The sequence below is a fragment of the Prevotella sp. 10(H) genome (assembly GCF_000711235.1).
Taxonomy (GTDB): Bacteria; Bacteroidota; Bacteroidia; order Bacteroidales; family Dysgonomonadaceae; genus Dysgonomonas.
Map to the genome: position 1 here is coordinate 1 of NZ_JOMI01000005.1, position 57,671 is coordinate 57,671.

The 57,671-nt window shown below is 37.2% G+C and carries 40 protein-coding genes (1 of these 40 running past the window's edge); 30 read left to right on the top strand and 10 right to left on the bottom strand.

Annotated features, from left to right (window positions below; all coding sequences use genetic code 11):
* Nucleotides 1-245 precede the first annotated feature (245 nt).
* The 14 genes from K348_RS0110765 (at nt 246) to K348_RS0110840 (ending at nt 22,337) form a co-directional block, all read left to right on the top strand.
* Complete coding sequence (locus K348_RS0110765) at nt 246-1,148, top strand: hypothetical protein (protein ID WP_029904967.1); 903 nt, start codon at nt 246-248, stop codon at nt 1,146-1,148.
* Between the two features lie 628 nt (nt 1,149-1,776).
* Complete coding sequence (locus tag K348_RS0110770) at nt 1,777-2,901, top strand: glycoside hydrolase family protein (protein ID WP_156032860.1); 1,125 nt, start codon at nt 1,777-1,779, stop codon at nt 2,899-2,901.
* Nucleotides 2,902-3,218: 317 nt separating this feature from the next.
* Complete coding sequence (locus K348_RS0110775; protein WP_029904969.1) at nt 3,219-4,097, top strand: AraC family transcriptional regulator; 879 nt, start codon at nt 3,219-3,221, stop codon at nt 4,095-4,097.
* 497 nt (nt 4,098-4,594) lie between these two features.
* Nucleotides 4,595-7,822, top strand: a complete 3,228-nt coding sequence (locus K348_RS0110780; protein WP_029904970.1) for a TonB-dependent receptor — start codon at nt 4,595-4,597, stop codon at nt 7,820-7,822.
* Nucleotides 7,823-7,842: 20 nt separating this feature from the next.
* Nucleotides 7,843-9,615, top strand: coding sequence for a RagB/SusD family nutrient uptake outer membrane protein (locus tag K348_RS0110785; protein WP_029904971.1), 1,773 nt, complete (start codon nt 7,843-7,845; stop codon nt 9,613-9,615).
* A gap of 29 nt (nt 9,616-9,644) precedes the next feature.
* Entirely contained in the window at nt 9,645-10,847 is a 1,203-nt protein-coding gene (locus tag K348_RS0110790; RefSeq protein ID WP_029904972.1) for a glycan-binding surface protein, read from the top strand.
* Nucleotides 10,848-11,205: 358 nt separating this feature from the next.
* Nucleotides 11,206-12,312 (top strand): glycoside hydrolase family 5 protein, encoded by a 1,107-nt coding sequence (locus K348_RS0110795; RefSeq protein ID WP_029904973.1) that lies wholly within the window; start codon nt 11,206-11,208, stop codon nt 12,310-12,312.
* A gap of 89 nt (nt 12,313-12,401) precedes the next feature.
* Nucleotides 12,402-14,924 carry a glycoside hydrolase family 2 TIM barrel-domain containing protein gene (locus K348_RS0110800; protein ID WP_231496778.1) on the top strand — a complete coding sequence of 841 codons (2,523 nt, stop codon included), beginning with the start codon at nt 12,402-12,404 and terminating at the stop codon, nt 14,922-14,924.
* 33 nt (nt 14,925-14,957) lie between these two features.
* A complete protein-coding gene (locus K348_RS0110805) occupies nt 14,958-15,995 on the top strand; it encodes a glycoside hydrolase family 5 protein (protein WP_029904975.1) in 1,038 nt (345 codons plus the stop codon).
* Nucleotides 15,996-16,019: 24 nt separating this feature from the next.
* On the top strand, nt 16,020-17,393 hold the full coding sequence (locus K348_RS0110810) for a glycoside hydrolase family 140 protein (protein WP_036930492.1): 1,374 nt from the start codon (nt 16,020-16,022) through the stop codon (nt 17,391-17,393).
* Nucleotides 17,393-18,562 carry a glycosidase gene (locus K348_RS0110815; protein ID WP_369793893.1) on the top strand — a complete coding sequence of 390 codons (1,170 nt, stop codon included), beginning with the start codon at nt 17,393-17,395 and terminating at the stop codon, nt 18,560-18,562. Before K348_RS0110810 ends, K348_RS0110815 begins: the two co-directional genes overlap by 1 nt.
* Nucleotides 18,563-18,594: 32 nt before the next feature.
* On the top strand, nt 18,595-20,052 hold the full coding sequence (locus K348_RS0110820; protein WP_029904978.1) for an MFS transporter: 1,458 nt from the start codon (nt 18,595-18,597) through the stop codon (nt 20,050-20,052).
* 194 nt (nt 20,053-20,246) lie between these two features.
* On the top strand, nt 20,247-20,939 hold the full coding sequence (locus tag K348_RS0110830; RefSeq protein ID WP_029904979.1) for an SGNH/GDSL hydrolase family protein: 693 nt from the start codon (nt 20,247-20,249) through the stop codon (nt 20,937-20,939).
* Between the two features lie 369 nt (nt 20,940-21,308).
* Nucleotides 21,309-22,337: a glycoside hydrolase family 5 protein gene (locus tag K348_RS0110840; protein ID WP_029904981.1), complete on the top strand. Its 1,029-nt coding sequence runs from the start codon at nt 21,309-21,311 to the stop codon at nt 22,335-22,337.
* A gap of 311 nt (nt 22,338-22,648) precedes the next feature.
* Here the strand turns inward: K348_RS0110840 and fumC are convergent, their stop codons facing one another.
* On the bottom strand, nt 22,649-24,043 hold the full coding sequence (fumC, locus tag K348_RS0110845; protein ID WP_029904982.1) for a class II fumarate hydratase: 1,395 nt from the start codon (nt 24,041-24,043) through the stop codon (nt 22,649-22,651).
* 168 nt (nt 24,044-24,211) lie between these two features.
* Between fumC and K348_RS0110850 the strand changes: the two genes are divergently transcribed.
* Genes K348_RS0110850 through K348_RS0110860 form a run of 3 tightly spaced genes read left to right on the top strand, consistent with a single transcriptional unit; the run spans nt 24,212 to nt 27,014 of the window.
* Nucleotides 24,212-24,829: a hypothetical protein gene (locus K348_RS0110850; protein ID WP_051697788.1), complete on the top strand. Its 618-nt coding sequence runs from the start codon at nt 24,212-24,214 to the stop codon at nt 24,827-24,829.
* A gap of 6 nt (nt 24,830-24,835) precedes the next feature.
* Entirely contained in the window at nt 24,836-25,546 is a 711-nt protein-coding gene (locus K348_RS0110855) for a hypothetical protein (protein WP_029904984.1), read from the top strand.
* Nucleotides 25,533-27,014 (top strand): ATP-dependent DNA ligase, encoded by a 1,482-nt coding sequence (locus K348_RS0110860; protein WP_051697790.1) that lies wholly within the window; start codon nt 25,533-25,535, stop codon nt 27,012-27,014. Before K348_RS0110855 ends, K348_RS0110860 begins: the two co-directional genes overlap by 14 nt.
* A gap of 11 nt (nt 27,015-27,025) precedes the next feature.
* Here K348_RS0110860 and K348_RS0110865 read toward each other — a convergent pair whose 3' ends face one another.
* From K348_RS0110865 to K348_RS0110880, 4 genes are all read right to left on the bottom strand, one after another.
* Complete coding sequence (locus K348_RS0110865; RefSeq protein WP_029904986.1) at nt 27,026-27,430, bottom strand: membrane protein; 405 nt, start codon at nt 27,428-27,430, stop codon at nt 27,026-27,028.
* Between the two features lie 118 nt (nt 27,431-27,548).
* Nucleotides 27,549-29,681, bottom strand: a complete 2,133-nt coding sequence (locus tag K348_RS0110870; RefSeq protein ID WP_029904987.1) for an ATP-dependent helicase — start codon at nt 29,679-29,681, stop codon at nt 27,549-27,551.
* Between the two features lie 48 nt (nt 29,682-29,729).
* Nucleotides 29,730-30,578 carry a GNAT family N-acetyltransferase gene (locus tag K348_RS0110875; RefSeq protein ID WP_029904988.1) on the bottom strand — a complete coding sequence of 283 codons (849 nt, stop codon included), beginning with the start codon at nt 30,576-30,578 and terminating at the stop codon, nt 29,730-29,732.
* Nucleotides 30,579-30,609: 31 nt separating this feature from the next.
* Nucleotides 30,610-31,818, bottom strand: coding sequence for an NAD(P)-binding protein (locus K348_RS0110880; RefSeq protein WP_029904989.1), 1,209 nt, complete (start codon nt 31,816-31,818; stop codon nt 30,610-30,612).
* Between the two features lie 496 nt (nt 31,819-32,314).
* Here K348_RS0110880 and K348_RS0110885 point away from each other — a divergent pair, with 496 nt between their 5' ends.
* Genes K348_RS0110885 through hemN form a run of 3 tightly spaced genes read left to right on the top strand, consistent with a single transcriptional unit; the run spans nt 32,315 to nt 37,010 of the window.
* A complete protein-coding gene (locus K348_RS0110885; protein ID WP_029904990.1) occupies nt 32,315-34,411 on the top strand; it encodes a TonB-dependent receptor in 2,097 nt (698 codons plus the stop codon).
* Nucleotides 34,412-34,420: 9 nt separating this feature from the next.
* Nucleotides 34,421-35,665 (top strand): MFS transporter, encoded by a 1,245-nt coding sequence (locus K348_RS0110890; RefSeq protein WP_029904991.1) that lies wholly within the window; start codon nt 34,421-34,423, stop codon nt 35,663-35,665.
* Complete coding sequence (hemN, locus tag K348_RS0110895) at nt 35,643-37,010, top strand: oxygen-independent coproporphyrinogen III oxidase (RefSeq protein WP_029904992.1); 1,368 nt, start codon at nt 35,643-35,645, stop codon at nt 37,008-37,010. Before K348_RS0110890 ends, hemN begins: the two co-directional genes overlap by 23 nt.
* A 2-nt stretch (nt 37,011-37,012) precedes the next feature.
* On the opposite strand, the gene K348_RS0110900 is transcribed toward hemN, so the two are convergent.
* The 4 genes from K348_RS0110900 to K348_RS0110915 form a co-directional block, all read right to left on the bottom strand.
* A complete protein-coding gene (locus tag K348_RS0110900; protein ID WP_029904993.1) occupies nt 37,013-37,384 on the bottom strand; it encodes a hypothetical protein in 372 nt (123 codons plus the stop codon).
* A 79-nt stretch (nt 37,385-37,463) separates the two neighbouring features.
* The gene (locus K348_RS0110905) at nt 37,464-38,429 is read right to left on the bottom strand and encodes a S9 family peptidase (protein WP_029904994.1); all 966 of its coding nucleotides are present in this window, start codon (nt 38,427-38,429) and stop codon (nt 37,464-37,466) included.
* A 9-nt stretch (nt 38,430-38,438) separates the two neighbouring features.
* Complete coding sequence (locus K348_RS0110910) at nt 38,439-39,047, bottom strand: hypothetical protein (protein ID WP_029904995.1); 609 nt, start codon at nt 39,045-39,047, stop codon at nt 38,439-38,441.
* Complete coding sequence (locus tag K348_RS0110915) at nt 39,037-39,300, bottom strand: DUF2089 family protein (protein WP_029904996.1); 264 nt, start codon at nt 39,298-39,300, stop codon at nt 39,037-39,039. The genes K348_RS0110910 and K348_RS0110915 overlap by 11 nt, the downstream gene beginning before the upstream one ends.
* 212 nt (nt 39,301-39,512) lie before the next feature.
* On the opposite strand from K348_RS0110915, the gene K348_RS0110920 reads away from it, so the two are divergent.
* Complete coding sequence (locus tag K348_RS0110920; RefSeq protein WP_029904997.1) at nt 39,513-40,835, top strand: Na+/H+ antiporter; 1,323 nt, start codon at nt 39,513-39,515, stop codon at nt 40,833-40,835.
* Nucleotides 40,836-40,894: 59 nt separating this feature from the next.
* On the opposite strand, the gene K348_RS0110925 is transcribed toward K348_RS0110920, so the two are convergent.
* Nucleotides 40,895-42,628, bottom strand: coding sequence for a hypothetical protein (locus K348_RS0110925; protein ID WP_029904998.1), 1,734 nt, complete (start codon nt 42,626-42,628; stop codon nt 40,895-40,897).
* Between the two features lie 267 nt (nt 42,629-42,895).
* Between K348_RS0110925 and K348_RS0110930 the strand changes: the two genes are divergently transcribed.
* The 9 genes from K348_RS0110930 to K348_RS0110970 form a co-directional block, all read left to right on the top strand.
* On the top strand, nt 42,896-43,954 hold the full coding sequence (locus K348_RS0110930) for a class I fructose-bisphosphate aldolase (protein ID WP_029904999.1): 1,059 nt from the start codon (nt 42,896-42,898) through the stop codon (nt 43,952-43,954).
* 358 nt (nt 43,955-44,312) lie between these two features.
* Nucleotides 44,313-45,014: a hypothetical protein gene (locus tag K348_RS0110935; protein ID WP_051697793.1), complete on the top strand. Its 702-nt coding sequence runs from the start codon at nt 44,313-44,315 to the stop codon at nt 45,012-45,014.
* A 179-nt stretch (nt 45,015-45,193) separates the two neighbouring features.
* Entirely contained in the window at nt 45,194-46,519 is a 1,326-nt protein-coding gene (locus K348_RS0110940; protein ID WP_029905001.1) for a TolC family protein, read from the top strand.
* 23 nt (nt 46,520-46,542) lie between these two features.
* On the top strand, nt 46,543-47,793 hold the full coding sequence (locus tag K348_RS0110945; protein WP_029905002.1) for an efflux RND transporter periplasmic adaptor subunit: 1,251 nt from the start codon (nt 46,543-46,545) through the stop codon (nt 47,791-47,793).
* A 10-nt stretch (nt 47,794-47,803) separates the two neighbouring features.
* The gene (locus tag K348_RS0110950) at nt 47,804-50,134 is read left to right on the top strand and encodes an ABC transporter permease (RefSeq protein WP_029905003.1); all 2,331 of its coding nucleotides are present in this window, start codon (nt 47,804-47,806) and stop codon (nt 50,132-50,134) included.
* 11 nt (nt 50,135-50,145) lie between these two features.
* Entirely contained in the window at nt 50,146-52,482 is a 2,337-nt protein-coding gene (locus K348_RS0110955; RefSeq protein WP_029905004.1) for an ABC transporter permease, read from the top strand.
* A gap of 28 nt (nt 52,483-52,510) precedes the next feature.
* Nucleotides 52,511-53,191 carry an ABC transporter ATP-binding protein gene (locus tag K348_RS0110960; RefSeq protein ID WP_029905005.1) on the top strand — a complete coding sequence of 227 codons (681 nt, stop codon included), beginning with the start codon at nt 52,511-52,513 and terminating at the stop codon, nt 53,189-53,191.
* A 46-nt stretch (nt 53,192-53,237) separates the two neighbouring features.
* The gene (locus tag K348_RS0110965; RefSeq protein ID WP_029905006.1) at nt 53,238-55,601 is read left to right on the top strand and encodes an ABC transporter permease; all 2,364 of its coding nucleotides are present in this window, start codon (nt 53,238-53,240) and stop codon (nt 55,599-55,601) included.
* A 312-nt stretch (nt 55,602-55,913) separates the two neighbouring features.
* Nucleotides 55,914-57,671: the 5' portion of an ABC transporter permease gene (locus K348_RS0110970; protein ID WP_029905007.1), read on the top strand. The gene runs 636 nt beyond the window's last position; the window shows 1,758 of its 2,394 coding nt (coding positions 1-1,758); it begins with the start codon at nt 55,914-55,916; its stop codon lies beyond the right edge, outside the window.

Here is a 57,671-nt window from a genome sequence, read left to right on the forward strand (position 1 = left end):
ACATATTTATATCTATTAAACATTTTTTCTTTGTAATTATAAAACAATTGAGTAATAGAAACCTTTTAGATTAAAAAATATTATCAGATAAATCATTTACTGTTTTACAAAACATATTTATATTCTTAACTCATCTTGGAGACAATTATTAATGTTTAAGATAAATAATGAAAATCTCAAACGAAATTTTAATAACAACCATTCGCAATTTCATTAATAATGAAAAGGAGCTTATACCACTTTTAATGTCTCTGTTAAATTTGGGAAAGCAATCGGTATATAGAAGGCTTAGAAATGAAATACCATTTACCTTCGAAGAAATTACAATATTATCTTCGCAAATAGGTTTTTCGATAGATGAAATCGTAGGCAGGTTGAATCAAAATAATGAAGTTGCCGCATTAATGAAAGATTCTAAATTGGCATCTCTGGATCAGTATTTAGGTTCAAGATACAAAGTAAATCAACTACTGGAAAGGATAAGGAAAGATGAAAATTCTAAAATCATAGCAGCGACCAACAGATTACCATATATATATACAGCTGCATATGAGAATTTGACTAAAATGGAATATTATAAATGGTATCACCAACAGCAAGAATATTTTACTGAGTTAACATTTAAGAAGTTTAAAATGCCTTCATCGATCATATCGGAAAGTAAAAAAATTATTTATAATGGTACACTCATAAATAAATATACTTTACTTCTGGATCAAAACATATTAAAGCCTATTCTGAAAGAAATCAACTATTATTATGAAAGGGATATGATCGATGATGATGAATTGTGTGTGTTACAAGAAGAGTTGTTGCAGGTTGTCAATGAATTGGAATCTCTTGCGACAAAAGGACATTACAAATCGGGCTCGGAAGTAAATATTTATTTATCTTCTTTAAATATTGGGTCTAATTGTATCCATCTGGAAAACGATAACAATGCATGTTTTGTTATATGGATGAATTCCACAGAACCTGTCACAATATTCAATAACAATATCTGTTCTGCTCAAAAGAGATTGATGCTGTCTTTAAAAAAATATTCTACACTGATTACCCAATGTAATGAATTCAGCCGTTCTATATTTTTTAAAAGACAACGGGAATCTATTATGAAAATGAAGGATGAGAGAAGTGTCTATTTATGATGATTTGATCTTACATTGTAGCGTGTGGTTTCGAGGAGAATTACCCAAATACTCCCTCAATAATTTCCCATTACCTTCCTAAAACAACCAATCATTCTTCCATAATTTTCCAGAGTAACATGCTCATTATCAATACAAATAATACCTTATTCATATTAATTCAGTTCAATCGGCATAAACCGGTAAATCAATGCTATAAAAATCGGAGTACAACAACTATCTTTAGTCTTCATTTACTATTCTCACCAATCACGATATCTGGAGATTAACGTGTTTTTATAGTAATACTTATTTATCATTCCAATGTGATTAAAAAGTATTATTATAAAAAGTTAGAAGTCGAATTTTATGCCTAAAAAACACTTTTATTCCCGTCAATATATAATATTCTTTTGTATATTTGATTATTTATAATGTAAAAAAGTATCACTAATGGATAATATAGTATTTGGATCATATACCATATAATAATACTTTTGTGATACTGGCTAGTGTCCTTAAGCACAGATGATATATTCATCAAATTATCTGCACTAAAAAAATTGAAAACTTAAATGCAAAATACACATGGATGGCCTTAGTTTTTATGATCACAGACTTTATTAACTAAATATTTTAATAAATTGAAATGAATATATCACGCGAGAATTTCATGAAGACTGCCACACTGATTACTGTATTGCTAATCACGATTTCGTCTATGACATTTTCGTGTGGAAAAACTCCGAAAGAAGAAAAACCATTTATAGATAAACTATTGCCTGCAATTAAAGACGGAGGATTTGAAATGTCTGACTATTGGATATGGGGAGCTTCAGTGATTAAAGGAGATGACGGGCAATATCATATGTTTGCTGACAGATGGCCTAAAGACTTGGGTTTTAAAGCATGGATAACTGCCTCTGAGGTTGTACATGCTGTATCAGAGAAACCTGAAGGGCCATACAGATTTGTAGATATAGCATTGCCTAAAAGAGGTATTGAATATTTCGACGGTTTAGTAACTCACAATCCGAGAATTATAAAATATGAAGATATATATTATTTATACTACTTTGGGACTACCTATGATTTTCCAATACCAAAAGCAGGTGAAGAATGGCAATCTGATTATTTTGAGAGAGCATGGATGAATAAAAGAATCGGCATAGCCTGGTCGAAAGATATTAATGGGCCATGGCATCGCCCCGATCATCCGGCAATAGAACCTCGTCAGGGAAAATGGGATAACAATATTACGACTAACCCCTCTCCTGCTATAACTCCTAACACGGGTAAAATTTTATTGATTTATAAATCGTCCCAAGATAATTCTTCTCCTCCCCTTCTATTAGGTGTTGCAGAAGCAGATAGCCCTTTGGGGGAATATAAACGCTTATCGGATGGTCCTATATTTAAATTCCAAGAAGATGATAAGAAAGATAATGATGTTGAGGATCCTTTTTTATGGCACAACGGGGAATATTACGAACTGATAATGAAAGATCGCTTTGGGCATATATGCGGAGAAGATGGGGGCGGAATACATGCCATATCCGATAATGGTATCGACTGGAAACTATCTTCTAAAATAAAAGCATATTCCAGAACGATAAAATGGAATGATGGTACAATTACCCACCAAGCCAATTTTGAACGCCCTTTTCTGCTTATCGAAAAAGGAAAACCAACATACCTATTTGCTGCAACCGGTGACGGCGATTCACCTTGGAATTTTACTCGTACATGGAATATGGTAATTCCACTTAAGTAAGATTGATCAGATAGGGAATATACCGGGAATAAGAACATAAGATACCATAAAAACCTTCAAATAAATTTCATTACCTTAAGTTGATAAGATTTTACTGAATAAAAGGAACTTGCAGAACAATATTATAATATTTGATGAGGTATTGGATGATGGTGAACTTATTTTCAAAATGAAAAGTTTATATTATTACGCTATAATTATCAACTGGAAGGAAGTTCTGGAACAAAACTTTATCATATATCAAAGGATTAGGATTTTAACTTTGATTTATTTCGGAATTATTGTAATATTTGTACAACCAATAAAACCCCAATTTTATGGATTCTGTTTTAAGAGAAGTAACCCCCCTATCTGAAAGAGATTGTTTTATGATATTTTCCCGAATAAAAAAGGAATTTACCTTCCCTATACATATTCATAAAGAATTTGAATTGAATTTTATAGAAAATGCAGCAGGCACCAAGCGTGTTGTAGGGGATAGTATAGAAGAAATAGATGATTTGGAACTAACACTTATTACCGGAGAAAACCTTCGTCATGGATGGTTTAACCACAACTGCAAATCGCAAGAAATTAAAGAAATAACCATACAATTTCACAATAATCTGTTCAATGAACACTTGCTTCAAAAAAATCAGTTCCAATCTGTAAAGGAATTGTTTGAAAAAGCTAAGTGTGGAGTTACCTTCTCAAAAGAAGCCATACAGGAAATAAAACCTCGTTTGTATGATTTGTCCAGCAAATACAAAGGAGCGCATTCGGTTCTTAAATTATTGGGGATTTTGTGTGATTTATCCCTTGACTCATTATCCCGTGTACTATCAAGTCAATCATTTAACGATAACTCCCATAATTACAATAGCCGGAGAATAGAGAAGGCTTATAGTTATATACTTGACAACTATGATAAAGAAATCAGACTATCAGATGTAGCTGATCTGATTGGAATGACTGAGGTTGCCTTTAGTCGATTTTTAAAACAACGTACGGGACGAACATTTATAGACTCTTTAAACAATATAAGATTAGGGCACGCCACCCGAATGCTTGTAGACACAACACATAATGTGGCTGAGATAGCCTTACTATGTGGCTTTAATAATTTATCAAATTTTAACAGAATCTTCAAGAAAAAGAAACACTGTACACCCAAAGAGTTTAGAGAGAACTATAAAGAGAGTCGCTTTTTTTTATAATGATACTTTTTTAGCATTATATTATAACAGAAAAGTATTATCCGCAAGAGAGCATCAACAGGTCTAACTAGATACTGGGATGCATAAAAAAGCTTTCCAATCATAAAATCACTTTCAAATTGTACACATTTGTGATATTCGATTGCATTTAACACAAAAAAGTACCACTAATGGATAATATAGTATTTGGACAAAATGCGATATAGTAATACTTTTGTGATATAAACTAAAGTGTTTTAATAATTAATGACTGCAATGAACGTACACAACTGATATTTTACTTGAATCTAAATACAAAATAGACACTGCAGAAGCCGAAGTCGGATGTTAATATTATTTAATATTTGATGAAGTAAAACACTCTTATAAAGTTAATGGGAACAATCTGAACCAAATTTAAAACAAGTACTATGTTAAAAAAACATTTAAGACAAAACGTAAAAGCAAAAAAAGGGAGCCGTTTTCATATAGGCTCAAAGTATTTAGCTTTTAATTTGATGTTAACCTTATGGCTGCTTTCTGGAAATATTTCAGCAGAAGATTTTAAATCTTCATATTTACTCTCACAAAGTATTTCGCAAAACTCATTTACGGTTAGCGGCAGAATAGTTGACAACAGCGGTACTCCTCTGATAGGCGTGACGGTAAAAGTAAAGAATGCTAAAGCGGGAACAATTACTGATACTGAAGGCTATTATACTATTGCAGTGGATGATCTAAACGGGGTATTAATTATATCTTACTTAGGATTTATTACACAAGAGGTAAAAGTAAACCGACGAAGTGTAATTAATATTACGATGGAGGAGAACGAACAGATTCTTAATGAAGTTGTGGTAGTCGGTTATGGCACTATGCGCAAAAGTGACCTTTCTGGAGCAGTAGTGCAAATGAGAGCCGATGATCTATTAAAAGGAAATCCGGCTTCTAGTATCAATCAGGCCTTACAAGGTAAAATGGCTGGTGTGCAAGTAAATCAAAATGATGGGGCTCCAGGTGGAGGCATCAACATACAGATTCGTGGTGTCAACTCATTCTCGACATCCTCGCAACCTCTTTATATTGTAGATGGAATTCCTTTTTCGCCACCATCATCACCTCAGTCAGCTGAAAACAAGGACAATTCTTTGGAAGGAAGTGGAAACGCATTATCGTTTATTAACCCTCATGACATCGAGTCTATCAATGTACTAAAAGATGCTTCTGCAACAGCAATCTATGGTAACCGGGGGGCAAATGGTGTTGTAATAATAACTACGAAAAAAGGAGTAAAGGGTAAACCAAAAATTGAGTTTGTTTCTAATTTCAGCACATCCCGCGTTCTGAAAAAGATGAATATGCTTGATGCCTATACCTACGCAAAATATATGAATGAAGAGATGGATAATGCAGTGAAATATGACGGTGCTTCATACTCAGATTATAATTTCCCAAGTCCGGGAGTATGGAAATACAATAAGGATGTCGAGGGCAATATCCTGACTGCTAGATACTACCCATCACCCGAGGACTATCTAAATCCGGGATGGTATACCGACGAATTTGGAAACAGTAAATGGGTGGAGGGAACAAACTGGCAGGATGAGGTGTTCCAATCTGCATTTTCTCAGGAATATAATTTACAGGTTTCAGGAGCTAATGATAATGGATGGTATGCTTTTTCAGGCAACTATCTCAATCAGGAAGGAATTATCCGCAAGTCGGGATTTGAAAGATATACATTGCGAGCAAACATAGGACAGCGTATAAATAAAATCATTGAAGTTGGGCTTAATATAAATTATACAAACTCAAAGACAGACTTTGCAAAAGGAAATTCAGTTGACTTCAGTGTTCTAAGATCTGCTTTGATATATCCGTCAACCGAATATTACGGAGATAATACTCAAGGCGATGATTTACTATGGCTATCGGCTAATCCTCGTACATACCTACTGGATAGCAAAAATCAAATGACAAGCTTTAATACATTTGTTTCAGCATATGCAGAATTAGAAATTTTCAAATCCTTAAAATTCAGACAAAACATAGGTATATCGCAATTCAATAATGAACGTAGTACATACTATAAACGAACTACCGGCGAAGGTTCAGTGGATAAAGTAAATGGACGAGGAGGATTTAGTGATAATAAGAGAAGTCATATCACGACAGAGTCTATGCTTACATACAACAATACATTCAATAAAATTCATAATCTGAATGCTGTAGTCGCTATGACTTATGAAACCGTAAGCACACAGGATAAATCTATGAGTGCTTCCCAATTCCCTACCGACATAACTGAAAATTATAATATGGGATCTGCATTGAATCCCGATCCATTATATTCTTATAAAGAAAAATCTCAAATAATGTCTTATCTCGGACGTCTGAATTATGTATTGATGGATAAATATATAATGACTGCCAGTTTCCGGATCGATGGTACCAGTAAATTCCATCCGGACGAACGTTGGGGAACATTCTTATCAGGAGCTGTGGCCTGGCGCGCATCGGAAGAAAAATTTATTAAAAACCTGAATGTATTCGATAATCTTAAATTCCGTTTCAGTTTTGGACAAACAGGAAATGAGCAAATCGGTTCTTACCAAACACTTGCTTTGCAGGGAGTAAGTAAATATCCTGTAAACGGAGCTCTTAAAAGTGGATTTAACAGCAAGTTAGTGAGTAATTCAAAATTGAAATGGGAAACAACAGATCAATATAACGTTGGTATTGACATGTCATTCCTTAAGAACAGAATCAACTTTACTGTAGATTATTATCATAAGAAAACAAATGATATTCTACAGGCAGTTAAAGTACCACCGTCATCCGGATTTGACTATATGACCCGTAATTCGGGCTGGGTATTCAATGACGGACTTGAATTTACACTGGGCGCACATATTTTACAAAAAACACCTCTAAAGTGGAGTATTGATGCTAACTTATCGTTCAATAGAAACAGGATTGGCGGCCTGGATGCGGATCAGTATTCAAACAGATTATGGTATCGTGCCGACAATGCGTTTATACAACGCAACGGGAATCCTATTGGCGCTATTTTCGGATACGTAGAGGATGGATTTTATGACAATGAAGCTGAGGTACGTGCCGATCCGAAATATACCAATGAAAGCGCAGCTATTGTCAAAGCAAAAGTAGGTGAAATCAAATATCGTGATATAGTCCCGGATGGTGAGATCAATTCGTCTGATATGACAATTATAGGTAATACCAATCCTGACTATCTGTTTGGTATCACGAACAATTTCGAATGGCGCGACTTTACATTCAGTTTCTTCTTACAGGGATCGGTAGGCAATGATATCTTTAATGGAAACATTATGAATGTTTCTATGACTAATATAGGAAACATCCCGGTTGATGCCTATAATGCGAGATGGACTCCTGAGAATACTGCAGGCGCTAAATGGCCGAGACCTACAACTTTGCAGAACAGAACATCTCTTATTTCCGACAGACATGTGGAAGATGGTTCATATGTCCGTCTTAAAAACATAAACTTAGGCTATACCCTTAGAAAACCAAAATTCCTGAAAGGAATTAATAGCCTCCATATTTATGCTAGTGCTACAAATTTATTTACAATAACAGACTATAGTTGGTACGATCCTGATGTAAATGCTTTTGGAGGTGACCCTTCGCGCAGGGGAGTTGATGTATACTCGTATCCTGGAAGCAAGACTTTTTCACTGGGATTAAAAGCTGAGTTTTAATACATATAAATATCACAAAGATGAAAAAATATAATTATTACATAAATAAGATAATCATCTGCCTTTTGGTGTTAGCAAGCGTACTAACTTCATGCGATCTGGATGAAACGACTTTTTCAGATATACAAACCAATCAGATACCCGATACAGATGATGGAGCTAATATGTGGGCTATAGGTGTGTATAATGGACTTACGCGTATGTTTGTATATGATGAATTTCCACGTTGCCTCGAATTAGATCAGGATTACATTACCGGACCTTCATGGGCCTTTGGAGAACTGGGAGGAGGAAACTTCCAGGGAACTGCGAAACAATCCGATGCTGTATGGAAAAGATCTTACGATCTGATAAACCGCTCTAATGAAGCAATAGAATATGTGAACCGGATGGAGAATGTTACTCCCAACCTGAAACAGCACATCCTGGGAGAAATGTATTTTTTACAGGCCTTCGGATACTTCCTGGTTGTACGTGCCTATGGAGATTCTCCTATATTCAAATATTCAATAAACCAGGGAAATGATCCGTATCAACCTCGTCAACCAATAGCCAAGGTATATGAGCATATCATAGACTTGTTATCCAAGTCAAAAGATATGCTATACAAAAACACCGATACTGAATTTAATAGCATGGAAGGTCGTGTATGTGCAGGAGCTGCAGCTACTCTATTGGCAAAAGTTTATGCAACTATAGGTTCGGCATCTATGCAAGGTGGAGAAGTAACTGTAAAAGGAGGAACTGCATTCAATTTGGTTATGGAAGATGGAAAAGAGGTAAAAAAATATACTGAACCTCAAAATATTGTCGTTCAAAAAGACCAAGTGAAGGGGTATGAATCTTTCAATTCTAAAGAATATTATGAAAAAGCCCAAGAACTGGCTTATGATATCGTTTATAATAAATCATACGGCAACCATCAATTGATACCATATAGCGAATTGTGGAAAAAAACCGGACGTAATAGTAGAGAACATTTCTTTGCTGTACAATTCAAAGAAGGAGATGAGGCAAACGGCGAATTATTTACCATGGCTTATTCTGGACAGATTGTGAATGGATATGTTCCGAGTGGAGGAGGTTTGTCACGGGGCATGCGTCATCATTGGTACAGGCTTTTTGAAGATAAGGACTATCGTATTACCGAGGGTGTTTTGCATCGTTTTGTACGTGAAAGTAATTTGTCATGGAATGGGGGTGGATATTATCCTAATAATGAAGAATACAAGATAAAAGCTACCGGATATGATAATGATGAAAACTATGTAGGCGAGCCTCAGGCTCCATACAATGACGGACGTTCCTATACTTCGGAATTCGGAGAAAATTATTTGGCATATACTACAAAATATGCAGATGTTACCAACCCTGCTTTACAACGAACTGATGCAATCTTTCCTTTCCTACGATTTGCAGACGCTGTATTGATTTATGCTGAAGCATCAAACGAGGTATCTGGCCCGAATAGCCAGGCGTTGGCTGCACTTAATGACGTACGTGCCAGAAGTAATGCATCTGCTAAATGGTTATTAGGACTTGGCGGCCTAAATACTAAAGAAAAATTCCGTTCGGCTGTACTTGAAGAACGTGCAATGGAATTTGCATTAGAAACTGATAGGCGATGGGATCTGATTAGATGGGGAATATATTTGCAAGTGATGAATGCTATTGGTGTAGATGAGATTAACACAGTGAAATCAAGGGAAAATAAACATCTTCTCTATCCGATACCTGATGATGAAATCCTTACGAACCATTCTATAACAGAAAATAACCCTGGCTGGAATTAATAACGCTTTCTTACATTAATAGAAATATTATGAAAAAAAATCTTTCAATATATCTGTACTTTGTCTTAGCCTTTGCTATTACACTAGTCTCATGTGACGACATAGTCACTTATAATGACAATTACGATCCGGGCACAACTTCATATGGACCTCCACAAATCTCTAAAGTATCATTGCTGAATGACAAAACAGGCAGCATAATTGAAGGCACTTTTAACCAGATGGTAGTAATTCAAGGAGAAAATCTTAGCGAAGTAAAGTCTCTGCTCTTTAATGATCAAGCTGTTGATATAAAAGAAATATATGCCATTTCGAAAGAAATTACAGTTGCTATTCCGGGTACAGTGCCGGACAAGATAACCAATACTATAACATTGGAAACAACTAAAGGATCTACAACATTTCCGTTCAGTATCAGTTTTCCAGACTTAATAGTTTCCAGCATATCTCATGAATTTGCTGCTGCTGGTGATGCAGTGAAGATCTATGGGGAGAACTTTAAGTTATACAATATTACACCAGAAAATGGAACTTTATTAGTAAATGGTAATCCCGCAACGATAATCACCACCTCCGAAACAGAATTAGAGTTTATTCTTCCAACAGGAGTAGTTGTTAATTCGAAGTTAAGTATGAGTAGCGAAAGATTATTGGGAGTGATAGGGCATGCTGTTGAAATTCCTTATTTCGATTATGGTATACAATTGACAAATTTCAGATCGTCGGATTATCTTACCCATTCTTCCACGAAAGCATATGCCACGGACGGGAGTAATGCCGGCGATCCGAGTCCGCTTATCCCTGGAACTTACTTCTCTCATTTCAAACTTGATAATGTAGGCGGTTGGGCATGGAAAAATATAATTGCAGGCTTTACTTATCGACTAGAAACACCGGAGGAGCTTGATGTTGTGGCAAGCCCGAATAATTATTATCTTAAATTCGAATTATATATAGATGAAGCTAATGCAATAGATAGAACATCTACTCAGTTTATACCAAATGTATCAGGCCTGACAACCGGATGGTACCCCGCTGCCAATGGTAATGCATACCATACTTCTGGTCGTTGGACTACAGTAACTCTTGATTTAGCGACATTTAATCTTGAAGGAACAGGACCTGTTGCAGGAGATAATGTATATAACCTTGCTTATATTTCGGGTGAATTGACTAATCCAAACCTCTCATGTTGTAATTTTCGTTTAGCTAAAAAGTTTGACGTAAAATAAAGATAAATTCAGTTACAGATTTTGAGAAATCTGTAACTGAATTTATCTTGACTTTTTAGCAAAGAAAGAAATAAGGAAGTGTTAATTTTTTAATTACAAACAACGAATGAAACGCTCCTTTATATAAAATACCTAATAAAGACACAACTAAAAAATGAGATATTTTGCATTCATTAATTAATTGCTAAGTATTTATTCATGACCAATATTTCTGTTATAGTAACATATAACTGTACCCTTTCTAAACCTTGCTCAATAGATTAAAATAACAAGGTCTCTAATGACTTATGATGATTTTTGTAAACAAAACATTCAAAACCGAAAAGTCAAGATGACTTTATATAAAAAGAATATTAGGATGAAAAAACTGATTCTATTTTTAATATTTACTATTAATGCTTTATACTCATGTGGTAGTGATGACGACAAAAGAACACCTCCTCCTCCGGAAGGTGGTGGAGATAGAGGGGGCACCTCCACAGAATACAAAGGCATTAAAGAGCATTTTGGAGTTAATCTCTCCGGGGCTGAGTTTGCTCAAGTCTATCCCGGTATTGATGGTACAAACTATGGATATCCCACAGCACAATGTCTTGATTATTTTAAGAAAAAGAATTTGATGTTAATACGTTTCCCTTTCCGTTGGGAACGTGTTCAGCATGTACTTAATGGTGACTTATACACCCCTGATATAAATAAAATGAAAACTTTCGTAAAAGCAGCCGAAGATCGCGATATGCTTATTATATTGGATATGCACAATTTTGCGAGAAGGTCATTGGATGGAGGGGCAACGTTGACAATAATAGGTACTACGCCATCTCTGACAGTAGCTCATTTAGCAGATGTATGGATGAAATTGGCTATGGAGTTTAAAGATTATAAAAATATATGGGCTTATGATATTATGAATGAGCCTTATGACATGCCTTCTACATTAAGTTGGTACGAAATGGCGCAAACTGTAATATACAAAATAAGGGCCGTTGATACTGAAACACCTATTATAATAAGTGGTGATTCTTTTAGTTCGGCATCCCGCTGGGCACAGGTAAGTGATAATTTGAAAAACCTGAAAGACCCTTCCAATAAATTGATCTATCAGGCTCATACTTACTTTGATGAAGATGCTTCAGGACAATATCAAAATTCGTATGATGCAAATCACGTTACTCCACAAACTGGAGTTGAACGGGTAAAACCATTTGTAGAATGGCTTAAGAAAAACAAAAAAGTGGGCATACTTGGCGAATATGGAATTCCGGATAATGATGACCGATGGAAGGTAGTTTTGGAAAATATGCTTGCTTATCTGCGTGACAATGGAGTTCCGGGAACATACTGGTCGGCTGGCCCTCGCTGGGGAGATTATAGCCTGGCAGTTCAGCCTACAAACAATTATACAAAAGACAGGCCGCAGATGTCCGTTCTTGAAAAATATACTAAAACCAAACAAGTCGAATAATTGAAACAATTTGTATTATGCGATATGGGATAAAAAATACTGTTATTGCGTTATTGATGATATCATTGCCATCTTTGGCTCAAAAATCAATGGATGACATTGATCGGGAAAGTTTTAAAGCCAGGTTTTACCCATTTGACAATAAAGGGCATTCGGTTGAAATGAGTAGTGAAAAAATCATACATCAGTCAGGTCTTTCAGATATTATTCTCGATGGTGAATGGTTACTTGTGGAAGGTGGTGATGAAAAAAACCGGATTCACAATACATGGATTAATTCTGTTAAGGCGAAAGTTCCGGGTAGCATCCATACTGCCTTGTGGAATGCAGAAATTATTCCGGACCCATATTTTGGACAAAACGATTCTATTGCCGAAAAACAAAGCTATAAGACATGGTGGTACAAAAAAGAGTTTTCGATATCAGATAAAATAAAAAATCCTATTTTACACTTTGGAGGCATAGCCAACAAATGTAGCATATGGCTAAATAATGTGAAGCTGGGAGACCATGAAGGCATGTTCGGCGAGATTTCTTTCGATGTGAGTAATTTATTAAAAGAAAAAAACACATTGATTATAAAGCTTGAGCCTATACCCCAAGTTTTTGAACCGGAAGGAACGTTCTTCGGAGGAGCAAATAAATCATGGCAGAATACAGTTGTTTTCAATTGTGTATATGGTTGGCATTATTCTCAGATACCTTCATTAGGCATTTGGCGTAGTGTGAAAATTATTAATCAAGCCGCCGTCGAAATAGAAAATCCTTTTATTACCACACGATCTATTGATGGAAAAATGTCGCTCCACCTAACATTGAGAAAGAATTCTGATAAATTGGATGGGATATTAAAGCTTAGTATTGCTCCTGAAAATTTTGAAGGAAAAGAACAATCTTTCGAATATAAAGTTTCGTCGCATCTGGAAAATAAAATATTAAATTTCGATTTTAATATTTCAGATCCTCAATTATGGTGGCCTAATGGAAAAGGCAAGCAAAATCTCTATAAAGCAATGATGTCTTTTGTTCCTATAAACGGAGAATCTGCTGATTACAAGGAGCTTTCATTTGGCATAAGGACAATAAGAATGGCTCCCCACCCAAAAGGGCCATCTCCTGATAAATATAACTGGACTTTTGTCATCAACAACAAGCCTATGTTTGTCAAAGGTTCAGGATGGTGCACAATGGATCCGCTAATGAATTTTTCCAAGCAACGTTATGATCGCTTCTTATCTGTAGCCAAACAGCAACATATACAAATGTTACGTGCATGGGGAGGTGGTATTCCTGAAACAGATGATTTTTACGATTTATGTGATCGTTATGGTATAATGATTATACAAGAGTGGCCGACAGCATGGGATTCACATAACACCCAGCCATATGATATGCTTGAAGAGACTGTTCGTCATAATATATTAAGAATACGCAATCACCCTTCGCTGGTGATGTATGGAGGAGGTAATGAATCATCCAACCCTTTTGGTAAGGCAATAGATATGATGGGACGTTACAGCATCGAACTTGATGGTACGCGTCCATTTCATAGAGGAGAAGCATGGGGAGGCAGTGATCATAATTATAATTGCTGGTGGGATGATGCCCATTTGAATCATAATCTGAATATGACTTCCCTTTTTTGGGGCGAATTTGGAATAGCATCTTTACCACAGAAAGAAAGCGTGATTAGGTATATAGGGAAGGAAGAACAAAATATATGGCCTCCAATAAAAAACAGTAATTTTTTACATCATATGCCAATTTTCGGGCAAGTAGGCGAAATGGATAAGTTGAAGCAATATTCAGGTTATTTTATGCCTGATGATAATATGGATTATTTCATCGCAGGTTCACAATTGGCTCAGGTAGTAGCCGTAAGGCACACTCTGGAACGCGCGCGTACTCGTTGGCCAGAGTCCACAGGAGCTTTGTATTACAAGTTGAATGATAATTACCCTGCAGTTTCATGGTCGTGTATTGATTGGTATGGAGCGATTAAGCCTCTTCATTATTTTGTACAAAATTCGTTTGAACCATTGGCAGCAGTAGTTTTGTTTAATCAAACAAATTTGACAGGCAACGATGCCGATCTTCCGATATTTTTACTTGATGATAATCTCAATTTGAAAGGTAAGAATTGGGAGGTAAAAATATCTTGTTATAATGAAAAACTGGAATGTATAGGTATGCAATCATTTTTTGGAGAAAGCAAACAAAAAGAAGTGACCCAACTCGGCACCTTTAAACTCGATAAAGAGAAAACTAAGGCCAAGGCTTTGCTATTTGTATCAGATATAGTTTCCGAAACAAAAACGCTTTTCCGTACTTTCTATTTCATGAATTTTGAAGTCAGAAAAGGGAGTTTGTACAACCTTCCGAGAACGACTTTGGAAACAAAGCGAACAGGAAATAGTTTGGTTATAACCAACACAGGTACGTATCCTGCCGTTGGAGTAAATATAATATGTCCGGGATATGAATCAAATCTTTCAGTTTCGCAAAACTTCTTTTGGCTCAATCCCATGGAATCCAAAACTGTTGAGGTAAATATAGATCAGCCGGTAATTACAAACTGCTGGAACAAAGAAGGTAATCCATTTATTAAATAAATATCAACTAAAAACAAAAATATACGACTTATTATGAATAAAATTTTATCGACATTATTTATTTCTGCAATTGCAGTATCGTCTGTCTTAGCTCAAAAAGCAGAGGGGGGAAAAAATATTTATCCGTTCGCACTAAATCTGGCTGGCGCTGATTTTGGAAGTAATTTTCCCGGGGTATTTAATAAAGACTATACCTATCCGACAGTTCAGGATTTGGACTACATGAAAAAAAAAGGATTTGCCTTGGCACGCATACCTTTTAAGTGGGAACGTATTCAACGGAAATTAAATGGTGATTTGTACACAGATGATCTTTCTATGCTGAAAACAGTTGTAAAAGAAGCTGAAAAACGAAATATCCAAGTAATCCTTGATCTGCATAACTATTGCAGAAGATATATTAACGGAAAAAATATAATTATCGGCGATGAAGGTTTAAAAATAGAGCATCTGGCTGATTTGTGGCGCAGATTAGCAATCGAATTTAAAGATTATAAGAATATTTATGGATATGCTTTAATGAATGAACCTCACGATTTGTTGGACTCCACATCATGGGCTAAAATAGCTCAAGCGTGCATCATCCAAATAAGAAAAATTGATACAAAAACTCCTATAATAGTTAGTGGCGACAGTTGGAGTTCTGCAGAACGTTGGCTCGAATTTAGCGATAATTTAAAAAACCTTTACGATCCTTCTAACAATCTTATATTCGAAGCCCATGTTTATTTTGATAAAGATGCGTCAGGAAGCTACAAATATTCTTATGACGAAGAGATGGCAAATCCTTACATCGGCATAGAACGTGTACAGCCTTTTGTGAAATGGCTGGAGGAAAACAATTTCAGAGGTTTTATAGGAGAATATGGAATACCTGCAAAAGATGATCGCTGGAAAGTGTGCCTCGATAAATTTTTAGAGTATCTCCAACAAAAAGGTATAAACGGTGCTTATTGGGCCGCTGGTCCATGGTGGCCAGAAGACGAATGTATGGCTGTCAAACCAACTGAGAATTACACAAAGGATAAGCCGCAAATGAAAGTATTAGAAAAATATCTTTATACAAAATAGAAACTGATTTCATCAAATATGTTCATGAAAAAGTTCTTATTATCTGCCTTATACATAATTATACCTTCTTTGCTTGTTGTGGGACAGGAATCATTATGGATAGGAAAATCTGTTGATTTTAATCATGGTAAGCTTATTGTATCAGATAATCAACGTTTTCTGATGCATGAGGATGGAACCCCTTTCTTTTACTTGGGAGATACAGCCTGGGAGCTTTTTCACAGGCTGAATAAAGATGAAGTAGAACTATATCTGGAAAACAGAAGGGCTAAAGGTTTTACGGTTATACAAGCAGTAATATTGGCAGAACTTAACGGATTAAATACACCTAATCGGAATGGAGACTGCCCACTTATAGCAAATGACCCGACTCAGCCAAATAAAAAATATTTTGAGTGGGTGGATGAAGTTGTTCAAATGGCCGAATCTAAAGGCATATATATAGGTTTGTTACCGACATGGGGAGATAAAGTTGATAAGCAATGGGGAACTGGCCCCGTTATTTTTAATGAAAAGAATGCAGCTATCTATGGCGAATTTCTTGGTAAACGCTATAAGAATTTTCCGAATATTATTTGGATGAATGGAGGCGACAGACTTGGCGGAGGAGATAATTATAAGATTTGGGACGTTATGGGAAAAGCTATAAAGAAAGAAGATAGTAATCATCTGATGACCTTTCATCCTTCCGGCGAGGCTTCTTCATCACAATGGTTTCATGATTGCAACTGGCTTGATTTTAATATTTGTCAGACCGGTCACGCACAGGTTTCGTATGAAATAGTAAGACGTCTTATTATTACTGATTACAATAGAGTACCAGTAAAACCATGTATGGATGCCGAGCCTCGTTACGAAGATATTCCAAAGTATTTCGATGTTGACAAAGGACGTTTCGATGATCATGACATACGCAAATCATTGTATTGGTCATTGTTTAGCGGAGCCTTCGGGTATACTTATGGATGTAACGATATCTGGCAATTTTATTCTCCTGAAGAAGAATCTGTAATCGGTGCCCGCAACTATTGGTATAACTCATTAGATAAACCGGGCTCTTACGACCTTATCTATGCACGGACATTGCTTACTTCATACGATTTTTTTAGCCGGGTACCCGATCAATCTATAATAATAACACCACAACAAGATGACAATGATATGGCTGTGGCTACTCGTGGTAACCACTATGCATTCATTTATCTGCCAAATGGAACGCCTATCGATGTAAAACTTGACAAATTATTTGACAGTGATTATTTAAAAATAAGGTGGTTTGATCCGCAAAATGGAGATTTTACAATTATAAAAGAAACAAAAGCAGAAGGAACATTTAGGGCAGAACCTGCATATGCAGGAAAAGACTGGGTTTTAATATTGGAAAAAATAGAAAAATGATGGATAAAAGATTAGACTCTCTTTTAGCAAAACAAGAAGAATTGCTAACACGCAAAAATGAAAGCATTGAAAATAATGGTATATTTGAGCGTTACAAATACCCTGTTCTTACGAATGAGCACATTCCATTGTCGTGGCGATATGATTTCAATAAGAATAACAATAAGCATATGCTGGAACGAATTGGAGTGAATGCCGTAATGAACTCGGGAGCTATAAAGTGGAACGGTAAATATATATTGATGCCACGCGTAGAAGGATATGACCGAAAATCATATTTTGCCATAGCCGAAAGTTCTAATGGAATAGATAATTTCCGATTTTGGGAATATCCGGTAATAATACCAGAAACAGATAATCCTGATACCAACATATATGATATGCGCCTGACGGCACATGAAGATGGTTGGATTTATGGTATATTCTGTTCCGAACGGAAAGATTCTAATGCTCCAAAGGGCAATCAGTCGTCAGCAATAGCTGCAGCCGGTATTGTCAGGACAAAAAACATGAAGAATTGGGAACGGTTGCCCGATTTGGAAAGTCAATCACAACAGCGAAATGTAGCTTTACATCCTGAATTTGTAAATGGCAAATATATTCTTTATACTCGTCCACAAGATAGTTTTATAGAAGCAGGAAATGGAGGTGGTATTGGATGGGCCGAAATTGATGATATTACACATGCTGTAATAAAAGAAGAAAAAATGATACAGCATAGAGTGTATCATACTATCAGCGAGGCAAAAATAGGAGAAGGACCACATCCTATAAAAACCGATAAAGGTTGGTTACATTTGGCTCATGGAGTACGCTATTGTGCTGCAGGCTTACGTTACGTATTATATATGTACATGACATCGTTAGAAGATCCGACAAAAGTAATAGCACAACCCGCAGGATATTTTATGGCTCCGGAAGGCATGGAGCGCGTAGGTGATGTGTCGAATGTGTTATTTTCTAACGGTTGGATTTTCGATCCGGATGGAACAGTATTCATATATTATGCATCTTCGGATACCCGCATGCATGTGGCTTTGTCAAGTACAGATAGACTTATCGATTATTGTATTAATACGCCATCAGATGGTTTTCGCTCTTTCAAGTCTGTTGAAAACATCATAAACCTAATTGATAAAAATAAGAAATACCTATCTGAAAAAAGATAATATCATTGGTCAGAATCTTTAAATAATACTTTATGAAAGCACAAAAAATAACCCTGAAAGAGAAAGTTGGTTACGGATTTGGCGATATGGCATCTTCCATGTTCTGGAAAATTTTCGGGATGTATGCCCTCTTTTTTTATACCGATGTATTTGGTATAACTGCCGCAGCGGCAGGAACTATGTTTCTTGTAGCACGTGTATGGGATTCATTTTTCGACATCTTTGTAGGTATCATGGCAGATAGAACTAAAACCCGTTGGGGACGTTACCGACCTTACTTGTTGTGGTTTGCCATTCCTTTTTCTGTCATGGGTATAATGACATTTTTTGTGCCCGACTTTGCAGCTACCGGCAAACTAATATATGCATATGTCACTTATTCGCTGATGATGATTGTATATTCCCTTATCAATGTTCCGTATGCTTCGCTATTAGGGGTGATGTCATCCAAACCGCAAGAACGGAATATATTGTCATCATACCGTATGTCGTTTGCTTTCATTGGTAGTTTTATAACATTCATGCTCTTACAACCATTGGTAGATATTTTTTCGAATATCTTTGATACTCAAACAACAGATCAATTACAAAAAATAATAGGAAGTGCTAACGAATCCACTATAAGTACTTCGCCTATAGGATGGACCCTAAGTGTTGCTTCCATAGGCATCCTTTGTACTATTCTTTTCATTTTTTGTTTCAAATGGACACGGGAACGAGTTCAACCTGTTAATGAAGAGAAGGACATATCTATAAAACATGATTTGAAAAACCTACTAAATAACGCTCCATGGTGGATTTTGGTAGCAACAGGTCTGGCAGCACTCTTATTCAATGCTGTGCGCGATGGAGTTGCGATTTATTATTTTCGTGACTATGTACAGTTTCATTATAAAATGCCATATACAGGTTGGGATATGACGACTATCTATTTTTTAATAGGGCAGGCTGCTAATCTTATAGGCGTTATTTTTGCACCAATGTTATCGGCTCGTTACGGGAAGAAAAAGACATATATGATTGCTATGGCAATAGCAGGCATATTGAGCACCATATTCTTTTTTATACCTAATAACCTTGAATGGATATTATTGCTACAGGTTGTGATTTCGCTTTGTGCAGGCTATGTATTACCTCTATTATGGAGCATGTTTGCCGATATTGTAGACTATCAGGAGTTAAAAACTAACAGAAGAGCTTCGGGATTAATATTTTCTTCTTCATCCATGTCCCAGAAATTGGGATGGGCTGTAGGTGCAGCTCTTACAGGATGGATTTTATCGATATTTAAATATAATCCTGATGTGGCTATGCAGAGCGCGGATACTATTTTTGGCGAACGTTTTATGATAAGCTTACTGCCTGCCATTTGTTGTTTATTAGCTTTTATAGGCATGTCTATTTATCCGTTATCTGAAAAGAAAGTGCAAGAAGTGACTGAAGAATTAAATAAACGTAGGGAAGAAGCAGAACATCATAATCTCAAATAACAAAGGGATTCTCTATAAAAAAGTATCAGTAATAAAATAGAAAATTATTATGCAAAACCCCGAAATTCAGGAAAACAGCCTGCAATCATCGCCTGTAATAAAATATTATATATATCCACAAAGGGCATTCCGCGGGTGATGTATGGTGTTCTGTGAAAACTGATTTTTTCCGGAAACATATAAAACAATAATAAATGAAACACAGGATTTTTATAATATTATTTGGGTTACTTACCACAATATTCGGCCATGGACAGTCTAACCTGAAGATTGTGATATTAGGTTCATCGTCAGCACAAGGCGCCGGCCCTCGGGATGGGAATAATGCATGGGTTAACCGTTATAGGAATTATGTACAATCTGTCGATTCTACAATAAATATATACAATCTGGCAAAAGGAGGTTATACTACCTATAAAATGATGCCGACAGGCTTTATTCCGCCGTCAGATGATGATAAATATAAGACAGATATTGAAAGAAATATTGATAAGACATTGGAATTATCTCCAGACGCAATTATTCTAAACTTTCCGACCAACGATATTGCAAATGGATTCACAGTTGAAGAACAGGTAGCTAATTATAAACTAATTATAGATATGTCGAGAAAAGTAGGTGTAAAGGTATGGCTAACAACAGCGCAACCCCATTCATACGGTGATGATAATTTCAGGAAAAAGCTAAAGGAATTAAATATTCGCCTTAAAATGGAGTTTGGCGAACTATTGATTGACTTTTGGACATTAGTGGCAGATAATGACGGCAAAATCAGACCTATATATGATTCCGGGGATGGTGTCCATTTGAGTGATGCAGCTCATGGCATTTTATGTTTACGGACTATAGAGAAAGGTATTTTAAGCACACTAATGAATAACCCATAAATTCTTTCATCTAATCACGTTTTAAAGTTTAACTGTCTTATGATAAATTCTTCGAAATTGCTCAGAAAAAATGTTTAGAAACGGATTTGTCTTGGCCAGCAGTATATACGGATGACAATGACATTGAAGCGAATGTATATTTACTGCTAAAGTTTTGGGCGGAGATTTAAATGCTTGGCTTTGCTTAGACCTTTTAGAAGAGTATATTGGAAAAGCAAATTCTATCGAAGAATTGGTAGAGCAGCCAACTGATACGGAGCTTATTACAATTTTTAATATACTAATTTATATAAGGAGAAAATATTTCATCAACGCAAACTTCATCTATGAACCTAACCTTTTAAAAAAAAATATCTAAATCAATTTATTATGAAAAATTCAATATCATCGACATTATTTGCGATTCTATTGTTGTTCTGCTCAAACTGTAAACAGAATGAGAGCATACAAGAACAAGGTAGCAAATGGAATCCGGTACAGATCCATGGCCAATTACAAGTAAGAGGGCGTTATTTGTGTAATGAAAAAGGGGATACCATTTCGTTACGGGGTGTTAGCTTTGGTTGGCATAATCTATGGCCGCGATTTTACAATGAAAAAACTGTAAGCTGGCTTAAAAATGATTGGAAATGTTCTGTACTGCGGGCAGCAATGGGAGCATATGACGGCGTAGAAGACGGGTATTTGGTAAATCCGGAATTTGCTTTGGATTGTGTTGAAAAAGTAATTAAAGCAGGCATTAAAGAAGATATATATATAATAATCGATTGGCATGCTCATGATTTCTATCCGCAACAGGCTAAAAAATTTTTTGCATCAATGGCCAGAAAGTACGGAAAAAATCCACACATAATATATGAAATATTTAATGAACCTACACACGATCATTTTTGGCCTGAGATAAAAGAATATGCAGAGGATGTAATAGCTGAAATCCGTAAATATGATCCGAATAATATAATAATAGTTGGAACACCATCATGGGATCAGCATGTCAATATAGCAGCTGAAGATCCGATCAAAGGATTTGACAATATCATGTATTCGTTTCACTTCTATGCTGCTAGTCATAAGGATGAACATCGCGAACGTGTGAAAAAGGCATTAGAAAAAGATTTGCCAATATTTGTAACTGAATCTGCAGGAATGGAGCATACGGGAGATGGTGTTTTGAATATCGAAGAATGGACAAAATGGATTCATTTCTTAGAAAAAGAATCTATTTCTTGGGTTAATTGGTCTATTTCTAATAAGAATGAGACATGTTCTATGATTCTCCCTCGGGGTAGTTATGAAGGAGGATGGGATACAGAAGTAATAAAACCGGCAGGGCGAAAATCCCGTGAATTTATAAGATTTTACAATACGACAGATAAAGTGTATGAAAATTTAAGATAGATCTATTAAATCTTTCTCTGATGCTATAAAATATACGTTTTATATCGTTAATTGTAAGTATAAATCATTGTGCATATATAAGAATATAAACTGTATAGAAGCCAATTGACATTTACTTCGAAGACTGATTCTAGAATATTACCCATTCTTATCACGCTTTAAAAAAAAATATAGTTCCGCTCCTGGGAATAGATGTGGAAGAGGCTATCCGGCTGACAGATGACAGTGAATTTGGTGTGGGAGGTAAAGATAAATACGCCTTGCAGATTTTGCTGCAAGGCGTATTAGTTTATATTTAAAAAAAAGAATATTTACTTGAGGCTCCTGACCATATCCTCAGGCTTTACCCATTGATCGAATTCTTCCGTAGTCAGATAACCTGAGTTAATGGCTTCTTCGCGCAACGAGGTTCCGTGCTTATGAGCAGCTTTAGCTATTTGCGCAGCTTTCTCATATCCGATATGCGTATTAAGCGCCGTCACTAACATCAATGAATTATCTACCAATTCTTTTATTCGTTTCAGATTCGGTTTGATTCCGGCCACGCAATGATCGTTGAACGATATGCAGGCATCTCCTAATAATTGCCCCGACTGCAGGAAATTAGAAGCTAGTACCGGTTTAAATACATTTAACTCATAATGTCCGTTTGCACCTGCAAATGTAATTGTTGTTTGATTACCCATTACCTGAGCGCAGACCATCGTCATGGCTTCATTTTGTGTAGGGTTTACTTTACCCGGCATAATGGATGAACCCGGTTCATTTTCGGGCAGAAGGAGTTCTCCAATACCGGAACGTGGTCCCGATCCCAGCAGCCTGATATCGTTAACTATCTTAAACAAAGCGACAGCCATTTGGTTTAATGCTCCGTGCGTACCCACAATAGCATCGTTAGAAGCAAGCGCCTCAAATTTATTAGGTGCGGTTGTGAATTCAAATCCTGTAAATCGGGATATATATTCAGCTACTTTTACATCATATCCTTTTGGAGTATTCAGTCCTGTACCCACAGCTGTGCCACCCAAAGCTAATTGGGATAAGTGAGGTAATGTAGCTTTGATAGCATCTATTGCATAACGAAGCTGAGCAGCGTATCCTGAAAATTCCTGACCTAAAGTCAGAGGAGTAGCATCCTGTAAATGAGTACGCCCTATTTTAACAATGTCTTTAAATTCTTTTGCTTTTTCATCCAGTGTTTTTTGAAGCTTTTCAGCTGAAGGCAGAGTATGTTCAACCATCTTTTTATATGCTGCTATATGCAGGGCAGTAGGAAAAGTATCATTCGACGATTGGGACTTATTTACATCATCATTCGGATGTGCCGGACTCTTCTCCCCTAGCCTTCCATCACTTAAAACTAAAGCCCGATTCGATATGACCTCATTTACATTCATATTCGACTGAGTACCCGAACCTGTCTGCCATATTACGAGAGGAAATTGATCATCCAGTTTGCCTTCGAGTATTTCATCGCATACTTTTGCTATCAGGTCTCTTTTCTCATTCGAAAGAACTCCTAATTCGGCATTGGTATAAGCTGCAGCCTTCTTTAGATAGGCAAATGCATAAATTATCTCTTTAGGCATGGAGGCAGGCGCTCCGATTTTAAAATTGTTTCGTGAACGTTCTGTCTGAGCTCCCCAGTATTTATCTGCGGGTACTTTAACTTCACCCATCGTGTCTTTTTCTATACGGTATTCCATAATGTATATTTTTATTTTGTGGTACAAATGTCATAATTTATATAACCACAAACAATACCTATTTGTTATGATTTTTATGTATTCATAGTCATATCAAATCATTACTTCTTATAAACTAACCTTATATACAATTTGTTATAGATTCTATTACAATCACAATTTAGAATCATGCCACGCCAACTCACATTTAAGATAAAGAAAAAAGAATACACCGCCGAACCTACTAAAGTAGACAGGAAAAAACTGTATGGCTGGGTCGAAATACTCGCCCTTGACGATAAAGGCGAACCCTGTACTCTGATAAGTACAGACGAATCGGGCAGTGTACTGATACCCAAAGGCGGAACAGGCTTAGGTATCCTTTCCGAAAAAAACGAATGGGTAGAACGTTCCGAATTAGTAGCTGTAAAAGAAAACGGTAAGCCTGCCGATTTAATTACATCAAGCTATAATACAGTTGTAGAATTGAAAGATAAAGTTACGGCTGAAGAATTCCTCGATTATAGCATTACTGATTTTTACGAACTGATGAATGTCGATAATCAACTTTTGAAAACTATAGGCAAAGACATATACACTTTTACATACAGCTATCTCGATAACTATGAAGGAAGTCCGGCCTTTCTAATGGTATCGGAAAATACTTTATATATGCTGATTGGAGTTTCCAATAACTTCGAGATGCTTTGCTTCGGGGATTGTGGAAGTGTGGATGATACCGAAGACGATACTTTCCAGATAGAAGACGATGATAATCTTGACTTTTCCATGTTGAATTATAAATAAAGAAGTATGCGGGTAATAAATATATCGAATGACAGGAACAGGGATGCACAGATCGTTTTCGATGCTGATGTTAAGACCAGATCAACTCGCTGGGTACTCCCTAAAGGTAAAGAACGGACCAATGTGAAACTACTTAAATCAGCAGTATATCTGGAAGAGGAAGAACTGCAAAAGAAATACGGAGAACTGACCGATGTAGCCGAAGCACTTATCAAAGAAGACCCCGAAGTGGATATGGAGATAATCGGCAAGATATTGCATAAGACCCATAAATTGTATGTTGATAAAAACAATGAAATCGCATATAGTATCAATCTCTATCAGGTAATATACAACCCCGACGGAACAGAAAAAGAACGGCACGACCTGAATAAAGTTCCTGCCAATATCAATATCGAGTTACCACTCAAATGGACTGATAAGATGTTCCCAAAAGATGAAGCGATTCGGAAATTTGTTTTTAGCCGAAAATATCAGTTGAGACATATCAACGGTGTAACATTCGACTTCCTTTACAATATGGCTAAAGAACTGCATGAAGCTAAATCAGTTGTCTTAATCGGTGCAGGCAAAAAAGGAAACGAGCCAATACTACTTACCAGAGGCGGTGAACCATACAGAGGATTCTTAGAAGGACGTATTAAAGATGATATGTACAGCCTTATCCTTCATTTAACAGATATCGAACTAAAACCTTTGGGACATGAAACTGAATAACGCCAAGTTTAAAAAGATACACAGTTACGAGGAAGGGAAAGGAGATGTACTCGACTCAGTGTCGCAGGAAAAGGCAGCCTCTTATAAGAAAAACTTTCTAAAACACTTCATATCCATCAATCAGAACCAGATAGACCAACGGCTAGGAGGTGAAAAGTATTATGTTACCCGGAAATATGACGGTGAATATGCCATTATCTTTTTTGAAAATGGAAAAGCCGTTACAGTAAACAGGTCAGGGCGTGTCAGGCGAGGTATTCCCTGTATCGATGAAGCTGGTGAAATATTAACCAAAGCAGGATTAAAAGAAGCCATTATTCCTGCCGAGATATACGTATATGAAGAAGGTAAACGAACACGGACAAACGACCTAATCAGCGTATTGGCTGGAAAAGACGATATAAACAAACTTCGTTTAGCTGCATTCGATATATTGGAACTGGATGACAAACCATACAAACCCGAAACTTATCAGGATACTATAAATAAGTTGAATGAACTTCTGAAAGGTGGGGAGAAAGTACATCCGGTCGATATGGAAGTTGCACCAACCAATAAAGAAGTAAAAAATATCTTCAATGAATGGGTATTTGAAGGAGATACCGAAGGATTGGTAGTACGCAGTGCCATGCCTTTTGTCTTTAAGATAAAACCCAGACATAATATCGATGTTGTCGTTATCGGTTTCACAGAAGGAACAGGCGACCAGAAAGGAAAAGTGCGCACACTCTTGGGAGCGTTAATGCCTGAAGAAGGACAATATCAGGTAGCTGGACATATTGGTGGAGGAATGACCGAGAAACTGAAAGCCGAGCTATATAAAAAGTTTACCAAAAAGATTATCAAATCCGAATTTATAGAAACGGATTCCAACTTTGTGGCATTCCATATGATAAAGCCCGAAACAGTGATGGAGGTGGAAGTAAACGATGTGATTTATGAAACATATAACGGAAAGATAACTAACTCTGTTCTGGAGATTCAAGACAATACATACAGGCTTCTTTCTACTGTCGAAGGATTGAGTTTTATCGCTCCTATATTCCAACGTATAAGGGAGGATAAGAAAGCCGATGCGGATGATGTTCGACTCTCACAGGTAGAGGAAATATCCAATTCCGAACCCGAAGACAGGGAAACAGTAGATATACCTACACGAACTGCCGATTTACCCAAAAGCAAGTTACTGGTCAGGGATGTTTACCGTAAAGAATTAGGCAATAAAGTAATGGTGCAAAAGTACATGGTTTGGAAAACCAATAAGGAAAAAACGGGTGACTTTGCAGCTTATGTATTCTATTATACAAACTTTAGTTCCGACCGAAAAGAACCGTTACAACGAGAAGTGAATATATCGGATAGTTTCGACCAGATAATAAAGCTGAAAGACAAAGCCATTGAAGAAAATGTAAAGAAAGGCTGGAGCCAAATAGACAGCTATTCCGATATAAAGAAGAAAGGTAAGTAATAATTGTGTTATTACTTCTTTTTCTTATTAACAGCTGTAGAGCCGAACAGAGCCCATCCGATCAACACAGGTTGAAAGAACAAGCGTACAAACCGTTTCGTATCGGTATCCAAACCAAAAGCATCCCTCTTTTTTGTATACTGCGATATATTTCCCGGAAAAACAGCAGCAAAGAATAAAGCAGCCATTATTCCGGTAAGCTTTTTCTGCTTTGCCCATAACATCAAGGCTAAGCCTAATGTAATTTCTGTACCACCTGATAATACGACTGTCAGATCTTTATCCAATGGAACCCAGTCGGGTACTTGTGCCTGAAAATCTTTACGGGCGAAAGTTAGGTGGCTGGTGCCTGCAAATGCAAGGAAAGCGCCCAATAATATCCTTGCTAAATCCTGATAGTGTATTGTCTTTTTCATTTCAATCTTAAGAATTCATATTCATATATTAAGTAAACCCTAAGATTAAAAGAAAGTTTAAGTTACTTCTTTTTTAACAGATGTACTGTAAACTTTTTCCTTATATCATTTCTACAGATCAGTCACTTTCAATTCTTACAATCTTTGCCGTAAACAAAATATTACGCTCCGTATTAAATTTATCGAACAGAATTGAATAGCAGGATTCTTGCATGTTGATTGTAGTTATCAGCCCCTTGCCGAATACGGGATGTTCTACCCTATCACCTTTTTGATAAATATGCGAAGGAAAATCGGAAGCAATATTTCTGGAATGAATTTCGAGATGTGGCTCCAGTTCTTTGACGAACTTAATATTTTCCTTTCCTGCATCGAAAATAAAACGGGAAGGATATTTAAATATACCATCGTTAGAAATTCCTTCCGAATCGGAAAGATATAAGCGATCCATAGCCCGTGTCATTGCAACATATGCCAGACGGCGCTCCTCATCCATCTCGTCCGGCGTATTGATTTTCCGGCTCGGGAAAACACCTTCGTTCAGTCCGCAGATAAAGACATAGGGAAACTCCATTCCTTTCGAAGTATGAATGGTCATCATTTTAACAGATTCCCTTTCGTCTTCATGATCCAGATTAGTAAGCAAAGCTATTCGTGACAGGAAATCATCTAATGTAGCGTCGTCATCCTGACCTGCATTCTCGATAGCCCGTTTTAACTCTGCCACATTATCCAACCGTTCCTGATCGCCTTGTAGCCGAAGAAATTCTTCATATCCGCTCCTGTCGAGCAACATTTGCATGATATCGCCCATTTTATCGATATCTTTGAATCGCTTCACATATTCAATAGCTTCGACATATCGCACAGCCATTGTTCCGCTAAATAACGGATTATCCAGATTTTGCTTTAGTGCCTCATAAAGGGATATATTGCTTGATTCAGCATAATCTTTGAGAAATCCGATTTTCTTCTTTCCTATTTTTCGTGACGGGTTATTAATCGTGCGGAGAAAGGCAATATCATCTGCCGAAGTGAGCATACGCAGATAACAAATAATATCCTTGATTTCTCTTCTTCCGTAAAACTCTATCCCGCTGAATATTTTATATGATAATCCTTTTTCTATGAAACATTCCTCCAACGGTCGGGTAAGATAATGCGCCCGATAAAGTATAGCTATCTTATTTAAAGAGGCTCCTGCTTCTACAAGCTGATTGATTTCCTCATATATCCATTCTGCTTCCTCCTTTTCATTACGGTTATGACAATAAAGAGGCAACTCTCCTTTGGTTTTAGTAGGCGTCAATATTTTGGGGAAACGAATAATATTCTTTTCTATCAGCACATTTGATGCCGTGAGTATCTCAGGTGTTGACCGGTAATTCGTGGTAAGAAGAATTGTCTTGGCATCCGGATAAACTTTATCAAAATCCAGAAACAGTTTGACATGTGAACCACGCCATGAATATATAGTCTGGTCGGGGTCGCCGACAATAAACAGGTTGCCGTGTTTGCCGGAAAGCAATTTCGCAATTTTATATTGGCGCTGGCTCACATCCTGAAACTCATCTACCATTACATATTGCATCCTGTCCTGCCATTTCTTCAATACGTCAGGAAAATGGTCTAAAATATAAGAGGCAAAATTGATTATATCATTGAAGTCGCATCCAAAGCATTTCTTCTGCTCATACAGATAGCGCAGGAATATTTCTTCGTTGCGATCAGTGGTTTGAGAAAACTTCGCCTTTAATTCTTCATTATTCAGTTCATATATATAGTCGATATAAGAAGTGGCAAAAAGCTTCTTTGCTTCCAATACTTCATCTATCGTACGTTTTATAGTGGTTTCACGAAGAGTCAGGTTCATCTCTTCGAAGATTTTGAGTAGCATTTGCTTCTGATCCTCAACATCGAGTATAACAAAATTCTTAGGAAAGTTCAATACATGTATATCTTCCTTCAATAGCTGAACGCAGAAAGCATGGAACGTACAGATATAGCCTAAATCCATATCACCTAACGCTTTTCTAATGCGATGTTTCATTTCATTGGCTGCCCGGTTTGTAAACGTTACGCATACAATATTCTTAGGAGCCACGCCAAGCGTATCGGTCAGATAACAATAGCGTGAAGTCAGCGCACGTGTTTTTCCTGTTCCTGCACCTGCTAAGACACGTACGGCACCTTCGGTAGTTTGAACGGCCTCGAGCTGTTCGGGATTCAGTTTATCTAAATAATTACTCATTTATCTTTCTCACCTATGCATTTTGTATATAAGAAGCTAGCGTCTAAGCTATATTTTTCTTATCATTTCAAATTGCTTTCCTTTAACTTCTATATTCTTCGCTTTTATAAAACCGGTAATGGAGTCACACAAAATATCCGAATTGACTATTTTAAGAGCGGAGTTCTTATTTAACTTAATCATTTCGTTGAGCAATAATGAAGCAACCCCTTTTCTTCTATATTTTTTATCAACAGCAATCTGCGTAATGTCTCCAGATACAGGCTCAAAAGCACAATAGCCTGCAATCCGATCATCAATAATTACACCCAGAAAAATAAAATCATCGGCTGTTCGTTGTATCGAATCGAAGCTATTCTGCCATGAGGGAACAAAATCCCAAAAAGCAGTAAAAGATTTCAGCATTTCGATGTTTATCGGATTAACCGTATAAGAAGGATCAAAATCTTTTCCATTATTAATCTCTTCATTATTCTGCGAAGAATAATAGAATTCGCGCGTTATTTCAAATCCCAGATTTCTATATACCGAAACGGCTTTCGTATTATGCTGAAGCACTTCCAACAGATATTGTTTTAAACCGGCTTCACGCAAATAGGGAATGGAATACTCGAATATCCGGGTTGCCAGGCCCTGCTCTCTGTATTCTTTCAGCGTACCGGTTCCCGTATCGTATGCTGTGGATATTCCGTTATAATTTCCGGTTCCGTTAAGCGTAAAAGCTACAATTTTCTCTCCATGGAATGCAGCAAAAGAGAGGTCGGGATTAAAGCCACGCCTTTTCAGCATCGTTTGAAGCTGTGCTTTATCCCGCTGCATTTCATACTCGGCAAAAGCCATACTAAACCCTTCGAAAATGGTATCGAAGCTTATATTACTCAGCAATTTTATCTGCAACTCTGAATTTTGCAATGCATTAGCCATTTTCTTATCCTCCCTGATTTTTAAATCGTTTAAATTCATCACCCGCACGATGTACACAATCTTCAAGTGATAAACCGTGAAAATAGTTGCCCAGAATATACAGGTTATCCGACTTTCTGGCTTTCTCTACTTGTCCGGCCATATCTAAATGCTCCATATGCAGTGACGGTAGAATATGCCGTATCATTTTATGTTCGAGAATATCACTGCGAGATATATTCAGCACTTTACAGATAATAGCAAACTTTTCTTCTTCATTTTTCTCTCCCTTTTCGAAATGGAAAGTGAAGCTTCTCAGCTTTTCATCTTCTACAAGATCACGAGAAACGGCCGAATGAAATTCATCGGATATAGGAATAATACCAGCAACCGCCTGTGTTATAAGTTTATCTTTCGGCACTATTACATTCAGCGACTCAGTATGAAACAGCGGCACAGAAGCCAGTAAATCCGACAAAGGTTCCTCAATATCTATAAGTAAGCGTGAGGCCGTTTGCGGGTCGGTAGCAATGGCTACATTGTGTGAATAGTAGTTTTGCCCCTCTAAAGTAACAGTTTCGAATAATCCATTAACATTCTTTATATCAATAACTTCAGATTCTTTGACTACCTCAATATTACTTTTCTCTATCATAGAATTTATAAACTGAGATAATCCTTTTTTAAAGCTATATTTTCGCGGAAATTCTTTATATCTGTCTTTCCTGCGCTTCAGGAATAGTTCGGCAGGATACTCGTCTGCATTCTGAGATATCACAGCCCTGAATAAATAAGTGAACACTTTTTCATAATTCTTCTTGCCTACTATTTTGCTGAAATACTCCTTTACCGTCTTTCCTTTTTTCGATACAAAGAATAGCTTCGGTCCGTTTAGCATAAGCGAAAAGAAAGATACATCCGCCATCATCTTTTTTATCTTTTCACCCGAGTAGGAAACATAGCTTCCCTTTCCTAATGGCTGTATGATATCTGTTCTGTCAATGTCTTTTACTATCGATAACAGCCGGGTATATGAATTGTAACAGGTATGCGCTCCGAATTCTCTCCAATATGCAGGAAACTGTCTCGAAAATATGCTCTGTACCTGTCCGCCTGTATTTCTATCCTTTTCTATTACCAATACTTTCTTGCCTATCGAACGCATATAATAGGCGAAAGATATGCCGCTCATACCTCCCCCGATTATCACGCAATCATATATCTTGTCATCCATATTTATTTCTTATTTTAGACGAAAAACAAAGATAGATATTTTATGTCACTCTTTCGTTTACACATATTAACGGTATTTAGTTAAAAGGTAACAAAAGTAACAGAAATCAATGAGCAAATTATTGAATGTGCCGATATGCCAATGAAGCAAAGTACTCAATAAAAAACTCATCGTTTATAATTCATAATTATTTTACACTTATTAACCATATTCTGTTAAAAAGTAACGAAAGTAACGTTTTTCAATGGATATTGATACTATACCATTTTTGAATTGTCAACTATCAATTAACCACTGTTAACTAATAACATAGATAAACTTTTACCCTCAATATGTAATAATTCTTACAATCAAAAGAATACTTAACAGGTAACTTTGTTTTTTATACGAAAATCGGACTAAAAATATCACTACATCTAGTGATTGTTTGCAGAGGCTGCTTTTCCTACATTTGCATGTCAACTAAAAATACGATCGTAGAGATTTTGCGAAAAGAATGAATTTTAAATATATTCTTTTATTACTCTTTTTATTTACAATAGTTTCCACCAGTATAAAAGCAGATAATATACATGAGGGGGGGGATTCTGTAATTATAAGATACACAGGCAAAGAGGTCGTTATCGAATCTTTTAAGCAAAACAATAATCTTTACATACAGCCCGTAGCCGCATCCCTGCTGACAGGAAAAGAAATCAAAGACTTCAATATAATTAATATCAAGGAAATAACATCGCTTGCACCGAACCTCTTTATCCCCGATTACGGCTCTAAAATGACTTCTCCCGCATATATAAGGGGAATCGGGTCGCACAGGAATGCACCGTCGGTAGGACTGTATGTGGATGGCGTTCCTTATTTCGACCGCTCTACATTCGACATAAATATAAATGATATCGACCGTATCGAAGTCCTGCGCGGCCCGCAAGGCACTATATACGGACGGAATACAATGGGCGGGATTATCAATGTATTCACCAAATCACCATTTAAATATAAAGAAACGAATGTCAACCTCACTGCAGGCAATTACAATAATTATCAGACGGCTTTATCTCATTATGGCAATGTGAATAATAAGGTAGGTTATGCCTTATCAGGGAATTATCTTCATTCGGGTGGTTATTTCAAAAACAAAACCACCGGAAAGAAAGCCGACCCAATAGATGCCGTTTCTACCCGTGCGCGGCTTAGCTGGCGCATTCAGCCAAATTTATTGATGCACCTGATAATGTCTTACGAATATTCCGACCAGGATGGCTATCCTTACAGGTTATTTCATAAAGATACAGGAAAGATAGATGAGGTGAACTACAATGCACACAGTTACTATCGTCGCAATATGTCGACAAACGGATTAAATCTAGAATATATAACCGACCAGTACAAACTCAGTTCGCAGACCTCTTTCCAATATTACGACGGCAAGCAGGGGCTCGACCAGGATTTCACGCCGCAGGATTTATACTATGTCGATTTTTACCAGCGTCAGCAGATGTATTCGCAGGAGTTCAATATCAAATCGCTTAAAGACGACAGCCGCTATAGCTGGCAATTCGGTTTATTCGGGTTTCACCAGAATTATTTTCAGACCAACGATACGGATAACCGGACGGCAAATAATCACACTTTGCAGACAGCCAAAAATCCGACCGGAGGTTTTGCCGCTTATCACCAGTCTGCAATCAACGATATATTCACAGAAGGTCTTTCGTTGCTCGTCGGTATCCGATACGACTGGGAACAGACAAAATCCACAATGAACCGCACTACTCCCAAAGAAACAGAGCCTACTGTAAACGACAAGACGTCCTTTTCGCAGGTAACACCTAAAGCCTCTGTAGAATATAAATTCAACAAAGACGGGCTAGCATATTTTTCTGTAGCAAAAGGATATAAGACAGGCGGTTTCAACAACACAGCCGAAAAGGATGAAGACCGTATATTCGACCCCGAATATAGCTGGAGTTATGAAATAGGCTCGAAAGCAGGCTTTCTTAACAATCTTTTATTCTTCGATATGAGCCTGTTCTACATCAATTGGGAAAATCAGCAGATATCACAGACAAAGACCAGCGGTAAAGGCTTTATTATCAAAAATGCAGGTAAGTCCGTAAGTAAAGGTATCGAAGTGTCAGCTCAGGTGAATCCGCTTCGCAATCTCAGTTTTCAACTGGCATACGGATATACCAATGCCAAATACAAGGAGCATAAGGACTATAACGCAGCAACCGGAGAAACGACTGTATACGACGATAATTATTTGCCGATGGTACCGCAAAATACCTTATCCGTATCGGGTAAATACACATTCGATATTAATCAAAAATGGCTGGATAACATTACTCTGAACGCGCAATACATTGGAGCCGGAAAGCTATATTGGACTGACAATAACGATATATCACAAGACTATTACGGACTATTCAACAGTATGATATCTTTCGCTAAGAAAGATTTTTCAATAGATTTGTGGGCTAAAAACATAGGGGGAAAAGAATATGTATCGTATTACTTTTCCACATCCAGCCAGCATTATGTACAAAAAGGAAAGCCTTTTACTTGCGGCATGAATATGAATCTTAAATTCTGAACCTGAAAAATGAACCTGAACATACAAAAAGGAGGACACCTGTTTACTTTTTTCTGCCTGTATATAGCGCAGTCTATACCTATGAGCTTCTTTTCTACGGTATTGCCCGTTATCATGCGGCAACAGAATTTTTCACTCGAAACAATAGGTATGCTCCAATTGCTGAAACTTCCCTGGATACTCAAATTCCTTTGGTCGCCTGTAGTAGACCGCAGCACATACAAGCTGAACGATTTCAAACGCTGGATATTCTCTTCCGAACTGATATATGCAAGTATTATTCTTGCCGTTTCGTTCCTCAATTTTCAGACTACTCCATATCTTATTATAGGACTAATCATTCTATCATTCATAGCATCCGCCACGCAGGACATTGCAACCGACTCATTGGCTGTCCTGTCTTTCAGTAAGAAAGACAAAAGTCTTGCAAACAGCATGCAGTCGATGGGTAGCTTTGCAGGTGCCATGGTAGGCGGCGGACTACTATTATTACTTTATCATAAATTCGGATGGGGCAACCTCCTACCCTTTCTTGCACTATTTGTTATTATAGCTATCATCCCCTTATTCTTTTTCAAAGGCGGCAGGGGAAAGGAAATAATTAAGGCCAGACAAGAAGAAAGGCCCACAGCAAATGATATACTCGGCTTTTTTAAACAAAAAGGAATCGGTAAACAAGTTATATTCCTGTTCCTTTATTATGCAGGACTGATAGGTGTACTTGCCATGCTGAAACCCATGCTTGTAGATTACGGCTATGATATAAAGGAAATAGGCATTATGTCCGGAATCGTAGGAACTTCAATCGGTTGCCTCGCTTCTTTCGCAGGAGGATTCATTGTACGGAAAATAGGAAGGCATGCTGCACGCCTGTTATTTGCTGTACTGACTTTGTGTACTACCATTTATTTTTGTCTGCTGGTATCGGTACTTCCCGTCAATATAGCTACCTTGCACTTGGGAATATCTTTGTTGTGGGGAAGTTACGGTATGTCGGTCATAGTCGTTTATACGACTGCTATGGACTGCGTGCGTCCCGGGTACGAAGGTACGGACTTTACTATACAGACGGTAATAACCCACCTCAGCGGTATCATTATGGGAGTCAGCTCGGGTAAAATAGCCGCTATGATTACCTATAAGGGACTTTTTGTAGTGGAAATGTGTATTGCCGCCGTTTCGTTGATATTTATATTATTTGCATTCAAACTAAGAGCGCCAAAGGAAAAAGATGAAACAAGAGCTACTGAATAAATACAGTATACCTGTACCACGATATACAAGCTATCCGCCTGCGAATTTCTTTAACGAATCGTTTACAGCCGAGCAATTCCGGCAGGTAGTTTTAGAATCCAATAAGCAGAATCCGCAGCATATTTCTGTTTATATACATATTCCGTTCTGCTATCAGATGTGTTTTTATTGCGGCTGCAATTCGCAGTTACTGAAGGATAATGATATTGTACTGAAATATATAGATGCGCTGAAAAAGGAAATCCGTCAGCTTCTTCCCCTACTCGACCATAACCGCAAAATATCTCAGATACATTACGGAGGCGGTACACCGACGTCTCAACCCGTTTCGGTACTAAAAGAACTGAATCAGATGATATTGTCGGAGTTCGACTGCATAGAATATCCCGAGATAGCAATTGAATGTCATCCCGGGTATGCAGATGAAAGCTATTGGAATGATTTGGTAGATGCAGGCTTTAACCGTATCAGTCTCGGTATACAGGATTTTAACGAAGATGTATTGAAAGCATCGAACCGGAAAGCTTCACGCATGCCTGTAGAAAAGATATTCGAAATATTAAGAGCCAGAGGTATTTCCCTGAATATGGATTTTATATACGGGCTGCCTATGCAAACTGTGGAATCATTTTCCGATACTATCAATAAGGCTATAGTATTAAGGCCCGACCGCATCGTCACTTTCTCCTATGCGCATGTGCCATGGGTAAATGAACTGCAAAAGAATCTTGAAAAAACAGGGCTGCCGTCTGTAGAATTAAAGAGTAAGATATACCAAACTACAAAAGACTTATTGACCGATGCCGGATATAAAACCATTGGCTTAGACCACTTCGTACTTCCCAATGACGAATTATACGAAGCACAGCAATCGAATACACTACACCGCAATTTTCAGGGATACTGCACACGACGCACTACAGGACAAGTCTATGCTTTCGGGATAACGGGTATCAGCCAGCTGGCAACAGCCTATGCGCAGAATACAAAAGACCTGAACACATACATAAAACAAGTGAATGAAGGCAAATTCCCCATTGCAAAAGGTTATATATTGAATGAAGAAGAGCAGATTATACGGGAAGTCATTTCACAACTGATGTGCAATTATACAATCAATTGGCAAAATTTGGCTGATGATATGGAAATATCGGTTGATAAAATAAAATCGGCTATAAATTACAATGAAACTGCACTGAAAGAGTTCGCCACAGACGGAATAATCACATACAATGATGAGACGATAAGTATCTTACCCGATGCAAGACCTTTTGTGCGCAATGTTGCCGCCTCATTTGATAAACTGCTTTCTACAAAGGAAAACAGGTATTCAAAATCAATATAAATTTAAGCGAAAGTCAATATTTCGTTGATAAAGAATACGGCTACGCATGAGATTATCAACGATACAAGGCAAACGGAAAGCGACTTCACGCTTCTGCCTATAGTTGATATTAATGCCCAGATAAATAAAATAAGGAAAACTGCTCCGTAGATAAAATCCCGCACGGGATATTTTACCGTTTCTTTATAATACGATTCATCGAGAGGCACCATATCCCCTGACGGTATTTTCGAAACTGTTTCGAAGAATGTAGCATTGCCAAAGCTGTAGAAATAAGTGACGAACATATATCCGCTCAGTAATAAAGCGAAAATGGATATGATTCTGAAACCGACATTGGTATGCTGCTTGTAGTTATTGTAATTTTCGTTCATTGTCTATACTTTATACCATCATCCTGTGATGAGAATGACGGTACAAAGTTATAACATTATTGCTTTTCTTACAATTATCTTATTCTTTAATAAAGCTGACAATATTATCTATCACCTCTTTCATTACAGGCTTATCGGGATTCATATATGAATCTTTCAGCTGAGTCTGTTGATCCGTCGTCGTGCTATTTTTCATCACATGATCCATATTCTCTACAATAATCTTCTTTGCTTTTTTGTTTGCAGTTGCCAACAGATCCGCTTCCTTTACCGATACCTGTATATCGGTTGTGCCCTGTATAATAAGAATAGGAATAGTAAGCTGTGAAATTTCTTTCTGCGGATTATATTTGAACCATGAAATCATATAAGGCTGCACACTAGGACGAAATAATGTATTCATTGAGGGCGGAATATGTGCTATAGTTTCTCCTTTTTCAAGTTTATCGATATAAGAAAATATCATGTCTTTTGTTGCCTGTGGCTGCAATGCCAGTTGCTTTCCTAACTGTTCTTTAAGGATATCGCCTGCCGGGACACCTACTCCGGCAATAGAAACATATTTGGAAACCTTAGTGTTATTTTTTGCTGCCACCATCCCTATAAGAGAGCCTTCACTGTGTCCAATAATTATTATATCCGAAAATCTTTTATCTTTCGATAGTAATTCCACCCAGCCTTTTACATCATTTATATAATCCTCGAACCGCAGGTCAGCCTCACTTTTTGCAGCGCTTGCGCTCTCTCCTATTGCCCGTTTGTCGAATGTAAGGGCAGCAATACCATTAGAACAAAGGGCATCGGAAAGCATCTTCAATGAATTATTTTTAGTAGACGGTTGATTTCCGTTACGGTCTGTAGGGCCTGAACCCGCAATAAGAATAGCTACCGGAATAGCTTTATTATCGGCCGGATATACTTTTAATGTACCATGTATATCTCCTGTCGCGGTTTTGAGTACAATTGGTTCCTCTATATTCAGGAACTGTGCTGATAGTGACCATGAAAACACCAAAAACAGTGTAAGGGATAATAACTTTTTCATATACATCAATTATAAAATGATAAAAAGTAATACTTTCGATATAATTTCAGCTATCAATAGACCTAAGGCAAAAGTTAGTCCACCGACAACTCCTTTTGCATTTGTCGATACCGAATAAGCATTATACATCAGCACAATATTCCAGACAGCAATTACCACAATAAGCAGAGCTATACCTATTATCATAAGAATGTTTTCCATCAGCACAGCTGTTATTTCAGTCAGATTTACAACATCAATATCACCAAAACAAAGATGAAAAGATGGAATAAATCCAAGCAATGCAGCAAATATCAACGGAATACGCGCCATTGCCACGGTTCCTGCAACATCAATAATCCTCACAGACGATTTGGTTACAATACGACCAGTCACATACAGAACAATTGTGAGTGTCCCCCATCCTATTAATTGATATAATGCATGATTGATGTACGGACTTGGAAAATCGGGACAGCCATAATGAATATCTAAAGCGCCGTCGAAATGAGTGTCGCTGAGATGTCCCAAAACCGACAATAACGCTAATACAAAGACACCGATTAGCAGGGATTTAGTACCTGCAATAAACTTAAATGGCGTAAACAGCCACGCTTTAATCGTTTTTTCACTTTTCATAGTTTTTTATTTTTTGTATTATATCATCTAATAAATTTCTTACAGTCGGGTAACTCAGCCCCAAATCTTTCGCCATTTCTTTAAGGCTTCCGCTATTCTTTACAAATTTGAGAATGAAATCCTGTTCGTCGACAGACATTTGGGCTAGTACCGGCAGTGGGTAAAGTCCATGGACCTCTGTACCACAGTTTTCACATATCAGGCTTTTAACTTTTAGTTGACTCTGGCAACTCGGACAATTACATGGTAACATAATTATTTTATTTTGAATAAAAGTAATAATTATTTAAATAAAATCAATATACAAATAAATAAAATTAAAAATTTTATGATATAATTTAAAATATATATTAGTTTTCTGTCTTTTTTAGGAATAATTTAACTTTCCAAAACCTTATACATATATCTTTTGTTCTTATTCATATAGAGATTAAAATTCTCTTCCATTTTTACTATAAACTATATATGGAATATTATCATGTAATACTTTTCCTGCTTGCAATAGCTATCGGTATATCGGCCGTTGCACCGAAAATCAAGGTACCCTATCCCGTTTTATTAATGATTGTAGGTATAATAGTAGGCTTTATTCCGGGATTTCATTATGTACCTATCGATCCGGATGTAGTATTCCTCTTATTCTTACCGCCTTTACTTTACGATGCCACTATAAATATGTCTTTTCCTGATTTCAGGGCTAACTTCAGGACAATATCCATGATGGCTGTCATGCTGGTCTTCATTTCTATGACGGCCATTGCAGTGGTAGCCCGCTTGTTTATTCCGGACATATCATGGCCTGTAGCTTTTGTTATCGGAGCCATACTCTCCCCACCCGATGCGGTGGCCGCTACAGGGATAACCAAAAGCCTCAACCTTTCGCACCGTACAAATACAATCTTGGAAGGTGAAAGCCTTATAAACGATGCTTCTGCACTTACCGCCTACAGGATAGCATTGGGTGTGGCAACGGGAGGAATATTTTCGTTCTGGGAGGCCGGTTTTGAATTTATCGCAGCTATTGCCGGAGGATGTCTTATCGGAGCCATTATGGCAATTATCTTTTGCTATACAGTATCGAAGGTCAAACTCGAAAATGCCGCCATAATTAGCCTGAATCTGATGCTTCCGTTTGTAGCATATCAGTTTGCAGAAGTACTCCATGTATCGGGTGTGTTAGCTGTGGTATTTATGGGTATAGTTATTGCCAAACGCGCTCATAAGAATAAAATATTATCCGATATAACCCGTGTACAGTCAAAACCTGTATGGTCTACAATTATATATTTACTGAGTGGTCTTATTTTTATTCTGATAGGCCTTGAGTTTCCGCAGATATTGAGAGGTATTCCTTTAACCACAGTATTTTCTCTTATGATAAGTGCATTTGCAATTTTCTTTATCGCTCTTATTATACGTATTGCTGTCATATTCCGCCATAAATTCAGACTGGATAAAATAATCTCCATTGTAAACAGTGACGGCTACAGCGAAAAAGTTTCGCCCGAACATGCCGAAAGGATGAGACAGGTAAAACCATTGACATTGAAAGATGCATTTATTATCGGCTGGGCAGGTATGCGGGGTATCGTTTCGGTTGCAACGGCTATTGCCTTACCTGTTACACTGGCGAATGGTGAAGATTTTCCTCAACGCAACAGTATTATATTCCTCACATTCCTCGTCGTTATACTTATGCTGATTATACAGGGTATGGGATTACCATTACTTATAAAATGGATGAAAGTAGAAGTTGTGGAAGATGATAATCCCGAAATAATGGAATAAAAATACAAAAGCCCCCTGAAAAATCATTCAGGAGACTTCCATACGTTATATAATCCAAATCATTCGTTTATCAAAGTGAACAATTCTTCGGCTGCTTCGCGTGGGCCGTCTTTCGTCTTGCCTTCGATAGCAAGGGATGTATGCATCTCACCTATCTGAACGCCTGCGGCTTTCATGTCCTTGAAATAAGAACGGACAAGTTTTTCGGTTTCTTTTCTTTCTTGTACAGGACCGAACGGATTTGCAAAATAAGATTTCACCAATCCCTTTTCCGTGGTCGTTCCTTTAGCCTTACGCGCACCGTCTTCGAAAACAGTAATCGCTTTATCCAGATCGTCGTAAATAAGGATTTTCTTATCTGCTTCGTTATAGTTATTAGCATACAGGAAATAATCGACAGGATATCCCCTCGATATAATTTCATATGTAGAAATCGGAATAGTAACACGGGCATTCACCTTATCCATGTTTGTGTACACTCCTTTATCCAGTTGCTCGAATGCATAAGCAGGATCGAGGTCGTCGACACGTACAAATGCTCCGATTTCTGTTCCGTAAGCCTTTATAGTTCCGTCCTTTTCTTTCTTCAGATAACCCATATCGTCGAAAATCACACGCATATGGCGGATATAATTTTCATTCAGTGTGCGGAAAGCTTCCAGACTTTCTGATTTTCCGGCGCCGCTGTCACCCATGATAATTATATTAGATTCCTTACCGTTGCGGAGTACAATATTTACCATAGCACCGTGAATAGGAAGGCTCTTATTCTCTATTTGCTTCACATTATGTAACGTAAGCAGCATCTTCTTCATATAACCGAAGTAGTCGATATCGTCGCAATAGTTTGCATAGCCTACAAGGATATCGTTTTTCTTATCTTTATAGTAGAAGGTGCGTTTTTCTTCATATCCGTCAGGGTAACCGAATACGTAAATCATGTCGGGCTTCTTACCGATATATTCTGTTTCGGTAGCAAGTTCGAACAAGTTAGCCAACCCAATACCATGCACCATAAAGTCCTTATGGAAATAAACGAATGTAAGCATATTGCCTACCTTAGCAGGAAAGACAAACCAGTCGTCTTCATTTAATACTATATTCTGTAAAGGGTTTTGCTGGTGCTCCTGAAATATTCCGTCACGTGTATTACGCTTAGTATAAGATATGTACGGTGGCTGGAAAACAACAGTGCTGATAAACGGTATCGAAGCAAGTCCTTTATATTCTATAGGACAATTCCAGTTAACATCGTTCAATGTCAGTCCGGCATTGGCACCTGCTGTAGACTGGCGGTATATCCGGGTCTCATGACCGTTCACGGTAGTTTGTATCCTACGGCCTGTAGACAGTACTAATTCGTTAAACATATCGTTTGCCTGAATGAACCGTACATTTTGCAGACCGTCTCCCACGCGCGAATTTCTCACGATAGTGTAACGTTCGAGCCGTTTCCAGTAAGCAAATAGTAGTTCTATAACTTCAAGGAATAAATCCTTGTCCTCGAAAAATTTCGAATATTTATTATCTACTGCTATTACTTCTTCTATATTGAAAACAGTTAAAAGTTTCAGCACTTCTATAAATGAATTTACCGTTTCATCCTCACTGCCAAAATATTCTGTGTAGTAATCGTAAATAACAACTTCTTCTTTTTTCAGTACTTGTTTTATGAAAGATTCGACAACGCGCCGAAATCCAAAACTATTGAGCAACTTTTGTTTAGTATCGCAATATTTGAGCGTAAAATTGATCATAGCTCTTCCTCTGGAAAGCGTAAACTCGTGTAACATAATGTTCTATATATGATTTAATAAATACAAAATGAGATATTTCCTTTAACAAACAAAGCAAAGATAACAGAATATTTTAATTTTAAGGTTATTTTGAAACATTATAAATAAAAGATATATGTTAAAATATCTTTCCTTAAATATTTAAATATACGCCTTATTCAAAAACTAATATTCATCTGTTTTGTTCTAATATTAAATAGAAAGGAAATTTATAAACAATATATTATATATACTTAATTGTATGTATTTAAAACAATTGACATTATGGTAAATTCTAAAATTACAGAAATTCTTGGCGATCAGAGTGAATACTTACTGAACCACGTAAGCAAATCTATAGACAAATCGATGATTCATGCTCCCGAACCAAATTTCATAGATAATATATGGATTGATTCGGACAGGAATATCCCGACGCTGAACAATCTGCAAAGACTATTCGGACATGGACGCTTAGCCGATACAGGTTATCTGTCGATATTGCCTGTTGATCAGGATATCGAGCATACTGCAGGTGCGTCGTTTGCGCCGAACCCCATATATTTCGATTCCGAGAATATTGTAAAATTAGCCGTTGAAGCGGGATGTAGTGCGGTTGCATCCACCTATGGAATACTTGGCTCCGTAGCTAGAAAATATGCACATAAAATACCCTTTATCGTAAAAATAAACCATAATGAATTACTTACCTACCCTACGTCTTACGATCAGGTACTTTTCGGTACTATCAAAGAGGCATGGAATATGGGTGCAGCGGCAGTCGGAGCCACTATTTATTTCGGCTCGGAACAAAGCCGCAGGCAAATTGTAGATATCGCCAAAGCATTCGAGTATGCCCACGAACTGGGAATGGTAACCATATTGTGGTGTTACCTGCGCAACAGCGACTTCAAAAAAGACGGTGTCGATTATCACAGCGCTGCCGATCTCTCCAGTCAGGCAAACCATATAGGAGTAACAATAAAAGCGGATATAGTAAAGCAAAAGCTTCCTACTAATAACGGCGGATTCAAAGCGATCAACTTCTCTAAATGGGATGAGCGCATGTATAGCAAATTAGCTACCGATCACCCGATAGACCTTTGCCGCTATCAGGTAGCAAACGGATATATGGGACGTGTAGGTCTTATCAATTCGGGCGGTGAGTCTCACGGTGAATCAGACCTGAAAGATGCCGTATATACCGCTGTCGTAAACAAACGTGCAGGCGGTATGGGGCTGATCTGCGGACGTAAAGCATTCCAGCGACCAATGGATGAAGGCGTTGAACTTATACATGCTATACAGGATGTATATCTGGATAAAGAAATAAAATTAGCGTGAGCTAAGTTTAGTGTTTTTTATTATAGTTGCTGAAGATGTCCCTGCGCTCCCTGCGCGGGGCTTCTTTTTTATAGTCTTTCTTAATCGTCCCGGAAAGTCGCACCTTTGCAGCTTATACATAAAGCAACAAAATAAACAATGTAGAGTAAAATAAATAAAAAGCTTAAATTCATAAGAAGTGTAATTTTAGTTTGTAATATAGATGTCTCCACAACTTTAGACGTATAGTTTACGCCTTTTGTTTGATTTGTTCGCTTAGTTTATGTTATTTTTCAATTCATTATACTTTTACGCTTTCATTATCGTTTCTGATTAATAAAAGTTTATCTTTGGTAAAGACTAAATAATCGAATTAGCTATGAAAAGAATACTTAATATTTTATTTCTGCTGGTTATAGGATGTATATATGTTTATTCTACTCCTCAAGAACCCGATATACTTATTTATAACGGTAAGAAATATTATCTGAATAATTTTTATTTAGAAGAATTCTTTGCTGATAATCCAGAAAAAAGACCAAATTTTGAATCTCGGTGGACTTCTTTATGGAGAGGCTATGTTGCCACTTTTGAAATAGAAAATAATGAGTTGTTCTTAACCAAGATAGAAATAGATGTTTATCTCGAAGATGCAAAAAAGAATATCCTCAATGAAGTTTTCCCTGACTCTAAAAAAGTTAAGCTTGACTGGTTCACGGGTATTTTATGGGGAGGAAATGATAATAAAAAAAGACACCTTTCTTTTGAATATGATAATTACTGCATTTTTGAGATAGACAAGGGTAATATTGTAAAGGAAAAGAATCTATCTAAAAAGGACTATTACAAATTTAAGAAACAGCAGATTAAGGCGTTTGAGAAAACAGATGAATACAATAAATGCATAGAAAGCGTAAAAGATCAACATGTAAAACAGATACAAGAATTACGGGAATATGCCGTGAGTATAGGTGATTTGGAGTCGGCAAAGGATTACGGTAAATCTAAACTCTCTGACAAAGAAGCTAAAGAATTCATTCATTATAATATCTTTGGTTTTACTACAACTTTTATAGAGTAATTACCAACCCAGTACTGAAACGAAATATATATTTTTCTTACCATGTATCATATTTTAACAAGAGGTGTAAAATAATTTTACACTAACACTCTATTTTAAAAGCCTTAAACATTTAAATATAAACCGATTACAAATTATGGCATGAATTTCGTTCTTTTATAGAAAAAATCACGTAAACTATGAAATTTGTAATTATCCTCACCCTACTTATCCTTAGCCTGACAGCAACCGGTCAGGAAAAAAAATGGACGATGGACGAATGTATGAGATATGCCATAGAAAACAGTCCGAAGAAAAATAAACAAAATGCAGAAAACAGTATCTATCACCAAAATTACCTGGAAGCTATCGGTAAGTTATTACCCTCTCTGAGTGCCAATACCAATGTATCTTTCAACTTCGGACGTGGTCTGGATGCACAAACAAATACTTATACAGATATAAATTCCTTTAGTAATAATTATAGTTTATATACCTCTCTTGTTTTATTTGATGGTCTGGCAAATATCAATAAATTGAAAATGCAGAAGGTAAACAAGCTGATGGGTAAAGAAGACTTGCAGAAAACGAAAGATGATATTGCATACGAAACAATGGAGGCTTTTATTACTGTTGCTTACAATGAAGAATTGGTAAAACTAGCTGCACAACAATTGGAAGAAAGTTCCGCGAATGTAAGACAGGTAAAACGGATGGAAGAACTCGGAATGAAAGGTTCAGCCGATGTAGCCGAACTTGTAGCTAAAGAAGCTGCAGACAACTACAACTTGACCCGCAACAGGAATCTACTGACTATCAGCAATATATTATTGAAAGAAAAAATGAATTTTCCTATTGAAGAAGAATTGCATATTAAAAATGAAATGCAGGAAAATTTAATTGCCAAAACTGAAGAAACAGCAATATCAATATACGAAAAAGCAAAAGACTATAATCCGAAAGCCAAAGCTGCGGAAATGGCTTTCAAAGCTCAGCAATTATCATACAAAGCCACTAAAGGGACTTTCTTTCCGACCCTGTCCGCCGAAGCGGGAATTACTACAAACTTCTCCCGTTATATGGATGGGAGTGAGTATTCAGGCTTTAAGAATCAGATAAGGGACAAACGCGGACATTATGTAGGCCTTTCCCTTTCAATTCCTATATTTTCCGGATTCTCAAAATCATCGCAGGTAAAAAGAAGCAAGGCTCAAACAGTTATAGCACGTAACGAACGAGACGAAACCTTAAGGACTCTCTATAGCGAAATCGAGCAGGCTGTAACCGACATGAACGGGCAGGCCGACGAGTTCTTTCAGGCAAGGAAACAAACTGAGGCTATGGAAATAGCACACAATGTAAACCAGCGTAAATTTACAGAAGGACTCGTAAGCGCGATAGAACTACATACCAGCTCCAACCGCTTGTTACAGGCCAAAGTAGATGAAGTGAATGCACGCCTGAAATACGAACTCAAGCAGAAACTGGTAAACTATTACAAAGGCGAACCATTCATATCAGAATAATAAAAAACATAAAATATAAAACGATGGATATTCAATTAGAAAAGAAAAAAGGTCTGCGAAAAAAACACATTCCTTTCATTGCCGGAGGTATTTTTGTACTGATAGTTGTCGGATGGCTGATATTTGGAAATCATGCCGCACGGCTAAATGTAGAATCAGACAGAGTAACCGTAAAAGATGTTACAAAAGGCATGTTCAATGACTATATGCGCGTGCAGGGGCAGGTACAGCCTATCAATACTATCTACCTCAGTGCGGTAGAAGGTGGAATGGTAGAAGAGAAACTCATCGAAGAGGGCTCTACGGTACGTAAAGGCGACGTTATAGTCCGCCTGACAAACTCGATGTTAAGCCTGAACATTCTGGACAGTGAAGCCCAACTGGCTGAAAAACAAAACTTCCTTCGCAATACACAGGTATCTATGGAACAGGAAAAACTTAACTTGAGGAAAGAAAAGCTTCAGCTGGATATGGATGTGGCACGTATGAAAAGAAAGTATGAGCAATACAAACAACTATATGAAGAAAAACTTACTTCGAAAGAAGAATATCTGCAGGCAAAAGAAGAGTACGAATTAGCTGTTAATGGAAGCACTCTTGTAATGGAACGCCAAAAACAAGACTCTATATATCGTGGAATTCAAGTTAGCCAGATGGAAGAAAGTTTACATAATATGCGACAGAATCTGATATTGGTTCGTCAGCGTGTAGATAACCTCAATGTAAAAGCCCCTGTCGATGGACAACTTGGTATCCTCGACGTAGAAATAGGACAAACTGTGGGAACCGGTGAACGTATAGGCCAGATAAGTGTATTGTCCGATTACAAAGTGGAAGGTATGATCGACGAGCATTATATCGACCGTGTAAAAGTAGGATTGGATGCGACATTCGAACGTCAGGATAAGAACTTCGCCTTACGTGTAAGAAAAGTATATCCCGAGGTGCGCGACAAGCAATTTAAAACAGACTTCGTATTCGAAGGAGAACGCCCTGATAATATCCGTGCCGGACAAACATACGTTATCAGCCTGCAGCTAGGTGAGCCTGCTGAAGCTGTATTAATCCCACGCGGCCCATTTTACCAGACTACCGGCGGTCAATGGATATTCGTTGTTGTACCGGATGGCAACAAGGCAGTCAGACGTAATATAACAATAGGTCGTCAAAATCCTAACTACTACGAAGTAACAAGCGGTCTTGAGCCCGGAGAAAAAGTTATAACATCATCCTACGACGGGTATGGAGATATCCAAGAATTAATCTTAAAATAAATATAATGCTATGAACATCTTCAGATTATACAAACGTACCCGCTCTTTCCTGTGGGTTAATATAACAGGACTTGCGATCGGATTGGCTACGGCAATCATGCTGATTCTATTTATCACCAATGAATTAAGTTATGACGGGCATCTGGTTAATAAAGACCGGATTGTCAATCTGATAACCATATATGAAAGTAATGGGGCACAGCAAAAAACCGGTATCACTCTTCGTAAAGCATATAAAGAACTTCCGTCGAAAGTACCCGGAATTGAGGCTGCAGTACAAATATATGGTATAGAAACTGCAGAAGCCATTTATCAAAGTGAGCACTTTCAAAATATAAAGTTAGCATACATGGATCCGGAATTCTTCACTGTTTTTCCTATGAAGTTCATAGAAGGAACTCCACAAGAAGCATTAAAAGACATGCAATCGATAGTCCTCACCCGAAAAAAAGCAGAAATGATATTTGGGAGCACCGCCAATGCTATAGGAAAACCGATGAAAGTAGGATATGTAGATGGTATAGTTGCTGCTGTGGTTGAAGAAATCCCCATGAACACTCATTTTAGTATTGATGCAGCAGGAAGAATACCTCAGTTTATGGAAGAATATTACGGGGGACTGGAATTTATTACGTATTATCTGATAGATCCCAATGTTTCCAAAACTGAGGTGAGTGCCGCTATAGAAAAAGAATATACTGCCCTATTGGAGCCTTGGGCGGCAAATTTTAGTGCAAAAGCTTATGGTGTTACACAAAATGCTACCGATATATATATGTATTCCAAAGCCGAAAATCGTTTTTGGAAACGCGGCAGCATGACATTTATATGGTTATTGTCGGGATTGACCCTATTCATTCTGATTCTGGCCATTACTAACTTTATAAACCTGTTTATGGCTCAGGGAGAAACACGTATGAATGAAATAGGCATACGCAAAACAAACGGGGCGTTTATAAAAGATATTGTACAGCAGTTTTTTAAAGAAGTATCAACTATCGTACTCATAGCATTTGTTTTAGGATATATCATAGCAGTCATCTGTACACCATATTTTGGCGATCTGATCAGAAAGGATATCGATTTGGCTCAATTATTAAATCCTGTATTCATCTTATGCATTATAGGTCTTTTTTTAATTACAGTTGTGTTATCGGCATTCTATCCGGCATTTTATCTCAGCAAATTCAGCCCGTTGGAAATATTAGGCAAACGTATAAAATTCTCGAAGCGCAGACTTAATACCATTGTGGTCATTTTTCAATCGCTTGTAACAATTTGTCTTATTTCTTTCATTCTTGTAATCAGTAAGCAAACTTCTTATCTGCAAAATATAGCGTCAGGCTACAATCCTGAAGGAGTAATGAGTATGCCAGTGACTGAAAATATAGGTAAAAGTTTTCTGTCGGTAAAGAATGAATTACTCTCTCATCCGGAAGTCAAGATGGTAAGCGGAGCACATCATATTATTGGTGGTGGATGCAGCGGACAAACAATAGGATTATTAGATGATAAAGAAAAGAAATTTTCTATAAGGGAGTACAGGGTTATGCCGGAGTTAAGTGAGCTTATGGAATTCAAACTTAAAGAGGGAGAATTTTACAGAGAAAGTACCCCTGATAGTGTCAAACAAGTCGTACTAAATGAAGCTGCTATAAAAATGATGGGATTCACATATCCTGTTGTAGGCAAAATGGTCGATTACAGAGGTACTGCCGAAATAATCGGGGTCGTCGAGGATTTCTATTACGACAGTCCGGCAAATACTATAGAACCGATAATACTAACCCGTGTTGGCTGGCTGGGTCTCCTATATATAAAATTCGATGAAAGTTTAAGCCGCCGGGATGCCGAAGAATTAACCCTGACAACGCTCAGAAAATTCGACCCGGAGTTTTATCTAAATCCTACATGGAGCTCGGATATTTATAATGCAAAATTTGATGTAATCAAGACTCAGGCAAAAGTTATATCGATTGCTTCATTCCTGTCCATACTTATTGCCATGCTCGGATTGGTAGCCATGCACTTGTATACTACCATGCGCCGTACGAAAGAAATAGGAATTCGCAGGGTAAACGGAGCCAGCTCGGCAAATATATTTAAAATACTCAGTCGCGATATAATTATCTGGATATGCATTGCCGGAATAATAGCTATTCCTATCGTATACTATTATGCAACAGACTGGCTTAATAACTACACAAACCATGCAAATTTGGACTGGACTATATTTGTTTTACCTTTAGTGGTACAATGTATTATAGCCATTGCCGTCACTTCCGGTGTCAGTTGGCGTGCATTGTCCCAGAATCCTGTAGAAGCATTAAGAACTGATTAATATTTTCGATTATGAAATTTATATTAAGGAATTTTTTATACGTCCTCCGTCGTTTCAAATCGGCTACCATATTGAATATATTCGGTTTGTCGGTAGCATTCGCATCCTTCATGATAATCATGATGCAGGTGGATCACGACGTAAATTTCAATAAGAACGTTAAAGATTTTGACCGGATATTCCGGGCAGAGGTTGCTTATGAAAGTGGGGCACATACTGTTATAGCCCGCCCATTGGCCGAATTATTATTCGAGTCGTCGCCGGCTATTGTAGCCGGAACTTTTACAGATCCTGGTCCGGGTAATCGCCTCTTCAAAGTAACGGATAAAAACGGCACAAAGAATATTTTCCTCGAAAATTCATTTAAAGTATCAGAATTTTACGCCGATGTATTTCATTTCGATATGCTGGAAGGATCGGATAAAGCACTTAGCGAACCGAATAAATTGCTCATACCCGAATCTGTAGCAAAAAAAATATTCGGGGAACAATCGGCTTTAAACCAGCAAATGGAATCAGAAGAAAAGACAGTATATACCATTGGCGGTGTATTTAAAGATTTTCCTAAAAACTCTTCACTCCGTAATGTCATATATTATAAGATAGATGACAATGAAAATAAAGATAATTGGGGAAATCAGAATTATTCTGTATTTATACGCGTTTCTTCTCCGGAAGTAGTAACCGGATTGTTTGAAAATATGAAGAAAAAAATGCCGTCAGATATGATCAAGGATTTGCATAGTAGTAATATAAATTTACGGTTTACATCATTAGAGGAATCTTATTATATCAAAAACGTATCTTTCGACAGTTTTCCAAAATCGAGCCGTCAGACTATAGCTGTTTTATTTGCCATAGCATTTGTAATCGTTATTATAGCAGGCGTTAACTTTACCAATTTCAGCATGGCCCTTACCCCTGCACGTATCAAGAGCATCAATACTCAAAAGGTAATGGGTGCTACTACAACACAGTTGCGGCGGACTCTTCTTATCGAAGCCATATGTACAAGCTTGATAGCTTTTATTTTATCTATATTGCTGGTAAAACTTATAACATATACCCCTCTGACAGAGCTCCTGAATGCAGATATGAATCTATCCAATCAGATTCCTGTTATCTCAATATCTGCTGTACTTTCCCTGGGCATCGGTTTATTATCCGGCATTTATCCGGCATTCTATATGACATCGTTTCCACCCGCACTTGTACTGAAAGGCAGTTTCGGACTATCCGATAAAGGGAAGACGATGAGGAGTATCCTGATAGGGTTCCAGTTTGTAGCATCGCTCGCCCTTATCATAAGCGCGGGGCTGATGAATATGCAGAACCGGTTTATGCAAAATTCTCCTTTGGGATACGATAAAGAAGCGCTCATTATAGTAAACTCGAATAATAAATTAGTCGAAAATTGGGATTTGTTTAAGAACAAGATAAGAACATATTCCGAAATAGAGAACGCATCAAACGCTACAGCAGTTCTCGGAAGCGGGGAACATTATATGGGTTGGGGAAGAAAATACAAAGACAATGATATTAATTTTCAGTGTATACGTGTAGAATATGATTTCCTCGATATGATGGATATAGAAATAAAGGAAGGACGAAATTTTAGGCAGAGTGATTCTGATCTGAAACAAGGAGTATTCATCTTTAATGAAAGAGCAAAAAAAGAATTTAATCTGGAGCTGAACGCATGGGTTGACAGTACAGAGATTATAGGTTTCGTTCCCGATATAAAATTTACTTCGTTCCGTATCAGTGTCAATCCAATGGCCTTTTATGTAGATAAACATTTTACATGGTTTGCTTATGCATATATTAAAACAAAAAAGAATGCAAATCCTTATACTGCTATGGAACATGTAAAGAGCGCGCTGCAAACTGTCGATCCGGAATATCCTTACAATGTATATTTCTATGATGACGTATTCAACAGAACATATATAAAGGAAACGAATCTTTCCAAACTAATCACGACATTCAGTCTGATAGCCATACTTATATCTATAGTCGGGGTATTCGGCCTCGTTATCTTCGAAAGTGAATATAAACGTAAAGAAATAAGTATCCGTAAGGTATTGGGATCATCTATAAAAGAAATATTGATACTGTTCAACAAAACATATGTGAAAATACTTGCCATATGCTTTATTATCGCAGCGCCTATCGCCTATTATATCATCGATCGCTGGCTGGAGAACTTTGCATACCGTATGCCGATACCTTGGTGGGTATTTCCGGCAAGCGCAGTACTCATTTTCATTATAGTGGCAATAACCGTTACATGGCAAAGCTGGCGCACAGCCATATCAAATCCGGTAGATTCATTAAAGAACGAATAAAATAAAAAACAATTTAATACTTAATATTATGATACAGATTAACAATTTAAAGAAAGTATTCCGTACCGAAGAAGTAGAAACAATCGCACTAAACGGTATATCCATGAACGTTAGCAAAGGAGAGTTTATTGCTATTATGGGGCCTTCGGGTTGCGGTAAATCTACACTGCTTAATATCTTAGGCTTGCTGGATAATCCTACTTCGGGTCAATACTTGTTGGATAATAACGAAGTCGGTAACCTGAAAGAAAAGAACCGTACTCTAACCCGTAAAGGTAATATCGGATTCGTTTTCCAGAGTTTCAACCTAATTGAGGAAATGACCGTATTCGAAAATGTAGAGCTACCTCTTACATACCTCAAAATAAAAGCAACGGAAAGGAAGAAACGTGTGGAAGAAACATTGCACAAAATGAATATCAGTCATCGTGCCAGCCACTTTCCTAACCAGTTATCCGGTGGTCAGCAGCAGCGTGTAGCCATTGCCCGTGCAGTCGTAGCCAATCCGAAACTGATACTTGCCGATGAGCCTACAGGTAATCTGGACTCTAAAAACGGTAAGGATGTAATGGATCTGCTTACGGAACTCAACAGAGAAGGTGCTACTATCGTAATGGTAACACACTCACAGCATGACGCATCATTTGCACACCGTATAGTCAATTTGTTCGACGGACAGATTGTAACTGAGGTAGAAAGCATGATGTAATCTAATATTTTATTTGTTTCCATTATAAATCACCTATTTGCCGGTTATGTATAGCATACTAAAAACTTCTTTAAATACAATAAAACGATTCCGGATAGCAAGTATATTCAATATACTGGGGTTGAGTGTGGCATTTGCAGTATTCATTGTGATAATGATTCAGGTTCACTATGAGTATAATTTTGACAAGTCTTACCCCGAGTCCGAATGTATTTTCCGGGCTGATATTCCCGGTGAAGATATATTCTCGGTAATCATGCCTCGTCCATTTGTGGAAGCTATAATCACTTCTTCTCCACATATAAAAGCAGGAACTCTCATCTTTCCTTATAATGGAGATATATACATAACCATAGATGATAATGGAAATAAAAAAGGTTTCAAACAGCCCTTTGCAACTTGTAGTCCGGCCCTCACACATGTGTTCGGCTTCGAGATGACAGAGGGCGATATGGATTGCCTAAAAAATCCCGATCATGTGATTATACCTCAAAGTATGGCTTATACCTTGTTTGGTAAGACGACAGCTGTTGGTGAAGCTATCACTTGTGAAGGAGTTGTATGGACTAAAGATCGTAAGGATTTAATTGTGGGAGGGGTTTATAAAGATTTACCACAGAATTCTCAATTGAATAATGTGATTTATACAGCCATAGACCCTGAGTATCAAATTAATTATTGGGAAGCAAGTAATTTTCTATGTTATTTACTACTTGATAATAAAGATGCGGCCGAAAGTGTTACTGATAATTTCAATAAAAATTTCGATTTTTCCAAAGTAAGTTGGGACGATGCGAAAAAGAGAATTCAGTTGACGCCTATAACAGATATATACTTTAAGAACGAATTCCAGGATGGAAATCTTCTAAAATGCGGAGATAGACAATCTACCGATATTATCTTTTATATTGCATTACTGGTAATAGCCATTGCCGCTATTAATTTTATGAATTTCAGCACAGCTTTGGCTCCCCGGCGTATCAAAAGCATAAACACACAAAAAATACTGGGTTGTCCCACACCTTTGATAAGATTGGCACTCATATCGGAAGCTGTAGCTATTGCTTTTGTTTCCTATCTTATTGCCATTGCTTATGTATTTGTATTAAGCAGGGCCAATCTTCTTCCCTTTATCAATGCAGATATCAGTCCCGATAACAATCTGCTGTTAATTGGCATAGCCGGATTGATAGCAATAGTAACCGGTATTTTATCAGGCTTATACCCATCTTTTTATATGACATCTTTCTCTCCGGCATTAGCTGTTAAAGGTGATTTTGGTGTATCGCCTACTGGAAAGAGATTAAGGATAGTACTGATTGGATTCCAGTTTATCATATCCATGGCCCTGATTATAGCCGCCTCTTTTATATGGGCACAAAGTAAATATATGCAGAATTATTCTATAGGTTTTGATAAAGACCAAATTGCTATAGTGGAACTTAATGAAAATATTTTCACAAACTCCAGAAGCACCTATGAAAATGAATTGAAAGAATATGCAGGCATTGAAGATGTAGCTTTCTCCAATCAGAAATTAGGATCGGGTGATTCGTATTCTACTTCCGGTATAACTTATAATGAAGAGACCTTCCCCACTTTTGTAATAAATATTTCTTATAATTTCATGAAAGTCATGGGTATACCTCTTATCGAAGGCCGGGATCCGTTACCAGCAGATGAAACCAGTGAAAAAAACATCTTTTTGGTTAACAAAAATATCCATGATAAATTCGGAGTAATTTCAACACCATCTATCAATATTTTCGGAAGAGAATCTTCCATTATCGGAGTTACAGGAGACGTTAAATTCACCTCCCTGCGTAAAGAACGTGACAATATAATATTTATGACGAATATCCGATATCCATTGACGGTTTCATATGTGCGGATCAATTCAGGGGCAGATCATTTTGCTGCAGTTGAGCATATCCGGAAGACTTTGAAAAAAATCGACCCTACTTTTCCTTTCAAGGTTGAATTCTACGATTCCGTGTTTGACCAACTATATAAGAAAGAGGAAAACTTTCGTAAAATGATCACTATATTTTGCTTCTTTGCGATCCTTATATCTATAGTCGGAGTATTCGGACTTGTTATTTTCGAAACAGAATACAGGCGCAAAGAAATAAGTATCCGTAAAGTATTCGGTGCAGAGACAAATAATGTACTGAGCATGTTCAATATGGTATACGTCAAGATTCTGCTTATCTGCTTTGTTATAGCCGTTCCCATAGTCTATTATTTTATTAATGATTGGTTGAAAAACTTTGTATATAAAACACCTGTCTATTGGTGGATATTTGCTATAAGCGGACTTATAATTTTTGTTGTAACCTTATCTGTTGTGACTTTTCAGAGTTGGCGTGCTGCAACAGCAAATCCGGCTAAAGCATTGAAAGACGAGTAAAAAATGCAACACTAACCAATTAACATCCGGTTAATAATACAAATCAATGATTTAAAGAATCGTATTTTAAAGTGTGTAAACAAGGAAAAGTTTATTTTAATATGGCAATATCGCAAAATACCTAAAACTGAATAATCATTCTATAGACAAAACTTTCGTGCTCTTGTCTATAGGCCGTCCTATACAAAATGAATAATTTAATTTCCGGGTGATAGTAACTGTAAAGGAGTATTCGGATATAAAGTATTTATATTTTAAGCCTTTAACCGATACTCCTTTCTTTAAGAACAACAATGTAAAATTAAATATAATATGCGTCAAATTCCGTTTGTAATCCGCCGTTTTACCAAGAGTAAGAGCCTACGTTTCATCAATTTTCTAGGACTTGCTCTGTTGTTTGCTTGTGTACTTGTTTCCTATACATACATCCAGCGTGAACTTAGTTTCGATAAGTTTTACAAGAATGCCGACCGTATTGCCCGCCTGACATTGTCTTTAGATGATAATATAGCTGACGGACGTATATATAAACCTTCTATCAGGCAGATATGGCAGGATATTCCCGCAGTAGAAGACGCACTACATCTGGAAAAGGTAAATTCCTCTCTTCTGAATCATAAAGGGGAGAAGCATGTGCTCAATACTCTCTTCTTCGCAAGCAAGAACTTATTGGATATACTTGATATTCCTATAGTTGCAGGTAGCAGCAGAGAGGCCTTCGACATGCCCGAAAGTGTAATAATAAGTGAACGGTTGGCTAAGCAGGTATTCGGAAGAACGGATATCGTCGGAGAAGAAATAGAACTGAGCAGCAGACGCCTGCCAGGAAAAATATATTTTGTAAGCGGTGTATACAAAGATATGCCCGAGAATACACATTTCCATGCCGATATAATAGCCCGCAACGACAGCTTCGACGATTCTTTCCGATACCGCTATATATACCTGTTGATGAAAGACGGATACAATGTAAAAGATACTCAGGCAAAACTGACCGATAATTATATAAAGCTCAACCCCGAAGATATTAAGCCGCAGATCGGCCTGATGCCGATGACCGACATTCATCTTCACAGCCACCTGTTGCGTGAACTGGAACCGAACGGAAATATATATTACATATATCTGATAGCGGGAATAAATTTACTTTTATTTATAATCGTATTATTCAATTTGTGGCTCAATTCGAATGTTATATTTTCGTACAACAAGCGTTATTATCAATTCCTGAGGATGAACGGGGCTTCATCTGCCATTGTTGTAAAAGATGAACTATTCATTTCACTGTTTCTTTCGCTGGCAGCAATATTAACGGCAAAAATCTTATCTGTTTTTATAGGAAACTATTTCGGGATTTCATTCAATATGATACCTGTATCAGAAGAGATTCTCTTGTCGCTGTTATTTATTTTATTTACGTCCTTTGTTTCATTACTTCCTGTTTTTGTAAATATGTCTGCTACCATGTTTACCAACGAACAGGCAGACTTGCGACAGGCGCGTTTCTCTATATCTAATGTAAAATATATGCTGGTAGTACAATACAGCATCGTATTATTTATCATAATTGTAGGAATCGGTATAATTAATCAGATGTCACTTATCCGTAATACGCAGCTAGGAGGAAATGACAATAATATCATCGTGTTCAACGAACAACCGCAAGAGGTTATAAGAAATTATATTCCTTTCCGTAACGAATTGCTTAAGCATAGCGAAATTGAATCTGTAACGGCTGCCATGCAACTACCGGGATCGGCGGTTCGCGATATGATAGGTATTACTATGGAGGGTAAAGAACAGATATATTTACCTACATTAGTTGTCGGAGAAGATTTTCTGTCATCATTCGATATCAAACCAATTGCAGGGGTATCTTTCCCTCCTATGCAACTTTCCTATATCGAAGAAGAAAAATTAATGGAAGAAAGAAGAGGAAATAATGATTTCAAATCTAATATTAAAGACAACCTTATCATCAATAAAAAGGCGTTAGCTTCATTAGGTTTTTCTTCTCCCGAAGATGCCATAGGCAAGGAAGTAAAACTATCGCATGGTGTACTCGATTAT

What these genes read in the sequence shown, in the direction of transcription:
- K348_RS0110955 (WP_029905004.1), top strand. Translation starts at nt 50,146, where the DNA reads ATGAAATTTATATTAAGGAATTTTTTATACGTCCTCCGTCGTTTCAAA.
- K348_RS0110945 (WP_029905002.1), top strand. Translation starts at nt 46,543, where the DNA reads ATGGATATTCAATTAGAAAAGAAAAAAGGTCTGCGAAAAAAACACATT.
- K348_RS0110810 (WP_036930492.1), top strand. Translation starts at nt 16,020, where the DNA reads ATGAAAAAGTTCTTATTATCTGCCTTATACATAATTATACCTTCTTTG.
- K348_RS0110860 (WP_051697790.1), top strand. Translation starts at nt 25,533, where the DNA reads ATGAAACTGAATAACGCCAAGTTTAAAAAGATACACAGTTACGAGGAA.
- K348_RS0110795 (WP_029904973.1), top strand. Translation starts at nt 11,206, where the DNA reads ATGAAAAAACTGATTCTATTTTTAATATTTACTATTAATGCTTTATAC.
- K348_RS0110915 (WP_029904996.1), bottom strand. Translation starts at nt 39,300, where the DNA reads ATGTTACCATGTAATTGTCCGAGTTGCCAGAGTCAACTAAAAGTTAAA.
- K348_RS0110850 (WP_051697788.1), top strand. Translation starts at nt 24,212, where the DNA reads ATGCCACGCCAACTCACATTTAAGATAAAGAAAAAAGAATACACCGCC.
- K348_RS0110925 (WP_029904998.1), bottom strand. Translation starts at nt 42,628, where the DNA reads ATGTTACACGAGTTTACGCTTTCCAGAGGAAGAGCTATGATCAATTTT.
- K348_RS0110765 (WP_029904967.1), top strand. Translation starts at nt 246, where the DNA reads ATGTCTCTGTTAAATTTGGGAAAGCAATCGGTATATAGAAGGCTTAGA.
- K348_RS0110780 (WP_029904970.1), top strand. Translation starts at nt 4,595, where the DNA reads ATGTTAACCTTATGGCTGCTTTCTGGAAATATTTCAGCAGAAGATTTT.
- K348_RS0110905 (WP_029904994.1), bottom strand. Translation starts at nt 38,429, where the DNA reads ATGAAAAAGTTATTATCCCTTACACTGTTTTTGGTGTTTTCATGGTCA.
- K348_RS0110930 (WP_029904999.1), top strand. Translation starts at nt 42,896, where the DNA reads ATGGTAAATTCTAAAATTACAGAAATTCTTGGCGATCAGAGTGAATAC.
- K348_RS0110785 (WP_029904971.1), top strand. Translation starts at nt 7,843, where the DNA reads ATGAAAAAATATAATTATTACATAAATAAGATAATCATCTGCCTTTTG.
- K348_RS0110950 (WP_029905003.1), top strand. Translation starts at nt 47,804, where the DNA reads ATGAACATCTTCAGATTATACAAACGTACCCGCTCTTTCCTGTGGGTT.
- K348_RS0110960 (WP_029905005.1), top strand. Translation starts at nt 52,511, where the DNA reads ATGATACAGATTAACAATTTAAAGAAAGTATTCCGTACCGAAGAAGTA.
- K348_RS0110800 (WP_231496778.1), top strand. Translation starts at nt 12,402, where the DNA reads ATGGATGACATTGATCGGGAAAGTTTTAAAGCCAGGTTTTACCCATTT.
- K348_RS0110855 (WP_029904984.1), top strand. Translation starts at nt 24,836, where the DNA reads ATGCGGGTAATAAATATATCGAATGACAGGAACAGGGATGCACAGATC.
- K348_RS0110900 (WP_029904993.1), bottom strand. Translation starts at nt 37,384, where the DNA reads ATGAACGAAAATTACAATAACTACAAGCAGCATACCAATGTCGGTTTC.
- K348_RS0110965 (WP_029905006.1), top strand. Translation starts at nt 53,238, where the DNA reads ATGTATAGCATACTAAAAACTTCTTTAAATACAATAAAACGATTCCGG.
- K348_RS0110805 (WP_029904975.1), top strand. Translation starts at nt 14,958, where the DNA reads ATGAATAAAATTTTATCGACATTATTTATTTCTGCAATTGCAGTATCG.
- K348_RS0110885 (WP_029904990.1), top strand. Translation starts at nt 32,315, where the DNA reads ATGAATTTTAAATATATTCTTTTATTACTCTTTTTATTTACAATAGTT.
- K348_RS0110870 (WP_029904987.1), bottom strand. Translation starts at nt 29,681, where the DNA reads ATGAGTAATTATTTAGATAAACTGAATCCCGAACAGCTCGAGGCCGTT.
- K348_RS0110910 (WP_029904995.1), bottom strand. Translation starts at nt 39,047, where the DNA reads ATGAAAAGTGAAAAAACGATTAAAGCGTGGCTGTTTACGCCATTTAAG.
- K348_RS0110830 (WP_029904979.1), top strand. Translation starts at nt 20,247, where the DNA reads ATGAAACACAGGATTTTTATAATATTATTTGGGTTACTTACCACAATA.
- K348_RS0110770 (WP_156032860.1), top strand. Translation starts at nt 1,777, where the DNA reads ATGAATATATCACGCGAGAATTTCATGAAGACTGCCACACTGATTACT.
- K348_RS0110865 (WP_029904986.1), bottom strand. Translation starts at nt 27,430, where the DNA reads ATGAAAAAGACAATACACTATCAGGATTTAGCAAGGATATTATTGGGC.
- K348_RS0110935 (WP_051697793.1), top strand. Translation starts at nt 44,313, where the DNA reads ATGAAAAGAATACTTAATATTTTATTTCTGCTGGTTATAGGATGTATA.
- K348_RS0110775 (WP_029904969.1), top strand. Translation starts at nt 3,219, where the DNA reads ATGGATTCTGTTTTAAGAGAAGTAACCCCCCTATCTGAAAGAGATTGT.
- fumC (WP_029904982.1), bottom strand. Translation starts at nt 24,043, where the DNA reads ATGGAATACCGTATAGAAAAAGACACGATGGGTGAAGTTAAAGTACCC.
- K348_RS0110815 (WP_369793893.1), top strand. Translation starts at nt 17,393, where the DNA reads ATGGATAAAAGATTAGACTCTCTTTTAGCAAAACAAGAAGAATTGCTA.
- K348_RS0110940 (WP_029905001.1), top strand. Translation starts at nt 45,194, where the DNA reads ATGAAATTTGTAATTATCCTCACCCTACTTATCCTTAGCCTGACAGCA.
- K348_RS0110920 (WP_029904997.1), top strand. Translation starts at nt 39,513, where the DNA reads ATGGAATATTATCATGTAATACTTTTCCTGCTTGCAATAGCTATCGGT.
- K348_RS0110790 (WP_029904972.1), top strand. Translation starts at nt 9,645, where the DNA reads ATGAAAAAAAATCTTTCAATATATCTGTACTTTGTCTTAGCCTTTGCT.
- K348_RS0110880 (WP_029904989.1), bottom strand. Translation starts at nt 31,818, where the DNA reads ATGGATGACAAGATATATGATTGCGTGATAATCGGGGGAGGTATGAGC.
- K348_RS0110890 (WP_029904991.1), top strand. Translation starts at nt 34,421, where the DNA reads ATGAACCTGAACATACAAAAAGGAGGACACCTGTTTACTTTTTTCTGC.
- hemN (WP_029904992.1), top strand. Translation starts at nt 35,643, where the DNA reads ATGAAACAAGAGCTACTGAATAAATACAGTATACCTGTACCACGATAT.
- K348_RS0110840 (WP_029904981.1), top strand. Translation starts at nt 21,309, where the DNA reads ATGAAAAATTCAATATCATCGACATTATTTGCGATTCTATTGTTGTTC.
- K348_RS0110820 (WP_029904978.1), top strand. Translation starts at nt 18,595, where the DNA reads ATGAAAGCACAAAAAATAACCCTGAAAGAGAAAGTTGGTTACGGATTT.